This window comes from Xanthobacter sp. DMC47 (genome assembly GCF_056313845.1).
In genome coordinates this window covers 1,945,903-2,002,132 of record NZ_JBQUZM010000001.1, presented here as the reverse complement: position 1 = coordinate 2,002,132, position 56,230 = coordinate 1,945,903, and the positions used below count along the sequence as shown (strand labels likewise).

Annotated in this window: 51 protein-coding genes and 1 tRNA gene (2 of these 52 running past the window's edge); 28 read left to right on the top strand and 24 right to left on the bottom strand. The window is 67.8% G+C overall.

Annotation, left to right across the window (positions count from 1 at the left end; translation table 11 throughout):
- Positions 1-94, bottom strand: the start of a protein-coding gene (locus tag ACT54R_RS09245) for an ABC transporter permease (RefSeq protein ID WP_476325585.1). It extends 746 nt beyond the left edge of the window; 94 of the gene's 840 nt are visible here — the first part of the coding sequence; its start codon is at positions 92-94; its stop codon lies beyond the left edge, outside the window.
- A 12-nt stretch (positions 95-106) separates the two neighbouring features.
- Entirely contained in the window at positions 107-1,093 is a 987-nt protein-coding gene (locus tag ACT54R_RS09240) for an ABC transporter substrate-binding protein (RefSeq protein WP_476325583.1), read from the bottom strand.
- Between the two features lie 455 nt (positions 1,094-1,548).
- Here ACT54R_RS09240 and ACT54R_RS09235 point away from each other — a divergent pair, with 455 nt between their 5' ends.
- The 6 genes from ACT54R_RS09235 to ACT54R_RS09210 all read left to right on the top strand — a co-directional run bounded on the left by ACT54R_RS09235 (position 1,549) and on the right by ACT54R_RS09210 (position 8,017).
- Positions 1,549-1,836 (top strand): Arm DNA-binding domain-containing protein, encoded by a 288-nt coding sequence (locus tag ACT54R_RS09235; RefSeq protein WP_476325581.1) that lies wholly within the window; start codon positions 1,549-1,551, stop codon positions 1,834-1,836.
- Positions 1,837-2,080: 244 nt separating this feature from the next.
- Positions 2,081-2,623, top strand: a complete 543-nt coding sequence (locus ACT54R_RS09230) for a hypothetical protein (protein ID WP_476325579.1) — start codon at positions 2,081-2,083, stop codon at positions 2,621-2,623.
- Positions 2,551-3,870 (top strand): hypothetical protein, encoded by a 1,320-nt coding sequence (locus ACT54R_RS09225; RefSeq protein WP_476325577.1) that lies wholly within the window; start codon positions 2,551-2,553, stop codon positions 3,868-3,870. The genes ACT54R_RS09230 and ACT54R_RS09225 overlap by 73 nt, the downstream gene beginning before the upstream one ends.
- A gap of 11 nt (positions 3,871-3,881) precedes the next feature.
- A complete protein-coding gene (locus ACT54R_RS09220) occupies positions 3,882-4,226 on the top strand; it encodes a hypothetical protein (protein WP_476325575.1) in 345 nt (114 codons plus the stop codon).
- A 702-nt stretch (positions 4,227-4,928) separates the two neighbouring features.
- Positions 4,929-6,665, top strand: coding sequence for an ABC transporter permease (locus ACT54R_RS09215; protein WP_476325573.1), 1,737 nt, complete (start codon positions 4,929-4,931; stop codon positions 6,663-6,665).
- 11 nt (positions 6,666-6,676) lie between these two features.
- On the top strand, positions 6,677-8,017 hold the full coding sequence (locus ACT54R_RS09210; protein WP_476325571.1) for an ABC transporter ATP-binding protein: 1,341 nt from the start codon (positions 6,677-6,679) through the stop codon (positions 8,015-8,017).
- 288 nt (positions 8,018-8,305) lie between these two features.
- Here ACT54R_RS09210 and ACT54R_RS09205 read toward each other — a convergent pair whose 3' ends face one another.
- Positions 8,306-8,959 carry a tetratricopeptide repeat protein gene (locus ACT54R_RS09205; protein ID WP_476325569.1) on the bottom strand — a complete coding sequence of 218 codons (654 nt, stop codon included), beginning with the start codon at positions 8,957-8,959 and terminating at the stop codon, positions 8,306-8,308.
- On the opposite strand from ACT54R_RS09205, the gene ACT54R_RS09200 reads away from it, so the two are divergent.
- Positions 8,958-9,347 carry a hypothetical protein gene (locus tag ACT54R_RS09200; RefSeq protein WP_476325567.1) on the top strand — a complete coding sequence of 130 codons (390 nt, stop codon included), beginning with the start codon at positions 8,958-8,960 and terminating at the stop codon, positions 9,345-9,347. The two genes, ACT54R_RS09205 and ACT54R_RS09200, sit on opposite strands and share 2 nt — an antisense overlap.
- Positions 9,348-9,435: 88 nt before the next feature.
- Positions 9,436-9,687: a hypothetical protein gene (locus tag ACT54R_RS09195; RefSeq protein WP_476325565.1), complete on the top strand. Its 252-nt coding sequence runs from the start codon at positions 9,436-9,438 to the stop codon at positions 9,685-9,687.
- 730 nt (positions 9,688-10,417) lie between these two features.
- Here ACT54R_RS09195 and ACT54R_RS09190 read toward each other — a convergent pair.
- Complete coding sequence (locus tag ACT54R_RS09190) at positions 10,418-10,579, bottom strand: hypothetical protein (protein ID WP_476325563.1); 162 nt, start codon at positions 10,577-10,579, stop codon at positions 10,418-10,420.
- A 154-nt stretch (positions 10,580-10,733) separates the two neighbouring features.
- Between ACT54R_RS09190 and ACT54R_RS09185 the strand changes: the two genes are divergently transcribed.
- Together ACT54R_RS09185 and ACT54R_RS09180 are read left to right on the top strand one after the other, a co-directional pair.
- Positions 10,734-10,889, top strand: coding sequence for a hypothetical protein (locus tag ACT54R_RS09185; protein ID WP_476325561.1), 156 nt, complete (start codon positions 10,734-10,736; stop codon positions 10,887-10,889).
- A gap of 1,706 nt (positions 10,890-12,595) precedes the next feature.
- Complete coding sequence (locus ACT54R_RS09180) at positions 12,596-13,864, top strand: hypothetical protein (protein WP_476325559.1); 1,269 nt, start codon at positions 12,596-12,598, stop codon at positions 13,862-13,864.
- Positions 13,865-14,013: 149 nt separating this feature from the next.
- Here the strand turns inward: ACT54R_RS09180 and ACT54R_RS09175 are convergent.
- From ACT54R_RS09175 to ACT54R_RS09160, 4 genes are all read right to left on the bottom strand, one after another.
- Positions 14,014-14,089 (bottom strand) — tRNA-Ala (locus tag ACT54R_RS09175).
- A gap of 98 nt (positions 14,090-14,187) precedes the next feature.
- The gene (locus tag ACT54R_RS09170) at positions 14,188-17,430 is read right to left on the bottom strand and encodes an efflux RND transporter permease subunit (RefSeq protein WP_476325558.1); all 3,243 of its coding nucleotides are present in this window, start codon (positions 17,428-17,430) and stop codon (positions 14,188-14,190) included.
- Between the two features lie 2 nt (positions 17,431-17,432).
- Positions 17,433-18,467, bottom strand: coding sequence for an efflux RND transporter periplasmic adaptor subunit (locus ACT54R_RS09165; RefSeq protein WP_476325556.1), 1,035 nt, complete (start codon positions 18,465-18,467; stop codon positions 17,433-17,435).
- Positions 18,468-18,518: 51 nt separating this feature from the next.
- Entirely contained in the window at positions 18,519-18,722 is a 204-nt protein-coding gene (locus ACT54R_RS09160; RefSeq protein WP_168458389.1) for a YgaP family membrane protein, read from the bottom strand.
- 114 nt (positions 18,723-18,836) lie between these two features.
- On the opposite strand from ACT54R_RS09160, the gene ACT54R_RS09155 reads away from it, so the two are divergent.
- On the top strand, positions 18,837-19,130 hold the full coding sequence (locus tag ACT54R_RS09155) for an ArsR/SmtB family transcription factor (protein WP_476325554.1): 294 nt from the start codon (positions 18,837-18,839) through the stop codon (positions 19,128-19,130).
- A 229-nt stretch (positions 19,131-19,359) separates the two neighbouring features.
- On the opposite strand, the gene ACT54R_RS09150 is transcribed toward ACT54R_RS09155, so the two are convergent.
- Positions 19,360-20,013 (bottom strand): class I SAM-dependent methyltransferase, encoded by a 654-nt coding sequence (locus tag ACT54R_RS09150; RefSeq protein ID WP_476325552.1) that lies wholly within the window; start codon positions 20,011-20,013, stop codon positions 19,360-19,362.
- Positions 20,010-20,429 carry an EVE domain-containing protein gene (locus ACT54R_RS09145; RefSeq protein ID WP_476325550.1) on the bottom strand — a complete coding sequence of 140 codons (420 nt, stop codon included), beginning with the start codon at positions 20,427-20,429 and terminating at the stop codon, positions 20,010-20,012. The genes ACT54R_RS09150 and ACT54R_RS09145 overlap by 4 nt, the downstream gene beginning before the upstream one ends.
- 139 nt (positions 20,430-20,568) lie before the next feature.
- On the opposite strand from ACT54R_RS09145, the gene ACT54R_RS09140 reads away from it, so the two are divergent.
- Together ACT54R_RS09140 and ACT54R_RS09135 are read left to right on the top strand one after the other, a co-directional pair.
- The gene (locus ACT54R_RS09140) at positions 20,569-20,868 is read left to right on the top strand and encodes an antibiotic biosynthesis monooxygenase family protein (RefSeq protein WP_168458385.1); all 300 of its coding nucleotides are present in this window, start codon (positions 20,569-20,571) and stop codon (positions 20,866-20,868) included.
- Between the two features lie 173 nt (positions 20,869-21,041).
- Positions 21,042-21,791 carry a YkgJ family cysteine cluster protein gene (locus ACT54R_RS09135; RefSeq protein WP_476325548.1) on the top strand — a complete coding sequence of 250 codons (750 nt, stop codon included), beginning with the start codon at positions 21,042-21,044 and terminating at the stop codon, positions 21,789-21,791.
- A gap of 476 nt (positions 21,792-22,267) precedes the next feature.
- Here the strand turns inward: ACT54R_RS09135 and adh are convergent, their stop codons facing one another.
- Positions 22,268-23,788 (bottom strand): aldehyde dehydrogenase, encoded by a 1,521-nt coding sequence (gene adh, locus ACT54R_RS09130; RefSeq protein ID WP_168458384.1) that lies wholly within the window; start codon positions 23,786-23,788, stop codon positions 22,268-22,270.
- 273 nt (positions 23,789-24,061) lie between these two features.
- Between adh and ACT54R_RS09125 the strand changes: the two genes are divergently transcribed.
- Positions 24,062-26,008: a sigma-54-dependent Fis family transcriptional regulator gene (locus tag ACT54R_RS09125; RefSeq protein ID WP_476325546.1), complete on the top strand. Its 1,947-nt coding sequence runs from the start codon at positions 24,062-24,064 to the stop codon at positions 26,006-26,008.
- Positions 26,009-26,023: 15 nt separating this feature from the next.
- On the opposite strand, the gene ACT54R_RS09120 is transcribed toward ACT54R_RS09125, so the two are convergent.
- Together ACT54R_RS09120 and ACT54R_RS09115 are read right to left on the bottom strand one after the other, a co-directional pair.
- Positions 26,024-26,830, bottom strand: coding sequence for a TrmH family RNA methyltransferase (locus ACT54R_RS09120; RefSeq protein ID WP_476325544.1), 807 nt, complete (start codon positions 26,828-26,830; stop codon positions 26,024-26,026).
- Positions 26,827-27,924 (bottom strand): LacI family DNA-binding transcriptional regulator, encoded by a 1,098-nt coding sequence (locus tag ACT54R_RS09115; RefSeq protein WP_476325542.1) that lies wholly within the window; start codon positions 27,922-27,924, stop codon positions 26,827-26,829. The genes ACT54R_RS09120 and ACT54R_RS09115 overlap by 4 nt, the downstream gene beginning before the upstream one ends.
- Before the next feature lie 18 nt (positions 27,925-27,942).
- On the opposite strand from ACT54R_RS09115, the gene ACT54R_RS09110 reads away from it, so the two are divergent.
- The 3 genes from ACT54R_RS09110 to ACT54R_RS09100 all read left to right on the top strand — a co-directional run bounded on the left by ACT54R_RS09110 (position 27,943) and on the right by ACT54R_RS09100 (position 30,980).
- Complete coding sequence (locus tag ACT54R_RS09110; RefSeq protein WP_476326444.1) at positions 27,943-28,956, top strand: NAD(P)-dependent oxidoreductase; 1,014 nt, start codon at positions 27,943-27,945, stop codon at positions 28,954-28,956.
- Between the two features lie 213 nt (positions 28,957-29,169).
- Positions 29,170-30,294 (top strand): OpgC family protein, encoded by a 1,125-nt coding sequence (locus tag ACT54R_RS09105; protein ID WP_476325541.1) that lies wholly within the window; start codon positions 29,170-29,172, stop codon positions 30,292-30,294.
- The gene (locus ACT54R_RS09100) at positions 30,291-30,980 is read left to right on the top strand and encodes an SGNH/GDSL hydrolase family protein (RefSeq protein WP_168458378.1); all 690 of its coding nucleotides are present in this window, start codon (positions 30,291-30,293) and stop codon (positions 30,978-30,980) included. Before ACT54R_RS09105 ends, ACT54R_RS09100 begins: the two co-directional genes overlap by 4 nt.
- Positions 30,981-31,059: 79 nt before the next feature.
- On the opposite strand, the gene ACT54R_RS09095 is transcribed toward ACT54R_RS09100, so the two are convergent.
- The gene (locus ACT54R_RS09095; RefSeq protein ID WP_476325539.1) at positions 31,060-32,256 is read right to left on the bottom strand and encodes an acyltransferase family protein; all 1,197 of its coding nucleotides are present in this window, start codon (positions 32,254-32,256) and stop codon (positions 31,060-31,062) included.
- Positions 32,257-32,497: 241 nt separating this feature from the next.
- Here ACT54R_RS09095 and ACT54R_RS09090 point away from each other — a divergent pair, with 241 nt between their 5' ends.
- Positions 32,498-33,721 carry a DNA methyltransferase gene (locus ACT54R_RS09090; RefSeq protein ID WP_476325537.1) on the top strand — a complete coding sequence of 408 codons (1,224 nt, stop codon included), beginning with the start codon at positions 32,498-32,500 and terminating at the stop codon, positions 33,719-33,721.
- A 1-nt stretch (position 33,722) separates the two neighbouring features.
- Here the strand turns inward: ACT54R_RS09090 and ACT54R_RS09085 are convergent, their stop codons facing one another.
- Positions 33,723-34,508, bottom strand: a complete 786-nt coding sequence (locus tag ACT54R_RS09085; RefSeq protein WP_476325535.1) for an outer membrane protein — start codon at positions 34,506-34,508, stop codon at positions 33,723-33,725.
- Between the two features lie 83 nt (positions 34,509-34,591).
- Positions 34,592-35,692 (bottom strand): A/G-specific adenine glycosylase, encoded by a 1,101-nt coding sequence (gene mutY / locus ACT54R_RS09080; protein WP_476326442.1) that lies wholly within the window; start codon positions 35,690-35,692, stop codon positions 34,592-34,594.
- 77 nt (positions 35,693-35,769) lie between these two features.
- Between mutY and ACT54R_RS09075 the strand changes: the two genes are divergently transcribed.
- On the top strand, positions 35,770-36,264 hold the full coding sequence (locus tag ACT54R_RS09075; RefSeq protein WP_476325533.1) for a DUF721 domain-containing protein: 495 nt from the start codon (positions 35,770-35,772) through the stop codon (positions 36,262-36,264).
- A 228-nt stretch (positions 36,265-36,492) separates the two neighbouring features.
- Complete coding sequence (locus ACT54R_RS09070; protein ID WP_476325531.1) at positions 36,493-37,152, top strand: DsbA family protein; 660 nt, start codon at positions 36,493-36,495, stop codon at positions 37,150-37,152.
- Positions 37,153-37,306: 154 nt separating this feature from the next.
- Here ACT54R_RS09070 and ACT54R_RS09065 read toward each other — a convergent pair whose 3' ends face one another.
- Positions 37,307-37,714 carry a tautomerase family protein gene (locus tag ACT54R_RS09065; RefSeq protein ID WP_476325529.1) on the bottom strand — a complete coding sequence of 136 codons (408 nt, stop codon included), beginning with the start codon at positions 37,712-37,714 and terminating at the stop codon, positions 37,307-37,309.
- A gap of 115 nt (positions 37,715-37,829) precedes the next feature.
- On the opposite strand from ACT54R_RS09065, the gene ACT54R_RS09060 reads away from it, so the two are divergent.
- Both ACT54R_RS09060 and ACT54R_RS09055 read left to right on the top strand, forming a co-directional pair.
- Positions 37,830-38,705: a LysR substrate-binding domain-containing protein gene (locus ACT54R_RS09060; RefSeq protein WP_476325527.1), complete on the top strand. Its 876-nt coding sequence runs from the start codon at positions 37,830-37,832 to the stop codon at positions 38,703-38,705.
- Positions 38,706-38,940: 235 nt separating this feature from the next.
- Positions 38,941-40,455, top strand: coding sequence for a protein adenylyltransferase SelO (locus ACT54R_RS09055; protein WP_476325525.1), 1,515 nt, complete (start codon positions 38,941-38,943; stop codon positions 40,453-40,455).
- A gap of 657 nt (positions 40,456-41,112) precedes the next feature.
- Here the strand turns inward: ACT54R_RS09055 and groL are convergent.
- Both groL and groES read right to left on the bottom strand, forming a co-directional pair.
- Positions 41,113-42,759 carry a chaperonin GroEL gene (groL, locus tag ACT54R_RS09050; RefSeq protein ID WP_168458370.1) on the bottom strand — a complete coding sequence of 549 codons (1,647 nt, stop codon included), beginning with the start codon at positions 42,757-42,759 and terminating at the stop codon, positions 41,113-41,115.
- Positions 42,760-42,803: 44 nt separating this feature from the next.
- Positions 42,804-43,094: a co-chaperone GroES gene (gene groES / locus ACT54R_RS09045; RefSeq protein ID WP_029556583.1), complete on the bottom strand. Its 291-nt coding sequence runs from the start codon at positions 43,092-43,094 to the stop codon at positions 42,804-42,806.
- 304 nt (positions 43,095-43,398) lie between these two features.
- Here groES and ACT54R_RS09040 point away from each other — a divergent pair, with 304 nt between their 5' ends.
- Complete coding sequence (locus tag ACT54R_RS09040; protein ID WP_476325523.1) at positions 43,399-43,923, top strand: hypothetical protein; 525 nt, start codon at positions 43,399-43,401, stop codon at positions 43,921-43,923.
- A 104-nt stretch (positions 43,924-44,027) separates the two neighbouring features.
- Here the strand turns inward: ACT54R_RS09040 and glsA are convergent, their stop codons facing one another.
- The 3 genes from glsA to tsaD form a co-directional block, all read right to left on the bottom strand.
- Entirely contained in the window at positions 44,028-45,017 is a 990-nt protein-coding gene (glsA, locus tag ACT54R_RS09035) for a glutaminase A (RefSeq protein ID WP_476325521.1), read from the bottom strand.
- A 167-nt stretch (positions 45,018-45,184) separates the two neighbouring features.
- Entirely contained in the window at positions 45,185-46,168 is a 984-nt protein-coding gene (locus tag ACT54R_RS09030; protein WP_476325519.1) for an NAD(P)H-dependent glycerol-3-phosphate dehydrogenase, read from the bottom strand.
- 3 nt (positions 46,169-46,171) lie between these two features.
- The gene (tsaD, locus tag ACT54R_RS09025; protein WP_476325517.1) at positions 46,172-47,275 is read right to left on the bottom strand and encodes a tRNA (adenosine(37)-N6)-threonylcarbamoyltransferase complex transferase subunit TsaD; all 1,104 of its coding nucleotides are present in this window, start codon (positions 47,273-47,275) and stop codon (positions 46,172-46,174) included.
- A gap of 86 nt (positions 47,276-47,361) precedes the next feature.
- Between tsaD and hemC the strand changes: the two genes are divergently transcribed.
- From hemC to lepA, 5 genes are all read left to right on the top strand, one after another.
- Positions 47,362-48,294 carry a hydroxymethylbilane synthase gene (gene hemC / locus ACT54R_RS09020; protein WP_476325515.1) on the top strand — a complete coding sequence of 311 codons (933 nt, stop codon included), beginning with the start codon at positions 47,362-47,364 and terminating at the stop codon, positions 48,292-48,294.
- A gap of 69 nt (positions 48,295-48,363) precedes the next feature.
- Positions 48,364-49,062 carry a uroporphyrinogen-III synthase gene (locus ACT54R_RS09015; RefSeq protein ID WP_476325513.1) on the top strand — a complete coding sequence of 233 codons (699 nt, stop codon included), beginning with the start codon at positions 48,364-48,366 and terminating at the stop codon, positions 49,060-49,062.
- Positions 49,063-49,172: 110 nt separating this feature from the next.
- Positions 49,173-50,783, top strand: coding sequence for a COG4223 family protein (locus ACT54R_RS09010; protein WP_476325511.1), 1,611 nt, complete (start codon positions 49,173-49,175; stop codon positions 50,781-50,783).
- Positions 50,780-52,660, top strand: coding sequence for a heme biosynthesis HemY N-terminal domain-containing protein (locus ACT54R_RS09005; RefSeq protein ID WP_476325509.1), 1,881 nt, complete (start codon positions 50,780-50,782; stop codon positions 52,658-52,660). The genes ACT54R_RS09010 and ACT54R_RS09005 overlap by 4 nt, the downstream gene beginning before the upstream one ends.
- A gap of 369 nt (positions 52,661-53,029) precedes the next feature.
- Entirely contained in the window at positions 53,030-54,835 is a 1,806-nt protein-coding gene (gene lepA / locus ACT54R_RS09000; RefSeq protein ID WP_476325507.1) for a translation elongation factor 4, read from the top strand.
- 33 nt (positions 54,836-54,868) lie between these two features.
- Here the strand turns inward: lepA and ACT54R_RS08995 are convergent, their stop codons facing one another.
- Together ACT54R_RS08995 and ACT54R_RS08990 are read right to left on the bottom strand one after the other, a co-directional pair.
- Positions 54,869-55,381: an NADH-quinone oxidoreductase subunit B family protein gene (locus ACT54R_RS08995; RefSeq protein ID WP_476325505.1), complete on the bottom strand. Its 513-nt coding sequence runs from the start codon at positions 55,379-55,381 to the stop codon at positions 54,869-54,871.
- 67 nt (positions 55,382-55,448) lie between these two features.
- Positions 55,449-56,230, bottom strand: partial view of a hydrogenase large subunit gene (locus ACT54R_RS08990; RefSeq protein WP_476325503.1) — the 3' portion only. It continues 721 nt past the right edge of the window; the window shows 782 of its 1,503 coding nt (coding positions 722-1,503); its start codon lies off the right edge, out of view — the gene reads right to left on this strand; its stop codon occupies positions 55,449-55,451.

Here is a 56,230-nt window from a genome sequence, read left to right as displayed (position 1 = left end):
CCAGCCGGGCCTTGCGCCGCCGCTTCGCTCCCGCAGCGGGGAGCGTGCCTGCCCCGCGTGGGGAAAGGGCGGCCGGGGTGGAAACGTCCGCCATGACCCTGGCGCTTCAGTTGAGCTTGTAGGTGACGCGGGCGGCGTCCAAGGCGCGCAGAGGTTCTGGAAAGAGAACCACTGCGAAATCCGGCACGCCGGTTACGCCGGGCGGATGGTTCTTCGTATCGAGACGCCACTGAGCATGAGCCTTGAGGGCATCGATCTGCTTCGCGCCGATGCCGACCCGATAGACATAGTCGCTCCAGATCGGCTTCAGATCCTCCGGCTTCATGCCGACGGCCTTGGAGACGACCTCGATCGCCTCTTCGGGATGCGCCTTCACCCACGCTTCGGCGGCGATGAGGGCGGCGAGGAATTTGGAGACGATCTGCGGATTGGCCTTCAGGTAATCCTGCATCACGACAATGTTGAAGGTCTCTGAATAGACACCCTTGGTGTCCAGCAGCGCGACATCGTCGCCGAGCGCCTTCCGGCCGTTGGAGATGTGGGGTTCCCAGGTGTCGTAAGCATCGATGCTGCCGGCCGCCATCGCGGGCAGCATTTCCTGCGGCTTCAGATTGACGAGCGTGACATCCTTGGCGGTGAGGCCGGCCTTCTTGAGAAGCTCAGTGGTGTAGACCTCGCTGCCGGTTCCGGCTGTGTAGGCGATCTTCTTGCCTTTGAGATCGGCGATGGTCGAGATGCCTGCCTTCTTCGCCGTCAGCGTCTTGATGTCCGAATATTCCATGCCCGCCACGAACGCGATGGGCTGGCCAGCCATGGCGGCCGCCGTGACCGGCGCTTCCGCCGTGGTGGCGATGTCGGCGCCGCCCCCAATCACCGTGTCGAGGGCCTGCTTGCCGCTGGTGAAATTGCTCACCGAGACATCGAGGCCTTCCTTCTCAAACAGGCCCTGCGCCTTGGCGACGATGGTCAGCGCCGAGATGGGTGCCAGGTTCTGGGCGAGGCGAGCCTTCACGAGCTCTGCCGCTCCAGCGCTCGATACGGGCCCCAGGAGGATTGCAGCGGCAATGATGCTGTAGAGCTTGATATGCTGCATGGCCCGGTCTCTTCGCTGCGGTGCACGGATGACGCCATCGAATGCGTCCCGGCCGGGCTTTAGAAGCAATTAATTGCTAGCTGCAGAGACCCGTCAGCTCGGGTTCATCCGCCCACCGCCGGACGTCAGGGCCTGAGAAGGGCAATGGTCATGGGCTACGGTATAATTTGCGGGATGTCGGGTGCGCAGCTCGGGTGCCAACGAGGGTGCGCGCCCGCTCTCAGTGGGTGATTGAGTCGATGACGCTATTTCGAATTTTGGAAATGCGGTTCGGGCTGGTGGAGCCGAGTTCCACCTAACTATAGTCCATGGTAGACTATGAGGGCCTAAAGAGCCCCGAAAAATACCTTCTGAATCAGCCATTTGCTGCCCTTCCCGTCTATGGGAGTCTACCATAGACAACGACGATCTAAGTTTGCTGCTGGGGCAGATGCTAGGGCAGCGCTGGGGCAGAGATGGGCCGCGAGACGGAGAGGCTGACCTCACGCACGGTCGCGACACTCACCACGCCGGGGCGGCATGCCGACGGCGGCAACCTCTATCTGTCCATCTCAGCCAAAGGCGGTCGCCGGTGGATCTTCCTCTACCGTTGGGCCGGGAAGCAGCTCGAGATGGGGCTGGGCTCGGCCCGTGACGTGCCTCTCGCCCGAGCCCGCGAACTTGCCGACGCCGCCCGGGCGCAGCTCGCCGAGGGGATCAACCCTCTGGACGCGCGCCGGGCCGGGCAGGTGTTCATTGTTTGATCAGAGAGCGCGTTTGTTTGAGAAATACGCCCCACTCTCCGATTTCGATCCTGTAGATGCAATAATGCGGGATCTCGTGATCGACGCCTCAGGCGTGCGCCGGTGACCGGTGTCTTGCCCGCCCGGGATCGCACCTCGCGTAAAAAGCCCCACTCTTAGCACACGCTCATCGGTGTCAGCTTTCCCTCACACCGCGGTTAGATCGTCATTCGACGACCGCGGACAATGTGACAGGAGAGCTGCCATGACGTTTGCGCCCGGCACCACCGACACCGCCGAAATCGCCCGCCAGCGCACCGACACCTTCATTATGTGCCAGGAGCCGGAACGCCAAGGCCTACAGGTGGCCGGCTTCCGCGCCGAGGACGCTCTGGCGTACGACATCAACACTGCTGCCCTGATGCTCGGCGTGTGCCGCGCCACCGTCTTCAACGAGATCAAGAGGGGAAACCTTCAGGCCCGAAAGCTGGGGCGGAACAACGGGCGGTGCAGGCCGGCGCGATGTCCGAAGAGGACACGATGGCGGCGATGCTTCGAAGGGCGCAGCAGGACGCGGATGCCTGGAAAGCCAGACAGGCGGCCAACGAAGCCGGGCGAAGCGATGCTGTTGGCTCTGGAAACGCTGGAGCCGCATCAGCGGCCTTTGTTTCTGCAGGATATGGAAGCCAAGACGCGCCGTGAAGGGGATCTCGGGTACCTTCGGGAAATCCGGGCATGCAAGGCGATCCTGGCCTCTTCCCCGACAACCTCGCCCCCAACATCGATGAAGCCGCCGCAGGACGACTGAAGGCCGCCAGCGGGGCGACCAAGCAGCGCGCGCAGACCTTCGACGCCGGCCGGGTGGGCAGCACCATCCAGCGCTCCGGCGCCGCTGGCCCCTTCCAGATGGAAGCCTCGGTCGTGCCCGGACACTTCTTCGTGCCCGGCCCGCGCGGTTATGAGGCCATGCAGGCGCTGCGCAACGCCGCCCCCGGCGCCATGGCGCAGGTGCAGGACTATGCCCTGTCCACTTTGCGCAAGGCCGCGCAGAGCCCCCTCGACGGCACGCTCGACCCCGCCAAGGTGCAAGCGTGGCGGCAGAAGCACGCCGATGCCTTGCGGGCCATGCCCGAGGTGGACCGTATGCTCGCCGACCCGGTGGCCGCGTCCGAGGCCATGGCCAAGGCGGTTGTGGACCGCAAGGCGGCGCTGGACACCTTCGAGCAGGGCGCCGTCGCGCGGCTCCTGAACCTCTCCGACCCGGCCGACGTGACCAAGACCATCGGCGGCATCTTCTCGCGGCAGGACGCCGTGCAGCAGATGGCGCGCCTCGCCCGTGAGACGGCCGGCAACGAAGCGGCTCGCGACGGCCTGCGCAAGGCGGTGGCCGACTACATCAATCTCCGCTTCATCGGCAACACGGAGGGCGCCACGTCGGGCACGGACCTGATGCGCTCGGATGCCTTTCAGCAGTTCCTCCGCCAGAACGTGCCGGCCTTGAAGCAGGTTCTGTCCGGCCCGGAGATCATGACCCTCCAGGCCGTCCCGGCGGACCTCAAGCGCTCCAACCGGTCCATCGCAGCGGTGAAGCTGCCGGGCGGCTCCAACACGACGCAGGACATGGCCGGCGTGGCCAAGGCCGGCGGCGCGCAGTCGTGGCTCGCCCGCATCTTGTCGCCGGGGGCGCTCGCCAGCGCCGGCGCGGCGGCGGGCAGCATGACGGCCGGCGGCATCGGCGCGGCGGCTGGCGCCGGCGGTGGTGCCCAGCTTGGACGCGTCATCGAGGCCATGCGGCAGGCCGGCCTTCAGAGCGTCGATGACATCGTGAAGGATGCCCTGCTGAACCCGGAGCGCGCCCGCGCGCTGCTGGCGCAGGTGAAGGGCGAACCTACCACCGGGCAGGCCCTCAGCCTCGCCCGCGTCTACATGCGGGCCGCGGCGACCGAGAACGGCGGCTCTGAACGGCCGCAGGGGCCCAAGGAGCGCCAGGCCCCCGCCCCGAACCCGCCGCAGACCGCTCCTGCCCAGCGCTCGTTCGGCGACTTGGTCCGGTAGGACGAAGCACGATGGATGACGAGAACGATCAGGAGCGCCAGCAGCGCAACGGGCGCGGGCAGTTCGTGGCAGGCCATGCTTCCCTCGGTGGCCGCCCGCGCGGTGCCCGGAACCGGCTGGGCGAGGAGTTCCTCGAGAAGCTCTATGCCGACTTCGCGGAACATGGGCCGGAGGCCATTGCCCGCGTCCGTGAGGAGAAACCCGACCAGTACCTGCGGGTGATCGCCTCGCTCCTGCCCAAGGAGGTGAAGGTGTGTACCGAAGCGGACCTGTCCGACGAAGAACTCGACCGCCGCATTCGGCAACTCGCGGCGGCGCTCGAGCTCACGTTTGGCGAGGGCGAGTTGGTGCATTGAGCGGAAGCGGTGTCAGGGCGCAGTGTCCGGCCCCTAGCCTTCCGGATACGGACTACCGCTCCCGCGGGCCTGAGGGGGCCCGCCCCCTTTTGGTCTACGGGGTGACGCTCGGGCGCGCCGAAGCCCGGGTCACAGCTTCAATCCGGACGCGTCGCCGCACCTTGCATTTTCCGCTTGACCGCGGCTGCACCCGGCGCGATAGGCGGCGACACCGGAGGCTTGGGAGTTGGAGCGTGCCCGTTCGCGGGTTCATCGAACACTCCACCGTCAGGCCGGCCGGATTTCTTGAAAGCAATCGGGTGATGGACAGTTCCAGTCGATCTAGCTCGAGCCCGCCCGCGGCCGCGCGGACCTGACCTTTCTCGTCCGGTTCACCGTCCCCGTCGGCAGGCTCCGGGACAAGAGGTGAGCCATGCGGGCGCAGTATTTCCGCAAACCTATCGCGTTCTCTCGTCGTAACGAGGACGGCGATCGAAGCCGATGCGCGCACAGGCGCAGTCCTGGCACTCATCCTGGCTGACCACAGCCCCGACGCGGCGTCGTCATGGCGTCGTCGCACGGCCGTGCTCCGCTGCGCGGCCTCGGGCAGGGCGGTTCCTGCTGTTCCGGCAGGACAGGGTGAGTCTCGGTCCCATGCGAATCCTCCCGGCACCGGCTGCCCGCCGGCGCCGTAAATTCCCAATCGCATTCGGAACTGTCGTCATGACGATGCAGCACCCGGCCCTGGAAGCGGGCCGTCGGCGGCGCTTTGCGCCGAACCTTTGGGATGCGCTGGCCTTCGGCCTGCTGTTCGGCGCCCTCATCCTGATCGTGCATGGAGGGCAGGGCACTCTCGTGCCCCTCACCGCCCTCAACCAGACCCCGGTGTCGCTCGATCCCGCCCAACTGCCGGAATATGCGCTGCGCACCACGCTGCGCATGCTGGCGGCCATCCTCGCCTCACTGGTCTTCACCTTCCTCTACGGCGCGCTGGCGGCCAAGAGCCGGCGGGCGGAGATGGTGCTCATCCCCATGCTGGACATCCTCCAGTCGGTGCCGGTGCTAGGCTTCCTGTCCTTCACCGTGGTGGGCTTCATGTCGCTCTTCCCGGGCAAGGTGCTGGGGGTCGAACTGGCGGCCATCTTCGCCATCTTCACCAGTCAGGCTTGGAACATGACCTTCAGCTTCTACCAGTCGCTGAAGACCGTGCCGCGCGACCTCGACGAGGCCACCCGCTCCTTCCGCCTCACCGGCTGGCAGCGCTTCTGGCGGCTCGAGGTGCCCTTCTCCATGCCGGGACTGGTGTGGAACACCATGATGTCCATGTCCGGCGGCTGGTTCTTCGTGGTGGCGTCGGAGGCCATTTCGGTGGGCGACACCACGATCACGCTGCCGGGCGTTGGCTCCTACGTGGCGCTCGCCATCAAGGAGCAGAACCTGCCGGCTGTCGGCTGGGCCGTGCTGGCCATGCTGGCGGTGATCGTCATCTACGACCAGTTCCTGTTCCGGCCGCTGGTGGCATGGGCCGACAAGTTCCGGGTCGAGACGTCAGCCAGCGGGGTCGCGCCCTCCTCCTGGCTGCTCTCGTCGGCCCGGCGGACGCGCCTGTTGCAACGCCTGTTGCGGCCGCTGGGAGCGGTGCTGTCCGCAGTCCCGCGCCAGCGCCTCGCCCTGCCTGCCGAGATGCCGACAGAAGCCCGTCGCGCCTGGGACAGCCCGATTGCAGACAAGCTATGGCTCGCGCTGGTGCTGGCGGTGACGGCCTACTGCCTGTGGACCATCGTCACCTTCGTCGCCACCGAACTAACCTTGCCGGAGGTGGCGCAGGCCTTCGGCCTCGGGGTGCTGACCATGCTACGGGTGATGGTGCTGATCGCCCTCGCGACCCTCATCTGGGTGCCCATCGGGGTGTGGATCGGGCTTCGGCCTGCCTGGGCTGAGAGGGTGCAGCCGCTGGCGCAGTTCCTTGCCGCCTTCCCGGCCAACATCATCTTTCCGTTCGCGGTGGTGGCCATCGTTCGGCTCGGCCTCGATCCGGACATCTGGCTGTCGCCGCTGATGGTGCTCGGCACCCAGTGGTACATCCTGTTCAACGTGGTGGCGGGGGCGAGCGCCTTCCCCAACGATCTGAGGGAGGCGGCGGGCACCTTCCGCATCCGTGGCTGGAGCTGGTGGAAGAAGGTGATGCTGCCGGGGATCTTTCCCTATTACGTGACCGGCGCCATCACCGCGAGCGGCGGCTCCTGGAACGCCTCCATCGTCGCCGAGGTCGCGAGCTGGGGTGACACCACCCTGCGCGCCCACGGCATCGGGGCCTACATCGCCGATGCCACCGCAGCGGGGGACTATCCCCGCATCGTGCTCGGCATCGCGGTGATGTCGATCTTCGTGATCCTGTTCAACCGACTGCTCTGGCGTCCGCTCTATGTGTTCGCCGGCCGCCGTCTGCGCCTCGACTGATGGAGGATGAGATGACCTTGATGGAACACCACGCCTCTGCCGTCGATACCGAGAAGAAGACTCTCGTCTCCGCATCCGGCGTCCGCCAGATCTACCACAAGGGCGAGAATGCCGATCTTGTGGTGCTGGATGACGTCGCCCTCACCATCAACGAGGGCGAGGTGGTGGGGCTGCTGGGCCGTTCGGGCTCGGGCAAGTCCACCCTGCTGCGCATCATCTCAGGCCTGGTGAAGCCCACCACCGGTCGCGTGGAATGGTGCGGCAAGCCCGTCACCGGCCCGTGCGAGGGCCTCTCCATGGTGTTTCAGAGCTTTGCGCTCTTCCCCTGGCTCACCGTGCTGGAGAATGTGGAGGTGGGGCTCGACGCCATCGGCGTACCGGCCGCGGAAGGCCGGCGCCGCGCTATTCAGGCCATCGACCTCATCGGCCTCGACGGCTTCGAGAGCGCGTATCCCAAGGAGCTGTCCGGCGGCATGCGCCAGCGCGTGGGCTTCGCCCGCGCTCTGGTGGTGCACCCGCGCCTGATGCTCATGGACGAGCCCTTCTCCGCCCTCGACGTGCTGACCGCCGAGACCCTGCGCACCGACCTCATCGACCTGTGGATCGAGGGGCGGCTGCCCATCAAATCCATCCTGATGGTCACGCACAATATCGAGGAAGCGGTGCTCATGTGCGACCGCATCCTGATCTTCTCCTCCAATCCCGGCCGGGTGGCGGCGGAGATCAAGATCGACCTGCCGCACCCGCGCGCGCGCCTCGATCCCGTGTTCCGCGCCATCGTGGATGACATCTATGGCCGCATGACCCAGCGCGCGCCGCTGGAAAGGAGCGAACCCAGTCACGAGCGCGCCGGCGTGGCGGGCATCGGCACCGCATTGCCCAACATCTCCACCAACCTGCTCTCCGGCCTGATGGAGACGCTGGCGGCACCGCCCTACAACGGCAGGGCCGACCTGCCCGTTCTCGCCGCCGCCTTGCAGATGGAGGTGGACGAGCTGTTCCCCATCGTCGAGACGCTGCAATTGTTGCGCTTCGCCGGGGTGGAAGCGGGCGACGTGACGCTGTCGGAGGCCGGCCGGCACTTTGCTGAATCCGAGGTGGATGTCCGCAAGCGCCTGTTCGCGGATCACCTGATGGCCTACGTGCCGCTGGCCGGCCTCATCCGCCGGGTGCTGGACGAGCGGCCGACCCACCGCGCGCCTTTCACCCGCTTCAGCGAGGAGCTGGAGGACCACATGTCCGAGGACTTCGCCGAAACCACCCTGCGTGCGCTCATCACCTGGGGCCGCTACGGCGAGCTGTTCGGCTATGACGAGCACGCGGGCCAGTTCAATCTGGAAAATCCGACCTGACGGATCGGCAATGGGTTGGCATTGACGCGCAACGACCGGCGCCTGGTTCCCCCGGCGTCGGCCGATGTGCTGCAAGTCACCTCTACCTCGCGGATCACCGCGGCGACGATCGGGAGCACCATTGTGCCTTCGGCATCAGCGGCCGCAAATGAATAAAGGGATTCCTGCGCTCGATGGGTCGGGAAGGGCTCTTGCGCCAAAGGGACGGCGGCACGAAACAAAGAGGTCCGGCATGGTCCCCTCAACTAAAGTATGGTGGTGGCCATGCTGCTAAAATACGGAGCTCACTCAGTTAGACGGACCTAACTGAATAGATTTCGCTTTTTGACGGTCAGCCGCTGCGTTATTGTCGTCACCAGTCATGTGATACGCCGCACGTCGCATATTATAAGCATCAACATATTTTGGGAAAAGCCCTATCGCGATGGAGCTTTCCGATATAGCCGATTTGTATAGATTCAAATTGAAATAAACCAAACCCAAACCATAGTGCGCTTGAGCCTGTGTCGTGTCTATCTTTATCGCTTCTACATAGCTTGCGATAGATAGTTCATATTTTTTTAATGAACTATAAGCTGTTCCTCTATTAATTAATGCCGATACGAAATTTGGATGAATATAAATTGCCTGATCAAAATCACTAATGGCTTTCTCAAATTCCTTTAATCGGCTAAATGCAGCCCCTCGATTGCTGAATGCCATGTGGTCCTTAGGATCAAGGCGAATTGCCTCGCTGTAGTCTGAAATCGACTGCTTTAGGTCCCCCTTTAATCGGTAGGCTAATCCGCGAGATACAAAAACGGCCGCATCCCCGCCGGCGGGTTGCGGGCCTGGCTCGCTCTCATGTGGGCGCCCAGCACCTGGGATGATGACATCTGGGAGGCAGAGGTCCGTCCTATCCTCGCGACGGTGCGCGCCTATCACGCGCGGGAGGCCGCCCATGCGTGAGCCCCGCACCCTTTCCCGACGCGGCGCCCTTCTGGGCGCTGCAGTGCTTTCCCTCGGCGCCACGATGGCGGGCGCCTCGGCCATCGCCCCCTCTGATCCCGCCTTCGCCGCCATCGCGGCCCACGCTGCCGCTCAGGCTCGCCTGAACGATATGGACAGCACGGATGCCGGCTGGGATGCTGCCCTCGATGAGGAAGGCGCCTTATGGGATGCCTTCTGCGCCTGCCGGCCGACGACGCACGACGGTCTCCCGGCCTATGCCGCACATGCCGCCGCATACCCTGATCTGTCTTGGTTGCAAGGGAAGTACGGCCCGGCGCAGATCATCGCCAACATGGCCGAGGCTTTGCGCCGCCTTCCGGTGGGAGGGGCCCATGTCTGAGTGACGCCCCAGCCGCCGGGGCCTCCTGGCGGGAGCCGCAGCGGTCGTACTCCTCGGCCCGGCCACCATCCACGCTGCCGACCCGCTCGTGGCTCTCATCGCGGCCTATCGCGCCGAGTGTGAACAGCTCAACGCGACCGTGGGCGACATCCCGGAGGATGCGCCCATGCCGATCTGGCACGCGCTCAACGAAGGCCGCATCCCGGCCGCCACGAGCAAGGCTGGGGCGATTGCCGCCCTGAGGCTAGCAATGGAGATGTGCGAGGACTTCGGAGGCGCTGACGCCATCCCGAACCTCATGCAGGCGGCCCTGAGCTTCTTGGAAGGTGCCGCAGCATGACCCGCCGCACATCCGCCGGGCGCCCTGGCCGCGCCCTCGCCACCACGCGGCAGCTTCCGGACAGCCTGAGCCCGCGCCGACTGAGAAACGACGGAAGGCCCGCAGGCAGGTCGTAACCTTATGCCAGTTGAGCGATTCTCATGGCGAATTCAAAAGCGGTATCGGACACGCCGGGTTGTTGTGAAAAATATAATAAAATAGGACACACACCATAATGGCGGATATGAACGCCTGCATTATGCAGGCCTCAGACGCTATCCTGTTGAAGTCCAACTTTTTAATTTCATCTCGGTTTATAAATGAAAAATATTTACGTACGAAATCAGGCTCTTTCCATTCATTTCTGATGTCAAATCCAAAATATATTTTATAATAATTGTAAGATAATAATGAAAGTGCAAAAATACAAAATAATATAAAGCCGGGCCTATCAAATTTGAACCCAATGCATCCAGTCTCGAATGAGATAAGTAGGCCAACAACGCAAAGAACAAGTAAAGAAAATATGAATATGCCGCAAAATAGCAAAACTCTCTTTGCGGCATCGTCCGACTGCTTTCCAGGCATCGCCACGCTCGCTATCGAGTGCAATCCAATGAACGCGACCCGTACAATAAGGAACCATCGCTTCCTGCCGTGGGCCTCATTTGAGCACTCTCCGCCCAAGAAACCAAGGAAGCGCGTGGTGGCGCCTTCTCTGCAGCAGGAGCGAACAAAAACTCACTCTGTGTCAGCCGTCCAATTTGAGCACCAGCCCAAGCTGCGCGCCCTGATGATCCTGCCGACGCTCCCGCCGGGCCATATGACGTTCCCGGTGGAGGATGATGCCTTCCACCCGCACCTGCGCCGTGGCGAGTTCGCGGTGTGGCTTGCCGATCACCAGCCGGCTCAAGGCGAGCTGCTCCTGATCGCCTATTCCGACCCACGGGTCGAATACTGCCGCACCTTCGCCCTGTGCCAGATGATGGGGCGGACCCGCTTCCGACGGCCAGGCGGCCCATGGCTGCAGCAGCCAGACGGCCGGCGCCGAACCCGTCACCTGTTGGATGGCCCGGCACTGGATCCCGCCGGCCGATCCGCGGGACCGCGAGGCCGCCCTGCGCTCCGGGCGCTTCGGCGCCAGCGAAGGGCCGTTCACCACGGAGTACGCGGCCGAGAAGCTGGTTGGGCGCGTCGTGGGCGTGTGGGTGCCCAGAATGTGATCGGCGCCTCAATCGCTTCGCGAAGGCCTCTCCCACGCCGGCCGGATCGTTCGACATTAAACACAGCGGCGCACTCACGGGCGCCGCTTATGCGCGCAATCCTTGTTTACACCACCGACCGACGGCTATTCATTGGGAAGCCAAATATCTGGCGCTAACGAGAGCGAGGCACCTTCGTGTCGTTTTGGCTGGCCATACTATCTCTTGTTGCATCCATCGCGGTCGCAATTCTGTATGCAATACGCGCGCTTCTTATGATATTCATTATGTTTTTATTTAACGATTCGTCAGCCTCTTTTGAGCAGTTGTGGCCACACATATCGATTGAGCTCGTACATATGTCGTCTCCTCTTTTATGTATCGTGCCCTTTATTGGAATTCGTTATAATATGAACTACGCGTCAGCAATTTCGTCGTTATGCATTATTGGCATGTTATTGAATGCCGTCTCCCAAGAACGCGCCCGAAAAATTCCGCAAATGACGGTGGCGGCTCGTTCAGCAGCGCTGTCGGGGCGAATGCGCACCGGCCGGAGGGTCGGCACCAGAGAAGGCCTCTGTCGTCATCCACATAATACCGCTCAGAGCCCCCTTCCAGCTGCAGCGTGAATCATGGTCATAGCGCGGCCCTCGCCGACAGTCGGGCCGGCAAGGGACCGGCAGGATGATCGGTAGACCTAAGACGCAGTTCGCGCGGATGGTTGTGAAGTTCTGTCAGGTCCGAGGGGCCGGGCTGCTCCCGCCCCGCGAGATGGCCGCTTTCCGCTCCTACCTTCTCCTGCTGCTGGCCGAAGGTGAATTGCCGCCTGGACCGCGAGGTGCGCCGGATTGGCTCCGGATTGCAGGATCGTGCGGTATTGAGGCGGAGGTTCTGGTTAAAGCTGGCGCCGGGCTGGCCCCTGTGGTGAACGCGCTTGCTCGCCAAATTTCTTCGAGGAGCCGCTGGGCGCGGTCCACCCGGCCCAAGCGGCCGGCGCCGGCCTCCGTCGAGGCAGCTGGGCCGCCCCACCAGCCGCCCGCGCCGGACCCCTGCCAAAGCGAGGTGCTCCCAGCGAAAAGGAGCGCGACTGGAAGACCGGACCGAAGCCCAAAGCCATTGTCGAATTCCCCGCCGCCCGAGAAGGCGATTGGGATGACCCCTCGACCTTTGCCGAGGCACTCGCCCTTCATATGGAAAGGCACAGCGAAACGACGTGCTACCTCGAAAGAGTGCTGGCCGCAGGCGGCTGCCCCGTATCTGTGACCACCATCCGCATGTGGCTGCGCGACCGGAAGATACCCCGCACAGCCGACAGCCTCCGTGCCTTGGACTTTTTGGATCGGCGCTACCGGCTACCTACGGGCTATCTCCGCTCTAAGGCTTCCGATGGCTGACCGGAGCCCGTCATCGAGGAAACTCCGGGCATCGACCGGGCTGAACGGCGCCGGCTCGCCTGGCACCTCCCCGACGATTTTGACCACCGCCCGCTTCGACAGCGCGAGGAGATCCTCGAATGGGTTCAGCGCGTCGTCATCACAGGCGCGACCGAATATCGGCAGGACCAAGCCGCCGCGATGAAGACCCCCTAAGCGATCCGCTTCCCGGAATTTCAGTCGAAGAAGCTGCGCAACCGCCGCTCTGCCGCCGAAGCGCGAAGGGACACGGCGGACCTTGATCCGGACCTTTCTGGCACCATCACCGACGCTCCCGCAGGGCTCGCGGCCAAGATGGCGCAGCTTGTTCGGTTCAAAACATCCACGCTCACAAGCTTCGGCCTGCAGCGTAGCGGCGTCTGGGGTGACGAGACAGCATCCCAGCGGATCGAGCATTTCGGTCTGATGTTCGGCGCCCTGGCCGCCACACCGAGTGGGGCAGTCCGCGGCTTCGGCGTCCCGCTCGAAAACCTCACGTTCGGGCTGCTGGTCTTCCCCATCGTGTGGGACTGGTACGTGCAATGGCGGGAACGCCGGCGAGGCTTCTTCACACGTTGGGAGTCGGAGATGCTGGCACTCGGGCTGTCCTTCACGAGAAAGGACACAGGATGGATCCGGCAACATCCGGCGCTCGCCGACCGGCTGCACCCGATCCCCAACCTCATCACCGAGGCAGACATCGCGAGGGCCCGCGCAGATTGGGAAGGCGCCTGCGATGCTCTCCAGAAGCACGCGCACGCCCGGGTGCCTGAGATCAAACGCGTCGTACGCGTCCATCGCGACCCGTTCGAGCCGATCCTGGCAGTGCTCGAAGCCGAGAGCCCGGTGCGGGAGTATTTGAAGATCCCCGCAGAGATTCTCCGCCTCATGCCCGACGCCAAGCGCTATCCGATAGCCGCAGCCGAGGCGGTTCGCTCGTTCCTCATGATCCGCCTCGGCCTGCGGCAGAAAAACTTGAGGCAACTTCTCGTCTGCCCGCGAGGGCGGGCACCGGCGACAGAACGCCAACTTGAGGATGCAAAACGAGGAGAGCTGCGCTGGAGCGAGCGGGATCAGGGATGGGAGGTGTTCATTCCTGCGTGCGCCTTCAAAAACGCCACCTCGTCCTATTTCGGCTCGAAGCCGTTCCGCTTGGTGCTGCCCGACCTCGGCAGCCTCTATCACTACATCGACGCCTATATCGACCGGCACCGGAAGGTGCTCCTGCGCGGAGCCTCTGATCCCCGCACCTTCTTCGTCAAATCGGTGAAGGCGAAGACGGCGGATCCGGCCTATTGCCAGAACACGTTCTATGAAGCGTGGCGGCTCACGATCCAGCGCTATGGCATCTACAATCCCTACACCGAGCGCGGCGCCATCAAGGGGCTTCTGCCCCATGGGCCGCACAACGTCCGCGATGTCCTGGCGACGCACATCCTGAAGGTGACGGGCTCCTACCAGCAGGCGAGCTACGCCATTCAGGACACGCCCGAGATGGTCGCGAGCCGCTACGGCCGGTTCCTCCCGCAGGACAAGGCCGCACTCGCTGCTCAGATCCTGAACCGGGTATGGGAGGCGGCCTGAGGGCCGCCGTCCCGCCTGATCCCGGCAAATCCCGCTTGTGTCCATCACAGACCACCCACGAGCTAATGCTCGTGCTGGGGCAGATGCTGGGGCACGATTCCCCGTCGACGAGAATTGCCGTTATATTTCAGATGTTTATGGAATTTAACTGGTGGAGCCGAGGGGAATCGAACCCCTGACCTCTGCAGTGCGATTGCAGCGCTCTCCCATCTGAGCTACGGCCCCGAACCATGGGAGGCGCCATTTATGATTTGGGGCCCCATGCTGTCAAGCGGGGAAAATCCCGGCGAGCACGCGATTTTCCGGCTGTCCACCGTTCCGCGTCACGCCCCCCGTGGTTCTTCCGCGGGCTTGCCTCTCAGGACCACGTAGATGGCGGGAATGACCAGCACGGTCAGCGCCGTGGAGGAGGCGAGGCCGAACAGAAGGGAGATGGCGAGGCCCTGGAAGATCGGATCGGTCAGAATCACCGCCGCGCCGATCATCGCCGCAAGCGCAGTCAACAGGATCGGCTTGAACCTGATGGCGCCCGCCTCCAGCAGCACCTCCTCAAGTGGGCGGCCGGGGGTCCGGGCGTGGCGGATGAAGTCCACCAGCAGGATGGAGTTGCGCACGATGATGCCGGCCAAGGCGATGAAGCCGATCATTGAGGTCGCCGAGAAGGGTGCGCCGAACAGCCAGTGGCCGGTCATGATCCCTATGAATGTCAAGGGGATAGGCGTGAGGATCACCAGCGGCAGCTTGAACGAGCCGAACTGCGCCACCACCAGGATGTAGATGCCGAGGATGGCGACGATGAAGGCGCCGCCCATGTCGCGGAAGGTGACCCAAGTCACTTCCCACTCGCCGTCCCAGAGAAGGGTCGGTTTCGCCTCGTCGGAGGGTTGGCCATGGAGGGCGATCTCCGGCTTCGGCAGATCTCCAAAATCCATGTCTGCCAAGGCCTTGGACACGGCCAGCATGCCATAGACGGGAGCCTCGTAGGCGCCGGCGAGGTCGGCCGTCACCATCTCGGCGGGGCGGCCGTTGTGGCGGAAGATGGGGAAGGAGGCGGGTTCACGGAGGACCCGGACCACGTCGCCCAGCTCCACCACGCCGCGGCCGCCGGGCAGGGCGTTGGCGGGCACGGGGGTCGCCAGGGTACGCTCGTCTACGACCTTGTTTCCCTTGGACATTTGGAGGCGGATCGGGATCGGCGCCCGGCCGTTGCCGCGGTGGGAATAGCCCAGGGTGCCACCGGCGAAGATGGAGCGGATGGCGTCGTACACATCCCCTTGTTCCACCTTGTAGAATTCGAGGTTGTCCTGGTCGATGGCGAGGCGGACGCGCTCGCCCGGCGTGCCGAAGCTGTCGTCCACGTCCACGATAAAGGGAACGTTTTCAAAGGCTTGCCGAACCTTCCGGGCGACCGCGCGACGGGTCTCGGCGTCCGGGCCGTAGATTTCGGCAAGGAGGGTCGACAGCACCGGCGGGCCGGGGGGCGGCTCGACCACCTTGAGCGACGAGCCCGGTGGAAGTGCGATTGATTTCAGTCTGTTACGGACATCCAAAGCGATCTCATGGCTGGTGCGCGAGCGCTCATTTTTCGCCTTCAGGTTGATCTGGATGTCCCCCTGCCGCGGGGCGGAGCGGAGGCCATAATGGCGCACCAATCCGTTGAAGTTGAACGGCGCGGCAGTGCCGGCATGGGTCTCGAACGAGACGGATTCGGGCAGGTCCGAGAGCGCGTTCACCAGGGTGTTCAGCGTGGATTCGGTCCGTTCCACGGGGGTGTCAGCCGGCATGTCGAGAATGACGGCCAGTTCGGTCTTGTTGTCGAACGGAAGAAGCTTGACCGTCACCGCGTGGGTATAGAAGAGGCTGAGGGACGCGAGGGTCGCCACCCCCACGGTGGCGAGGAAGGCACCCGCCCGGGCGCGGGAGGCGAGGATGGGCTTCGCCACCCGCACATAGAAGCGCCCCAGCCGGCCTCCGTCGGCGGCCTCCGCATGGACCTCGTGACCTTTCCCTGCCCGCCCCGCGATGCGCAGCATCAGCCAGGGGGTGAGGATGACGGCGACGAAGAAGGAGAAGACCATCGCCGCCGAGGCGTTGGCCGGGATGGGGCTCATGTAGGGGCCCATCATGCCGGAGACGAACAGCATGGGCAGGAGGGCGGCCACCACGGTCAGGGTGGCGACGATGGTGGGGTTGCCCACCTCCGCCACCGCGTCGATGGCGCCCTGCGCCCGCGAGCGGCCATCCTTCATGGCCCAGTGGCGGGCGATGTTCTCGATGACGACGATGGCGTCGTCCACCAGGATGCCGATGGAGAAGATGAGCGCGAACAGGCTCACCCGGTTCAGCGTGTAGCCCATGAGGCGGGCGGCGAAGAGGGTGAGGAGGATGGTGGTGGGGATGACCACCGCCACCACCAGCGCCTCGCGCCAGCCGATGGCGAAGCCCACCAGCACGACGATGGAGACGGTGGCGAGGCCGAGGTGCAGCAGCAGCTCGTTGGCCTTCTCGTTGGCGCTCTCGCCGTAATTGCGGGTGACCTTCACCTCCACGTCGGCGGGGAGGGCGGAGCCGTGCGCGGCCTCGATCTGGCGCAGCACGGCCTCGGCGATGACCACCGCATTGGTGCCGGGGCGCTTGGCGATGGCGAGCGACACTGCCGGGCGCCGGGTGAGTCCTTCGGGCCCCTTCTCGATATGGGTGACGTAATGTTCCGCCGGCTGGGTGGCGAGGCTCACGTCCGCCACGTCGCGCACATAGACGGGGCGTCCGTCGCGGGAGGTGAGCAGGATGCCGCCGATCTCGGAAGGGGTCTGAAGCGTCTGGCCGGCGACGAGGGTGCGCTGGCCATTGGCCTCGCGCACGGTGCCGGTGTTGAAGGTGCGGTTTGCGCCTTCGAGCTTGCCCTGCAACTGGGCGAGGGTGATGCCGTAGAGGGACAGGCGCTCGGGATCGGGCGCGACGCGGATTTCCTCCGGCTGCTCGCCGACGATGTAGGTGAGGCCGATGTCGGGCAGCTTGGCGATGTCGGCCTGCAGCTCCCGCGCCACGCGGGTGAGATCATTAGCGGTCCAGCGCCCGGCCGCGTCCGGCTTGGGCACGAGGGTGAGCACGAGGATGGCCACGTCATCGATGGAGCGGCCGACGATCAAAGGCTCGGTGATGCCCACCGGGATGCGGTCGAGATTGGCCCGCACTTTCTCGTGGACGCGCAGGATGGCGGCGTCCGGGCTGGTGCCGGTGAGGAAGCGTGCGGTGACGAGGACGCCATCGTCCTCGGTCTGCGAATAGACGTGCTCCACCCCGTCGATGGCCTTGACGATGGTTTCCAGCGGCTCGGTGACGAGCTTCACCGCATCCTCGGCCTTCAGCCCCTGGGCCGAGACGCGGATATCCACCATGGGCACGGAAATCTGCGGCTCCTCCTCGCGCGGCAAGGTGATGAGCGCGATGAGGCCGAAGGCGAAGGCCGCGACCAGCAGCAGCGGCGTCAAAGGCGAAGCGATGAAGGTGCGCGTGAGCACGCCGGCGATGCCGAGAGGGCGGGTGTCGGGGGAGGTCTCGCTCATGATCAGCGCCCCGCCGCGGAGATCACGTCCGCGTCCTTGAGGCCGGTGAGGATTTCCACCCGTTCGCCGCCGTCGCCGGGAAAGCGCTCGCCGAGGATGACGGGCACGTCGAGCGGGCCGCGCGGCGTCACCAGCGTGACGTAATCGATGCCGTGCTCGGTGCGCACGAGCGTCGCGGGAATGGCGAGCACGGCCCTCTTGCCGATCTCCACCCACACGAGGGTGCGCTCGTTGACGAAATAAGTGCCGAGGCCGTCCACCTCCACGTCGGCCATGACGCGGCCGGCGGCGATTTCCGGATACACCTTCACGATGCGGCCAGGTCGGGCGGTGGCTGGCGAGCCGGCCTTGTCCTGCGAGATGCCGCGTTCGCCGATGCGCACCGTGCCGCCCTCGCGGATGGAGGTGGCATGGCGCTCGGGCAAGGAGAGCCTGAGATAATAGGGGCCGGAGGCGACGCGGGCGATCTCGTCGCCGGCCAGCACCACGCTTCCGGGCGTGACCGGAACGGTGAGGACGCGGCCATCGGCGGGGGCGATGACCGCGCCCTCGCGGGCGCGCTGCAGGATCACGGCGCGGTCCGCTTCTGCGGCCGTCACCTGGTTGGTGGCGACATCGAACTGGGTCTTCGCGGTATCAAGCCGGGCCTGGCTGGCGACGCCGCGGGCGAGCAGTTGCTGGGCGCGGTCCAGCTCGGTCCTGGCGTTGTCGAGCTGGGACTTCAGCTCCTTGATCTTGGCGTCGGCGGCGTTGAGGGTGAGAGCGTTCTTGTCGTCCACCACCAGCGCGATCTCGTCGCCCTCCTTCACGCTGTCGCCCTCGGAGACAGAGACGGCACGCACCGTGCCGCCGATGCGGGCGCGGGCGGGCACCACGGTGCGGCTCTTCACCTCGCCGAACACGCCCTTCAGCTCCGGCACTTCCACGCTGCGCACGGTGAAATCGGCCGCACGGGCAAAGGTGGCGCCGGCAACGGGCACAAGGGCGGCCATCGCCGCCGCGAGGGCCGCGGCGGGCGGGAGGAAGCGCTGGGACATGGTGGCTCTCTCTGCCCGGGCTCGCGCCGGGCGGGGGTCAGATCAGGACGTTCAGTTGAAGGCGACGCCGGGCTTCACGCCCAGCTTCTTGAGCAGCATGGCCGCCGGGCAGAAGCCGGTGACGGACGCCTGCATCAGGTTCGCGCCCACGAAGGCGGTCAGCCAGAAGAAATAGGGCGACACGGTGAGGCCCAGGCCGAGCGACGCCAGCACCATGAACCCCGCAAACATCATGACGATGCGATCGACAGACATTATCCTGCTCCGTTGGAGCGCTTCTCTGGGCGCTCCTCTCGTGCGGGCCTCCCCGCGTTGGCATTGCATCTAACATTCAATTATCATAAATTCAAGACTATGAATGTTGTTGAAATGATCCCGGCCTCCGAGCGGGCCGCCGAACTCATGCGCAGCCTGTCCCACCCGCAGCGCCTGCTGGTTCTGTGCGCGCTGGTGGATGGCGAGAAGTCCGTGGCGCAGCTCCGCGACGAACTCGCCATCGAGCAGGTGCCCATGTCGCAGCAGCTCATGCGCCTGCGGTCGGATGGGCTTGTGGAAGCCCGCCGCGAGGGCACCAGCGTGTTCTATCGCATCGCGCGGGAGGAAGTGCTGGCGGTGATCGCCGCGCTTCACAAGGCGTTCTGCCCGAGCCGGGTGGAGTGCTGAGCCGCCTTCTGGGTCGGTGATGGCGGTGATCGCGTTAGGCGGTCTTCCGCGCCCCGGACGCATGGAGCGCCAGCGCAATGCGAGCCGGGGCCCAGCGCAAGGGACCGCCGAAGGCGCTTCCTGACCCAAGCATCCTCAGGCATTGCCCGCTGCGCGGAACTCTTGCGCTGGACCCCGGATCAGCGCTCCGGCTGCGCCGTCGCTTGTCCGGGGAGCGGGCGCGCCCCCCTCACGCCGGCCGCCACACCGCCGTGCGCTTGATCTCCATGTCCTCCAGCTCCCGCGTCACCGGAACCGAGTATTCGGCGAGCTTCACCAGCCGGTCCTTCGGCAGATAGGTGCGGCCGGGATCGCCGATGAGCACCGTCGCGCCGCGCCCGGCGAGGGCGAGGAGCCAGGCGAAGACCTTTTCCGCCAGGTCCCGCTCATAGGCGATGTCACCCGCGAGCACCGCGTCCCACCCATCGTCGCGGCCGATCAGGTCGTCCTGCGTGGGGGAGAGCACGACGCTGTTCGCTTCCCCGTTCAGCGCGATGGCGGCCACCGCGAAGGGGTCGATGTCGGCGCAGGTCACGCCCGCCGCCCCCGCCTTCATGGCCGCGATGCCCACGAGCCCGGAGCCCGAGGCAAAATCCAGCACGTGCTTTCCCCGCACCGTTTCGGGATGGTCCAGCACATGCCGGGCGAGGGCCTGTCCGCCGGCCCAGGCGAAGGCCCAGAAGGGCGGCGGCAGGCCGAGTTCGCCCAGTTCCTCCTCCGTGCGATGCCAGATGGGCACCGCCTCGTCGGCCACATGCAGAGACACCTCCGGCACCAGCGGCACCGGACGCAGGCGGGTTTCGGCGCGGATGAAGGCGGCGGGATCGCTGATCGCGCGGCTCACGCCTTCACGCCGCCCATGGCGCACACGAGCGCCCATTCCTCGTCCGTCACCGGCTGGACCGAGAGGCGGGAGAATTTCATCAGGGCCATTTCGGCGAGCCGCGGCTCGGCCTTCACGGCGGCGAGGGTGACGGGCGTCTTGAGCGGCTTCACCGCCTTGATGTCCACCATCACGAACTTGCCGGTGGGGTCGGAGGGGTCGGGATAGGCTTCCTTGATGACCTCGACGATGCCGACGATCTCCTTGCCCTCGTTGGAATGGTAGAAGAATCCGGTATCGCCGATCTTCATGGCGAGCATCTGCTGCTTGGCGAGGTGGTTGCGCACCCCGTCCCAGTGGGTGCCCTTGGCGCCCGCCTTCACCTGCATCTCCCAGGACCATTTGAAGGGTTCGGACTTGTAGAGCCAGTGGGCCATGGCAATGCTCGCGTTCGCAATCGATCGAGCGGATGTGCCGTGTCCCGCCGTGCTTGGCAAGGTTTGCTTGAGACGCCAGACGCCTTAATCTCCGCCGCCGGCGGCGCGGACGGCCGCCGTATCACGCAAGGAAGCGCACATGGTCTATGAGGTTGCCACGCTCGACATCAAGGAAGGCTCCGAGGCGGCCTTCGAGGCGGCGGTGAGGGAGGCGGCGCCCCACTTCCAGAAATCGCGCGGCTGCATCGGCATGTCGCTGGCCCGCGGCGTCGAGACGCCCACGCGCTATACCCTGCTGGTCACCTGGGAGAGCGTCGAGGACCACATGGTCCATTTCCGCAACTCGCCCGAGTTCCAGGAGTGGCGCCGCCTCGTCAGCCCCTACTTCGTCTCTCCCCCCTCCGTGGAACACACCACCGGGGTGGCGACCTACTTCTGAGGGCACTTCCCGCCCTCTCCGGACACGGGAGGGCGGGGCTCTACGCAGATTCCCGGACTTGTCGGCTATTCCCGATCGTACATAGCTTGTTCCATCTCAATGCTCCGGCTGCGGCTTTTCGCCAGCGTGCCGGATCGCCCGTTTGGGGCGCGATGCATTTTTGGAGGCTTGCCGTGGCGATCGCTTCTGAGCCAGAGACCGCATCCGACGGCCCCGCCGCCTTCTTCCGCGCCCAGCATGCCGCCTTCGGCGCGACGCTTGAGGCCCACGCGGCCTCGGCCGAGCTTCTCGATCGCCTCTGGATGCAGGCTTTTTCCAGCTACGAGCACAATGTCAACGAGCAGACGAAGGATCTGCCGCCGCTCGCCTGCCACAAGGGCTGCGGCACCTGCTGCCGCATCCAGGTGGCGGCGACCATGCCGGAAGTGCTGATGGTGGCGCGCTATGTCCGCGCCATGTCCGAGGGCTTCCGCAAGGTGGGCATCGATTTGCCCGCCCGTCTCGCCGCCGCGCAGGGGGCAAACCCCGCCGCCTCCGGCACCATGGCGCTCGGCGCGGAATGCCCGTTCCTCGCCGAGGGCATCTGCGTGATCTATCCGGTGCGCCCTTTGGCCTGCCGCGGCCATGTCTCGTTCGATGCCGAGGCCTGCATCGCCGCGCTGGAGGGGGAGGCGGACGAGGTGCCGGTCTCCGAGAGCCACCGTACCGTGCGGGCGCTGGTGCAGGGGGCGCTGCAATCGGCCCTGCGCGATGCCGGCAAGCCGTGGGCGCTCTACGATCTCCTCGGCGCGCTGCGCATCGCGCTTTCCCACCCCGACGCCGAGGGCGCTTTCCGCGCCGGCGCCGACGTGCTCGACCCCGCCATCATCGCCCATGTGAGCCGCGAGGAGATGGGCCGCACCTTCGACCGGCTGAAATCCTGAAGCCCGCGCGGCGTCCGAGCGAAGGCAACGCCTAAAGCCCGCGCGGCGTCTGACCGAAAGCAACGTCTAAAGCCCGCGCGGCGTCTGAGCGAAAGAAACGCGTGAAGCCCGCGCGGCGCTTGAGCGAAAACAACGCCAAAAGCACCAGCCGCACAACCACCGACGCCGCAGACCCGGGGGAAACGGGTCTGCGGTCGAAGCGCATGGCTGTCGGCCCTCCGTGTTTTTCTTTAGTCACTCACGCAAAGGAAAAGCCGGGGATGGCCGCTTTTTGAGGCCACCGCGCGCGCCGATGGGACGGTGAAACTTAACGCGCGCGGGGCCACGGCCACCCCCGGTGAAGCCCCGGGAGGGGGCAAGTCTGGAGCGTTTTCAAGCGAAGTGGAGACCGGTTCGCGTGAAGAAAACGCGTCGCAACAAAGACCGGATCATTTCAACGTTTTCGGGGAGCGTTGAAATGATCTCGGGATCGCCGATCAGAAGAAGCCGAGCTTCTTGGGCGAATAGCTGACCAAGAGGTTCTTGGTCTGCTGGTAGTGGTCGAGCATCATCTTGTGGGTCTCGCGACCGATGCCGGACTGCTTGTAGCCGCCGAAGGCCGCGTGGGCCGGGTAGGCGTGGTAGCAGTTGGTCCACACGCGGCCCGCCTCGATCGAGCGGCCGACGCGGTAGGCGCGCGAGCCGTCTCGGGTCCACACGCCGGCACCGAGGCCGAAGAGGGTGTCGTTGGCGATGTGCAGCGCCTCTTCCTCGTCCTTGAAGGTGGTGACGGAGACCACCGGGCCGAAGATCTCTTCCTGGAAGATGCGCATGTTGTTCTTGCCGAGGAAGACGGTGGGCTTCACGTAGAAGCCGTCCGCCAGCTCGCCGGTGAGCACGTTGCGCTCGCCGCCGGCCAGAACCTGCGCGCCTTCCGCACGACCGATGTCGATGTAGGACAGGATCTTGTGCATCTGCTCGGAGGAGGCCTGCGCGCCGATCATGGTGGAGGGATCGAGCGGCGAACCCTGCTTGATGGCGGCGACGCGGGCGAGCGCCTTCTCCATGAACTTGTCGAACATGCTCTCCTGCACCAGCGCGCGGCTCGGGCAGGTGCAGACTTCGCCCTGGTTGAGGGCGAACATGACGAAGCCTTCCACCGCCTTGTCGAGGAAGTCGTCGTCCTCGGCCGCCACGTCGGAGAAGAAGATGTTCGGCGACTTGCCGCCCAGCTCCAGCGTCACCGGAATGAGGTTCTGCGCGGCGTAGCCCATGATGAGCCGGCCGGTGCCGGTCTCGCCGGTGAAGGCGATCTTGGAGATGCGCGGCGAGGAGGCCAGCGGCTTGCCGGCCTCGAGGCCGAAGCCGTTGACGATGTTGAGCACGCCGGGGGGCAGAAGGTCGGCGATCAGCTCGGCGAGCACGAGGATGGAGGCGGGGGTCTGCTCGGCGGGCTTCAGCACCACGCAATTGCCGGCGGCCAGCGCCGGGGCGAGCTTCCACGCGGCCATCAGGATGGGGAAGTTCCAGGGGATGATCTGGCCCACCACGCCGAGGGGCTCATGGTAGTGATAGGCGATGGTGTCGTGGTCGATCTCGCCCAGCGTGCCTTCCTGGGCGCGGACGCAGGCGGCGAAATAGCGGAAATGGTCGATGGCGAGCGGGATGTCGGCCAGGGTCGTCTCGCGGATCGGCTTGCCGTTGTCCCAGGTCTCGGCGCGGGCGAGGAGGTCGAGATTGGCCTCCAGGCGGTCGGCAATCTTGAGCAGCACCAGCGCGCGGTCAGCGGCGGAGGCGCGGCCCCAGGCCTTCTTGGCGGCATGGGCGGCGTCCAGCGCGCGCTCGATGTCGTGCTCGTCGGAGCGGGGAACCTCGCAGATCACCTTGCCGGTGATGGGGGAGGTGTTCTCGAAGTAGCGGCCGTTCACCGGCTCGACGAAGGTGCCGCCGATGAAGTTGCCGTAGCGGGGCTTGAAAGGCGAGGTGTGGGCGCTCGAAAGAAAGGCGGGGCTGTTCATTTTTTCCTCCCGTGATGGTGCCGGAGGATTTGCACCGGTCGTGCCAGTTCTCGAATGTGCGCCGCACGCCTTTATTTGCGGTGCGGGAAGATGCTGTGAAAACTTGATTTTGACGGCACCTCGCGGGCCTACGCAGAAGCCCGACTTTACGGCCGGCGAATAGTCGTGCGAGACTGTCGCGCATAAGAACAGGGTGCCGCGACACCTGTCGCAAAATGCGACAGTCGGCGCCGATAATGTCGCGTCAGGGAAGCGAGACGAGCCGAGGGACGAATGCCTGCGCCATTTCCGCCCCTCTCGCCGGTGCCCCCGCCGGACGAGCTGCTCACCGCCCGCCGCCGGTTCTTTTCCGGCGCGCCCGGGGCGGAGCAGGCGCTCGCCCTTCCCATCATCCGCTCCTGGACCCGCTGCGCCGAGCGCGGCCTGCCCGTGGGCGGCCGGCTTAAGGCCGAGCCGTTGACGCAGGGCGAACTCTCCGTCCGCCGCGAACGCTACGAGGCCTTGCGCCGCCGCTGCCGGCCGGAGCTGGAGGCGCTGCACCTGAGCGCCAGCGCGGCGGGCGGCATCGTCATCCTCACCGATCCCGCCGGCCTCGTGCTCGACACCGTGGGCAGCGCCGATTTTGCCGACCGCGCCGCGCAGGTGGCCCTGCGCCCGGGCGTGAGCTGGAGCGAGGCAGACAGCGGCACCAATGCCATCGGCACGGCGCTGATCGAGCGCCGCGGCATCGAGGTGCGCGGCGCCGAGCATTATGCCGAGCCGCACGGCATCCTCACCTGCGCCGCCGCGCCCATCCACGATCCGTTCGGCGAACTGGTGGGCCTGCTCGACCTTTCCGGCCCCTCCGCCGTGCCGCATCTCCATGCGCTGGCGCTGGTGGAGCTGGCGGTGGGGCAGGTGGAGCACCGCATGTTCGAGGGGGCCTTCCCCGGCCGGGACGTGGTGCGCTTCCACGCCGACCCTTCTTTCCTCGGCACCGCGCGCGAGGGCGTGCTGGTGTTCGAGGATCATCGCCTCGTGGCCGCCAACCGCCCGGCCCTTGCGCTGCTCGGCCTCGGCTGGGACGCCTTGGGCGCGCGGCGCTTCTCCGAGCTGTTCGAGGGCAGCCTCGGCCGCCCGGGCGATGCCCGCCGCGCCCGCACGCCCAACGGCCCCGTGATGCTGCGGCTGGAGCGGCAGGCGCCGGCGCCCCTGCGGGCCGCCCCGGTGCCCGTCCCACCGCCGACGCCCGTCGCGGCCCCCGCCGGCCCGCGCTTCGATGCCGAGACCGAGCAGGCGCTGGGGCGCGCCATCCGGCTGATGAATGCCGGCGTCCCCGTGCTGATCCAGGGCGAGACCGGCTCCGGCAAGGAAGTGTTCGCCCGCCAGATCCACGCCCGTGGACCGCGCGCGGACCGCACCTTCGCCGCGGTGAACTGCGCGGCGCTGCCGGAAGGCCTCATCGAATCCGAGCTGTTCGGCTATGAGGACGGCGCCTTCACCGGCGCCCGCCGCGCCGGCTTCAAGGGCCTGTTCCGCGAGGCGGACGGCGGCGTGCTCTTCCTCGACGAGATCGGCGACATGCCGCTCGGCCTGCAAAGCCGCCTTCTGCGGGTGCTGCAGGAGCGGGAGGTGACGCCGCTCGGCGGTGGCAAGGCGGTGAAGGTGGACTTCGCCCTCGTCTGCGCCTCCCACCGCGATCTCAAGATGCTGGTGGAGCAGGGCAGCTTCCGCGCCGACCTCTATTTCCGCATCGCCCAATACACCGTGACGCTGCCCCCGCTCCGCAGCCTCGCCGACCGCGAGGCGCTGGTGGAGCGGCTGTGGCGCGAGATGGCGGGGCCGGGGGCGGACGCGCCGCTTCTTTCGCCCGAGTGCCGGGAGGTGCTGGCGCGCCATACGTGGCCCGGCAATTTCCGCCAGCTTACCGGCGTGCTCAAGGTGCTCCTCGCCTTGGCCGAGCCCGGCGAGACGGTCGGGCCGGAGGCGCTGCCGGCCGACGTTCGGACAAGCGATCTGCGCGGCGCGGTACCGCCCATGGGCAGCGCGGGTTCAGACCCGTTCGCGGCCCCCAATGCGGCGGCGGATGCGTCTGCCCTCTCCGGCGATCTCGGCAGCGTCACTCGCGCCGCCATGGATGCGGCGCTCAAGGAGTGCGACGGCAACATCTCCCGCGCCGCCCGCCGCCTCGGCATCCACCGCTCCACGTTGCACCGCCATCTCGCCTCCCGCGGACATTGAGGGGCGGAGGCGGGCTCACACCCCCGCCAGATGGTGCAGGACGATCCCCGACGTGGTGGCGACGTTAAGGCTGTCGAAGCCGGCCGCCATGGGGATGGCCACCGTGCGCACCCGCGCCATCACGTCCGCCGGAAGGCCAGGCCCTTCGGTGCCGAACAAAGCGGCGACGCGTGGCGGGCGGGGGAGGCGCGAGAGCGTCTCCCGCCCGGACGGCGACAGCGCCACTGCCTCGAAACCCCGCGCGGAAAGCAGTTCTATGAGCACGCCCGCATCCCGCACCCGGGCGAACGGCACCACGAGGCTCGCCCCCACGGAGACGCGGATGGCCTTGCGGTAGAGCGGATCGCAGGAGGCGTCATCGAGGATCACCGCATCGGCGCCGAAGGCGGCGGCGTTGCGGAAGATGCCGCCCATATTGTCATGATTGGTGAGGCCGAGGGCCGCCACCACCAGCGCCCGGGGCCCGAGGCCATCGAGCAGCGCGCCCACGTCCGGCAGCGGCCGTGCCGCCCCCAGCGCGAGGATGCCGCGATGGATGGGAAAGCCGACGATGGCGTCCATCACCCCCTGCGGCGCCACATATACGGGCAGGTCTTCCGGCAACGCCGCGATGAGGTCGGAAAGCCGCTCCGCCTGCGCCTGCGACAGCAGGACGGAGGTGAGCCGATGACCGCCGCGCGTTCCCAGCCGGCCGGCCAGCAGCCGCAGCACCACCTCGCCCTCGGCCATGAAGCCGCCCTGCCGGCCCACGAGATCGCGCTCGCGCACTTCGCGGAAGCCGGCGATGCGGGGATCGTCGGCCTCGGACACCGGAACGATCATAGGGGCCGGCGCTTCACCGGCACGGGGGCGCAGGTGCTGGCGCGCACCACCAGCTCGGGCTTCATCTCCGCGCGCTCCACCGGCCGGCCGGGATCGGCGATGCGCTTCAAGGCCAGCGTCGCGGCAGCGCGCCCGTATTCGGGAATGAAGGTGTGGACGGTGGTGAGCGGCGGGTACCAGACCCGCGCCTCCTCGATGTCGTCATAGCCGACGAGGGAGAAATCGCGGCCCGCGAGAAGGCCCGCCGCCTGCAATTCCATCAGCGCGCCGAACGCGGAGAGGTCGTTGAAGCACACGGCGGCGGTGGGCGGCTCGTCCAGCGCGAGGAGGCGCGCCATGGCCTTGCGGCCTTCCGCGCGCAGGCCCGGCCCTTCCATCACCAGCGCCGGATCAAGCGGGATGCCGGCGGCGGCAAGACCCGCCTTGTATCCGGCGAAGCGCTTGCGGCCGGTGGAGATGGCGCCGAAGCCGCCGATCATGCCGATGCGCCGGTGCCCCAGCGCAACGAGGTGCGCGACACCCAGCGCCACGCCCGTCACGTCGTCGGACCCCGCGAAGTCGAAGCCGGAGCCCTCGATCTCCCGCGTCACCTGCACCACGGCGATGCCGGTGGAGGCGAGCGCCTTCAGATCCTCCACCCGCGAATGGGCGGCCGGCGAGACGAGGAAGGCATCGGGGCGATATTCGGCCAGCGTGCCCAGCGTGCGGGTCTGGCGCGCCACGTCTTCCTGGCTGACGCCGAGCAGCACGGTCTTGCCCGCCTCGGAGAGGGCATCCTCCACCGCCGCCAGAAGCTCGGTGAAGGAGGGGTTCACGATGTCATGCAGGCCGAGGGCGACGATGTTGGTGCGCGCCGTGCGCAAGGCGGCGGCGCCGCGGTTTGCCACATAGCCCCGCGCCCGCGCCGCCTCCTGCACCTTCAGGCGCGTTGCCTCGGCGACCATGGGGCTGTCGCGCAGGGCCAGCGAGATGGTGGCCGTGGACAGGCCCAGCTCCCGGGCGAGGCCCTGGAGCGTCACCTTGCCAATGGGAACGCCGGCCGGAGCGGCACCGGCCGGGGCATCACCCGGCGGAGGAGGAATCGTCTCGTCCATGGGCCATCCCTATAGCGGATCTGTCGCGTCTCGCGCCGTCCTTTCCGCCATGCTAAACGATTTAGCGACAACGGCAACGACAGCCGTGACGATACGAACCGGGAGGATGCCATGGCAGGGACGCGGGTTGGATTCATCGGGGTCGGGCTCATGGGCCACGGCATGGCCAAGAACATCCTCGCCAAGGGCTTTCCCCTCGCCGTGATGGGCCACCGCAACCGCGCTCCGGTGGAGGATCTGGTCTCCCGCGGCGCCACCGAGGTGAAGACGCCGGCCGAGATGGCGGCGCAGTGCGACGTGATCGTGCTCTGCGTCACCGGCGCCCCCCAGGTGGACGAGGTGCTCAACGGCGAGAACGGCATCCTGAAGGCCGCCAAGGCCGGCCTGCACATCATCGACACCTCCACCTCCGAGCCGACGTTGACTATGGCGCTGGCGGAGAAGCTGGCGCAGGACGGCATCTTCCTCTGCGACGCGCCCTTGGGCGGCACGCCCATCCAGGCGGAGGAGGGCGCCCTTTCCGCCATGGTTGGCGCGGACGATGCGGCCTTCGCGGTGATCGAGCCGGTGGTGGCGGCTTTCGCCAGCCGCATCGTGCGGGTGGGCGCGCCGGGCGCCGGGCACACCATGAAATTGCTCAACAACTTCCTGTCGCTGGGCTACGGGGCCATCTATGCCGAGGCTTTGGCCATCGCCGGCAAGGTGGGGGTCATGGCTGAGGTGTTCGACAGCGTCATCCGCGGCTCGCGCATGGATTGCGGCTTCTACCAGACCTTCATGGGCTACGTGCTGGAGGCGAACGTGAACGCCCACCGCTTCACCATCGCCAATGCCCACAAGGACATGCGCTATGTGACGAACCTCGCCACCAACACCGGCGCGTCCGCCTTCATCAGCGCCACGGTGAAGAACCTTTACGCCGCCGCAGAAGGCCTCGGCAACGGCTCCAAGAACGTGCCGCAGATCACCGACGTGCTGGCGCAGATGAACGGGCTGCCCACCGTGCTCGAGCTGAAGGCGGCGGCGGAGTAGCCGTTACCGCAATTTACCGTCGTCCCGGCCGGGATTCACACTTCCGACACCGCCGCGCGCCAGCCTTCCCCGGCATGTCGTGCGGCGCAATGACTCATCGGCAGGGCGGAACCTTCCGGCCCCCGGTGCATTGCCCGCCATATGGCGCCCTTCCGGGCGCGTCGGATGGCAATCGGGAGGCTCGTGAGCGTGTCGCAGACCGGGCAACGATTGGTGAGCATCGATTTCTGGCGGGGCTTCGCCCTGCTGACGATCTTCATCAACCATATTCCCGGCCACGTCCTCGGCGGCTTCACCTATCGCAATTTCGGCTTTTCGGACGCGGCCGAGCTGTTCGTCTTCCTTGCCGGCATTTCCGCGGCCTTCGCCTATCTGCGCCCCTTCTCCGCCGGCGAGCGCGTGCGCACCACCGCGCGGGTTTGGATGCGCGCGTTCACGCTCTATGCCGCTCACCTCGTGCTGGTGGTGATGTCGGTGGTGGTGGTGGGCGGCTTCGTGGTGCTCACCGGCGACGAGCGCATGCTCGAATGGATGCACCTCGACATCATCCCGCAATATCCGCTGGAATCCCTCGTGGGCATCGGCCTGCTCACCTACCAGCCGGGCTATCTCAACATCCTGCCGCTCTATGTGGGGCTTCTGCTGCTGGCGCCGATCCTGCTGCTGCTGGCGCGGCGCAGCCTGGGCCTTGCCCTTGCGGCCTCGCTCACGCTCTATCTCGTCACCCAGATCGCCGACCTCGCCTTGCCGGTGTGGCCCGGGCCGGGCGGCTGGTTCTTCAATCCGCTGGCGTGGCAGCTCCTGTTCACCTGCGGCCTCGTCATCGGCGCGCTGATGGACCGGGGGCTGCGCTCGGCCGCCCATCAGGTGCTGGACGTCTCCGCGCCCCTCTATCTGCTGGTGGCGCTGGTGTGGGCGGTGCTCGGCTATCCGGTGACGCCGGATCTGTCGCCCGTGCCGCCCTTCCTGTGGGATTTCGACAAGACCAACCTCGCTTTGCCGCGCCTTCTGCACGTGCTGGCGCTGGCCTATTGCGTGTCGCGCCTGCCGCTGGAGGCGTGGCTGAAGACGAGCCCGTCGGCGGCGCCGCTGATCCTCATGGGCCGCCACGCGCTGCCGGTGTTCTGCCTCGGCACCGTGCTCAGCCTCGGCGCGCAGGTGGTGCGCCCCCTCGCCGATGGCGCGTTGAGTGTGGATTTGCTAATCATTGCGGCAGGTTTCTCGCTCCAGTGGTCCCTCGCATGGGCACTCGAATGGCAGCGCGGCGATCGCGCCCCCGCCCGGCAGGCGGCGCCGGCTCCGGCTTCTCCGGCCGCGGCGCTCGCGCCCCGTCCGTGAAGCGCGCGGCCGGCGCTCTTCTCGCCGCATGGCTGATGCTGTGCCCGCTGACGGCCGGGGCAACCATCTCCAGCGCCTGCCGCGTGCCGGACATCTTCCTCGCCTTCGACAGCGATCTGTCCCGCACCGAGCGGCTGGTGGACCGCTCCGCCCCCGTGCGCATCCTGATGATCGGCCCCCAGCCTGACCGGCAGGCGCTCTCTGAGAAAAAGCGCAGCCGGCTCGAGACGGAACTGAGCAACCGCCTGCCGAACATCACCTTCACCATCATCGACGAGGGCTTTACGCAGGGCCTCGCCCGGGATGATTTCAGCCGCATCCGCTCGGCCGTGGAGCGGGTGGCGCCGGACCTTATCATCTGGCAGGTGGGCACGGCCGACGCGCTCGCCGCCACCGATCCCGAAAGCTTCGCCCACACGCTGGAACAGGCCGCCGACTGGCTGCGCGGGCGCAACATCGACCTCGTGCTCATCGACCCGCCCTTCGTGCCGGGCGTGGACCACGAGCACCTCTACGGCCGCATCGTGAAGCAGATCGACGCGGTGTCGGACAAAGAGCGCATGAACGTGGTGCAGCAATACGGCGCCACCTCCTACCTCCAGGCCTCCGCCCGCTCCCCCGCCGAGGGCCGCGCCTGCATGGCGGAACTGGTCGCCGAGGCCATCGTGAAGGCCGTGACGCGATAGGGCGCGGATTGTCTGACGCTGGGCGAGGGCGGACGGAGGGGCCGCAGGCTGCTCCGCCCGACAATCAGATTCGGTCGGCCTACCCCCCGACCCGGGCTCGCACCGTCTCCGCGCCCCGACGGGTCAGGCGAAGCCAATGCTCTTCGAGCACCTTGAGACTGCCGCGCAGCTTTATGGCCGGCTTCTCAACGCAGTGCCACGACAAGACACCGCACAGGATCGACAGCGGCACCGCGAAGAGCAGGTTCAGATACCAGACGCGGGTGAACGGCAGCACGTCTGCAACGAACTGCTGAATGACGTAGCCGTAGAGATAGATGCCATAGGAATAGTCGCTCAGCCCGACGAACGCGCGCCGCTTCGGATTGCACAGGCCGAGGAAGATCGTCGCGTAGGCCGCGAAGATGATGCCGACATAGTGCCCGAGCGGGATGAACGTCGTGAAAAGAACGGCGAGCAGGATGGAGGGGACGAACAGGCGCCAGTCCCAGGGAATGTCATCCTTGTAGAGAAACAGGGCAACGCCGAGCAGGAAGCACACGATCAGCTCGCGGCCCGAAACATGCCCGACCAGAGGACCGAAAGGGTCCGCCCCGGCCATCGCCGGGCGGATCACTTCCGCGAACACGCAATAGAACAGGAGCAGGCCCAGCGCCGGAAACACGAGGATGCGCCGCCGCTTCACCCCGAGCACGATCAGGATCGAGATCGAGACGTAGCAAAGCAATTCCCACGGCACGGTCCAGAGCTGCCAGTTCACGATCAGCGGCTTCGGATTGTTCACGAACACGCCGGGCAGGTAATAGGTGATGTGGCCGGTGGCGTTCACGAGATACCGGAAGAACAGCGGATCGGTGAAGTATTCCCTGAGGGGCAGGATGGTCACCAGCGGCCCGACGATGAAGGCAGAAAGGATGACCTCCACCACCAGAGCCGGATAAATGCGAATGAACCGCAGGCCGGCAAACATGACGAGGGTCTTGGAGCGGAACATGCTTCCAGACACGAGGAAGCCGCTCAGAATGAAGAACGCCGGAAGGACAAGCTGGAAATAGGGCGCGAACGGGCCGTTGAAAAACTCTTCTCCGAACGCCTCGCCCTGGGCGATCGTCGCGGCGTGGGGCACCAGCACCGAGAGCGCCAGGATCAGTCGCATGAAATCGAAGCCGGAGGGCCTGAAATCGTCCAGCTCGAGTTTGGCACCAAGCGAAAGTGGACGTGATGAACCGACCATTGAAATCCCGCCCCCGGGTTGCGCCATTCTCTGCCCGTTCAACACCGCCGCCAGCCAGCAGCCCGCCGCCCTGCCGATTGCGTGACGGGCATTTTCCCAGCATTTCAGACGTGTTTATCGCCTTCATGAATAGCAGGTCGGCGGTTGGCGCGGAAGCCAGCGCAGCAAAATTGTGGGCACTGCAGCAAAAGCATCTTCGGCATCTTCTGCCGCATGGAAACGCCACCTTAACCCATTGCCGCCATCCTCAGGCTCGTGAGTAAGCGTTGCGTAGGGTTGCGTCATGCGTAGTGTGGCCAAGGGGGCGGCCGGGCGGACGGCGCGTCAATGTCGTCCGGAGTATCCCGCAATCGCCCCCTTGGCGGCCCCGCCGGCCGCCCCTCGGGGAGCGGCTCCTGCGGGAGCGGCTCGGGACCGTGCTCTCCCCCTCAATGAAATCCTGATCGGCGACACCATCGCCCGCATGGCGGCCTTGCCCGCCGGCTCGGTGGATCTCGTCTTTGCCGATCCGCCCTACAACCTCCAGCTCGGCGGCGAGCTGAAGAGGCCGGACGAAAGCCGCGTGGACGCGGTGGACGACCATTGGGACCAGTTTGAGAGCTTCGCGGCCTATGATGCCTTCACCCGCGCCTGGCTGTTGGCCGCGCGGCGGGCGCTGAAGCCGAACGGCACGATGTTCGTCATCGGCTCCTATCACAACATCTTCCGCGTCGGCGCGCTGATGCAGGATCTGGGCTTCTGGATCCTCAACGACATCGTGTGGCGCAAGGCGAACCCCATGCCCAACTTCCGGGGCCGGCGGTTCACCAATGCGCACGAGACCCTGATCTGGGCCGCCCGCAGCGCGGAGTCGAAATACACCTTCAATTACGAGGCGCTCAAAGCCGGCAACGAGGACGTGCAGGTGCGCTCCGACTGGCTCTTCCCGCTCTGCACCGGGCAGGAGCGGCTGAAGGACGAGAAGGGCCGCAAGCTCCACCCCACCCAGAAGCCCGAGGCGCTTCTCGCCCGCGTGCTGCTCTCCTCCACCAAGCCCGGCGACGTGGTGCTCGATCCCTTCTTCGGCTCCGGCACGACGGGGGCGGTGGCCAAGCGCCTGCGCCGGTCCTTCATCGGCATCGAGCGCGAAGAGACTTATGCCGAAGCGGCGCGCGCGCGCATCGATGCCGTGGAGCCGCTGGCCGAAGACGCTCTGGTCGCCCCCCCGAGCGCGCGGGAAGCGCCGCGCGTCGCCTTCTCGGCGCTGGTGGAGCGCGGGTTCGTCACGCCGGGCGCGGAACTCACCGACGCCAAGGGCCGCTTCCGCGCCGTGGTGCGGGCGGATGGCACCATTTCGCTGGCCGACAGCCCGAACGTGGGTTCCATCCACCGCGTCGGCGCCCTCGCCCAGGGGGCGGAGGCCTGCAACGGCTGGACCTTCTGGCACGTGGAAGAGGAAGGCCGCCGCCACCCCATCGACATCCTGCGCGCCCGCCTGCGGGCGGAGATGGGCATCGCCGCCGAATAGCTCAGAAGCGGTAGTTCACGCCCGCGCGCACCACGTTGAAGGCGTAGTCCGACGATGCGGCGATGACGAAGTTCGGCACCGGGTTGCCCGGGCTGTTGGCAAGCGGGAAGGTGCTGCTGCCAAGGTCCACATAGAGATATTCCGCCTTCACCGACCAGTGGGCGTCGATGCGCGTCTCCGCGCCGCCGCCCACGGTCCAGCCCCAGCGGGTGGAGGAGTTTGAACCCGCCCAGGCATATTGCGCGCCGTTGGCGCCGCCGATGAAAAGGCTGCTGCCCGCATTGCCGACCGCGAGGCCGCCGGTGGCGTAGAGCAGCGTCGTCCCGACCGCATAGCCGAGCCGCGCCCGCAGCGTGCCGAACCACTCGCCGGTCAGCGCATAGTCCTTGACGATGAACTGGCCGGGATTGACCAGCGAGGGGAGGATTTCGCTCCCGGCCTGGCTCCGGTCGGCATAGGCGAAGTCAGCCTCGAGGCCGGCCACCACCGCGTTCCACTGCCAATTGTAGCCGATGGTCGCCCCGGCGCTGAAGCCGGCGGAGGAGCTCCCCAGCGCCGTCTCATACTGGAGCGCATGCAGCACGGGATCGGACTGCAGGAAGGCGCCGCCGAGCTGAGGCGTGACGCTGGAGGCATCGATCACCGCGCCGGCGGTCACACCGGCATAGAAGCCCTGCCAGGACATCGGCGCGGCGGCGGCAGGGACAGGCGCCTTCACCGCAAGATCCGCCGCCCACACCGGTGCGCATGTTGCCACTACGGCCGCAACGGCCAGTCCGAACCGCATCTCTTGCCCCCAAGTCTCCCAGCGCAGGCTTAGCTTTACGAGGCTCGGGGCGCCCGATGCAAGGTCCGTCTAGGGACCGCATCTCATCGGTCGTCGAGATGCGCGAGCACCTTGCGCATGACCGAGGGCAGCGCCTCCGCATCGAACCCGTCCGGTGTCACCCAGCGGTGCCCCTCGGGGGCGGGTGCCGTTGCGGGGAGGTCGGCGCGCAGCACCTTCAGCGTCAGCGCGAAATGGGTGAACACATGCTCCACCGCGCCGGGCAGCGCCCGCCAGCGGGCCTTGAGCGGTGCGTGGGCCTCGGGCGCCTCCGTCTTCGGGCCCCATGGCGTGGACGGCACTTCCGTCATCTTCGCCAGAAGCCCCTTGTCCGGCCGGGTACGCAGCAGAACCGCGCCATCCGCACGCACGGCGAGGAAGGCGACGCCCTCCCGCCGCGGCTTGTCGCCCTTGGGCGCCTTCACCGGATAGAGCGCGGCATCCCCCGCCGCCCGCGCCTCGCACGGTTCCATCCAGGGGCAGAGCGAGCAGGCCGGCGAGCGCGGCGTGCAGATGGTGGCGCCGAGATCCATCATCGCCTGCGCGAAATCGCCGGGGCGCTCTGCGGGGGTCAGGGCAGCGGCCAGCGCCTTGATGCGGGGCTTCGCGCCGGGCAAGGGCTCGGCCACCCGATAAAGGCGGGAGACGACGCGCTCGATATTGCCGTCCACCGGGCTCGCCTTGAGGTCGAAGGCGATGGCGGCGATGGCCGCAGCCGTATAGGGGCCGATCCCGGGCAGATCGAGCAGCGCCGCCTCGTCGTCCGGGAAGCGCCCGCCATGGCGCGCCACCACCGCCTGCGCGCAGGCGTGCAGGTTGCGGGCGCGGGCGTAATAGCCGAGCCCCGCCCAGGCGGAGAGCACCTCCTCCAGCGGTGCCGCCGCGAGGTGGGAGACCGTGGGCCAGCGGGCGAGGAAGCCGGTGAAATACGGCCCCACCGCCTTCACCGTGGTCTGCTGGAGCATGATCTCGGACAGGAAGACGTGGTAGGGGTCCGCCGTCCGGCCCGGCTCGGCCCGCCAGGGCAGGCGGCGGCGGTGGCGGTCGTACCAGGCGAGGAGCGCGGCGGGGGCAGGCGTGCCGGGTTTGGCGCCGGGTTTTCCGGCACCGCTTGCGGCCGCGCGTGCGGCGGGGGAGGATGTCATGCGGCCAAGGTGGCCGCGCCCGCGTGCCGGGGCAAGAGCCTCGCCCACCCCTCTTTCCTTCGTGTGCCGGAAACGCCTTGAACACCTCGAACTTCACCCGTCGCCACCGTGGCCCGCGCCCCCTCGCCGATTTCGTGGCGCCGGGGATCAGCGACCTGTGCGGCCGCGCCGGCTTCTCGGTGGTGGAGGTGGTGACCCATTGGGACGAGATCGTCGGCCCGGACCTCGCGCCCCGCTGCATCCCCCTCAAGCTGCAATGGCCGCGGGAGGACGGGGCGGCGGCGACCCTCGTGGTGCGGGTGGAAGGCGCCTACGCCATCGAGCTGCAATATGCCGCCGGCATCGTGGTGGAGCGAATCAACGCCTATTTCGGCTGGCGCTGCGTCGGCCGCCTGATGCTTCGACAGGGGCCTGTGCCCCAGCGCCACGCGCCGCCGCCGGTGCCGCCGAAGCCCGACAAGGCCACCATCGCCGCCGTGCGACACGAGATCGGCACCTTCGAGGACGAGGCGCTGGCCGAGTCGCTTGCAAAGCTCGGTGCGCTGGTGCGGCGCGAGCAGCGTGGCGGCTGAGGCGCGGATGCCAGACGGCCGGCGTTCACCCGTCCGTTATCGGCGCGGGAAGGCGCGGGCCTTTCCCGCCATAAGGGCGACATGATAGAGCCCCAAGGCTTTTGCGCAGGATCGGCGTCGCCGCGCCGGACCTGACCCCGTTTCCCGTCCTGATGCCCCTACGGAACCGGCGATGCGGCCAAGACCGGGAAGCCCGGTCGCCAGCCGCCGGACCATTCGGAGATGTCCATGATTGTCGATCGCCGCCGTTTCCTGGTTGGAGCAGGCCTCGCCGCGCTGGCGGCTGGTCTCGGCCTGCCGCTCTCCTTCGATCCGGCCGCGGCCCAGACGGTGGAGCAGGCCAAGCTGATCGCGCCCGCCGCGAGCCCGCTGCCTGAGAAGGCGCTGGGCAGCGCCACCGCGCCGGTCACCGTCATCGAATATGCCTCGATGACCTGCAGCCATTGCGCGGCCTTCCACACCGGCACCTTCCCCGAGCTGAAGAAGAAGTACATCGACACCGGCAAGGTGCGCTTCATCTTCCGCGAGTTCCCGTTCGAGCCGGTGGCCACCGCCGCCTTCATGCTCGCCCGCTGCGTGCCCGAGGACAAATATTTCCCCATGGTCTCGACCCTGTTCGAGACGCAGAAGACCTGGGCCTACAGCACCGACCCCGCCGCCGGCCTCCTCGCCGTCGCCAAGCAGGCCGGCATGAGCCAGGCCGATTTCGAGAAGTGCCTCACCGACCAGCAGCTCGGCGAGAAGGTGCAGGAAAGCGCCCTCTACGCCAACAAGGAGCTGGGCGTGAGCGCGACTCCCACCTTCTTCATCAACGGCAAGAAGGTCTCCGGCGCCCTCGGCATCGCCGAATGGGACAAGGAACTGGCACCGCTGCTCGCCGGCAAGTGAGTTTCGCTGAACTGATGGTCAAGGGCCGGTGCGCTGCGCCGGCCCTTTTGATTCCCGATTGCCTTCGCTCAATCGCCGCGCGGGTTTACTCGTTGCTCACGCTCAAGCGCCGCGCGGGCTTTCACGTTGCCTTCGCTCAATCGCCGCGCGGGCTTCAGGCGGCCCGGAGCTTCCTCTCCACATAGCGGCTTTCCTGCGTGCGCCCGCCGTAGCCATAGGCATCGGCCTTCACCTCGCGCACGAGGATGTAGCTCTCCTCGTCGAGGTCCGGCAGCAGGCCGGACATGGCGGCGAAGACGGCTTCCAGATAGGCGGCCTTCTCGTCCTTGGTGTTGGTGCCGTCCACCACGAGAATGTCGAGGGAGAAGGACGTGCGCGCCTTCGCCGACAGCGCCTCTCCGCCGACGAACCACTGCTCGGCCGGCACGAAGGAGATGGCGACGGCCGTCACCTTGGGGTCCTTGCGCAGGATGCGGGCGGTGAGGTCGGACAGGGTGGCGGCGACCTTGGCGGCGAGGGCGGCATCCGGGGCGCCGGACAGCTTCACGTTCAGAATGGGCATTTTGACCTCCATCGGCGCGATGCACCGGCATCGGCTGCGATGGCTTGTTCTAGGCTGCCCCAATTGATGAGAAAAATTGAATTCTAAAATCCCAGAGTTTTGCTAATCTCATAGCATGATCCGCAATCTCGACCTCGACCTCATCCGCAGCTTCGCCGCCGTGGCCGACCTCGGCTCCATATCCGCGGCGGCGCGGAAGGTGGGGCGCAGCCAGTCGGCGGTGAGCCTGCAGATGGACCGCCTCGCCGAGGCGGTGGGCTTCTCCCTTCTGGAGCGGCGCGGGCGGGCGGTATCGCCCACCTCGCGCGGTGCGGCCTTCCTGGAGGATGCGCGGCGCCTGCTGGACCTCAACGACCGCATCCTCACCCAGCACGTCCACGGCGCCTTCGCCCAGCCGCTCCGGTTGGGCTTCGTGCAGGATGTGGGCGAGCAGGTGCTCCAGCGCATTCTCTATCGTCTCTCGGCCAGCTTCCCGCAGGCGCCCATCACCGTGCGCGTCTGCACCACCTCCCACATGCTCGACATGCTGCGCGCCGAGGAGCTGGACGCGGCCGTGGGCTTCCGCGCCGAGAGCGAACTGCCGGCCTCCCTGCTGCTGCGCGAATCCATGGTGTGGATCGCCGCACGCCAGCTCCGCCTTGACCGCGAGGCGCCGGTGCCTCTCGTGCTGTTCGAGCACCCGTGTTCCTGCCGCACGGCCGCCATCGCCGCGCTGAACGCTGCCGGGCGGCAATTCCGCATCGCCTTCACCAGCCCCAGCCTGCCGGGCCTGATGGCGGCGGTGGGGGCGGGAATGGGCGTCACCGTGCGCTCGCCGCGGGCGCTTCGACCCGACCTCGCCATCGTCGCCGACCTCGACCGCGCGGCGCTGCCGGACATGGAATTCCTGCTCTACACCCGCCCCGGCGCCCGCCCGCCGGCGCTGCAGAAGGTGGAGGAGGTGCTGCAGGAGGAATTGCGGCGCGAGCATCCGCTCTACGCGGTGGCGTGAGCCCGCGCGGCGCTTGAGCGAAGGCAACGAAAGAGCCCGCGCGGCGCTTGAGCGGAAGCAACGCACAAAGCCCGCGCGGCGATTGAGCGGAGACAACGCGAAACATCCGCGCGGCGCTTGAGCGAAGGCGACGCAAAAACCTGCTCAAGCTGGACAGGCCGGGATGAACCCGGCACCCTTTTCCCATCGTTCGGTCCGGGACTGCCCCTTTTCGAGCCCGGCGGAGATTGCCGCGATGACCAGCACACAGCCGACCCCGAAGGCGTCCCCCGCCTTTCCGTTCGACAATTCCTATGCCCGCGACCTCGCCGGCTTCTATGCGCCGGTGCTGCCGACCCCGGTGGAGGCGCCGGCGCTGGTGAAGGTCAACACCGACCTCGCCGAGCTGCTCGGCCTCGACCCCGCCGATCTCGCGACGCCCGAGGGCGTCGCCGTGTTCGCCGGCCTCGCCGTGCCGGAGGGTGCGGAGCCCATCGCGCTGGCTTATGCCGGGCACCAGTTCGGCCATTTCTCGCCCCAGCTCGGCGATGGCCGCGCCATCCTCCTCGGCGAGGTGGTGGGCCGGGACGGTCTGCGCCGCGACATCCAGCTGAAGGGCTCCGGCCCCACCCCCTTCTCCCGCCGGGGCGACGGTCGGGCTGCGCTCGGGCCGGTGCTGCGGGAATATATCGTCAGCGAGGCCATGGCCGCGCTGGGCATTCCCACCACGCGGGCGCTGGCGGCCGTCACCACGGGCGAAGCCGTGGTGCGGGATCGCGCGCTGCCGGGCGGCGTGCTGGCGCGGGTAGCGGCGAGCCACATCCGCATCGGCACCTTCCAGTTCTTCGCCGCGCGCAAGAGCTTCGATGCGGTGAAGCAGCTCGCCGACTACACCCTCGCCCGCCACTATCCCGACCTCGTGGGGGCGGAGAACCCCTATCTCGCCTTGCTCGACGGGGTCATCGGCCGGCAGGCGGCGCTGGTGGCGCGCTGGCTGTGCGTCGGCTTCATCCATGGGGTGATGAACACCGACAACATGTCGGTGTCGGGCGAGACCATCGATTACGGCCCCTGCGCCTTCATGGACGCCTACGATCCCAACACGGTCTTTTCCTCCATCGACGAGATGGGGCGCTATGCCTATGGCAACCAGCCGGACATCGCCCACTGGAACCTCGCCCGCTTCGCCGAATGCCTCATCCCCATCATGACGCCTTCTTTGGGTGAGGACCGGGAAGCCGCCATCGCCGCCGCCAATGCGGCGCTCGGCACCTTCCCGAAGCGCTTCTATGCGGCCTACCACGCCGGCCTTTGCGCCAAGATCGGCCTGCCGGAGGCGGGCGACGAGGACGTGGCCCTCGCCCACGACCTCCTCAACGTGATGATCGGCTCCAGGGCCGACTTCACCCTCACCTTCCGCCGCCTCGGCGCGCTGGCAGAGGACGCGGACGCGGGCGGGCCGGTGCGCGACCTCTTCCTCGACCGCGCCGCCTTCGATACCTGGGCCGAACGCTGGCGCGCGCGCCTCGCCGAGACGGGCTGCGCGGGTGCCGACATCCGCGCCGGGATGGATGGGGTGAACCCGCTCTTCATCCCCCGCAACCATCTGGTGGAAGAGGTCATCGCCGCCGCCATCGAGCGCGGCGACCTCGGCCCCTTCGAGCGGCTGAACACGGTGCTGGAGCATCCCTATGCGGAGCAGCCGGAGTTCGCCGCCTATGCGGGGCTGCCGCCGTCCATGGAGGGGTATCGGACGTTCTGCGGGACGTGAGGGGGGCTCTCTAGGCTTAGAACGGCTAAGCTCCCTCTCCCCTCAAAGTCGGCTTCTGCCGACTTTGACCTACACGAACCGAACTCGGCAAAAGCCGAGTTCGGGCGGGAGAGGGCAGGGGTCAGGGGTGTATCGCCGCTCGAACCGGCATCGGACATGCGGAAGCAGCCCCCCTCACCCCCAACCCCTCTCCCGCAAGGGGAGAGGGGAGCATGGCCCGATGCGGCAGACTTTGCCGCTGGACCCCGGATCCGCGCTCCGGCTGCGCCGTCGCCTGTCCGGGGCACAGAACCAATATCGCCGTCGTCCTCCGACTTGATCGGAGGACCCATGGTGACGTTTGTTCTGCGTTTCGGCTGCCCGCGCAGGCGACGGGATGGCCCTCCGGTCACGCCGGAGGCGACGGCGGTCTGGGCCGCCCTGGCGTCCCGGACGCATGCAGCGCCAGCGGAATGCGAGCCGGGACCCAGCGCAAGAGTTCGCCGCAGGCGCTTCTTCAAACTACCGTTCTCAGGGATTGCCCCCGCTGCGCGGGAGTTTCGCGCTTGACCCCGGATCGGCGCTCCACCTGCGGTGTCGCTTGTCCGGGGAACGGCAAAAGAAAAGGGCGCAGCCTTTCGGCCGCGCCCTCTCTTTCTTCCCGGATGGGAGGGTGGATCAGAAATCCATGCCGCCCATGCCGCCCATGCCGCCGCCCGGCATCGCGGGCATGCCGGAGTCCTTCTTCGGCAGCTCGGCGACGAGCGCTTCGGTGGTGACGATCAGGGCCGCGATGGAGGCGGCGTCCTGGAGGGCGGTGCGCACGACCTTGGCCGGATCGACGATGCCGGCGGCGATCATGTCCACATACTCTTCCGTCTGGGCGTTGAAGCCGAAGGACGGATCGTTGGACTCCTGCACCTTGCCCACCACGATGGAGCCTTCCACGCCGGAATTCTCGGCGATCTGGCGGATGGGGGCCTCGAGGGCGCGCAGGACGATCTTGATGCCGGCCTTGATGTCGGCGTTGTCGGAGGTGACCTTCTCCACCGCCGCCTTGGCGCGGAGCAGGGCGACGCCGCCGCCGGGGACGATGCCCTCTTCCACCGCAGCGCGGGTGGCGTTGAGCGCGTCGTCAACGCGGTCCTTCTTCTCCTTCACCTCGACCTCGGTCGAGCCGCCGACGCGGATCACCGCGACGCCGCCCGCGAGCTTGGCCAGACGCTCCTGGAGCTTCTCGCGGTCGTAGTCCGAGGTGGTCTCCTCGATCTGCGCCTTGATCTGGTTCACGCGGGCCTCGATGTCGGCCTTCTCGCCGACGCCGTCCACGATGGTGGTCTTTTCCTTCTCGAGGATGACCTTCTTGGCGCGGCCGAGCTGGGCGAGGGTGACGTTCTCGAGCTTGATGCCGAGGTCCTCGGAGATCACGGTGCCGCCGGTGAGGATGGCGATATCCTCAAGCATCGCCTTGCGGCGATCGCCGAAGCCGGGAGCCTTCACCGCCGCGACCTTCAGGCCGCCGCGCAGCTTGTTGACCACGAGGGTGGCGAGCGCCTCGCCTTCCACGTCCTCGGCGATGATGACGAGGGGACGGCCGGTCTGCACCACGGCCTCGAGGACCGGCAGGATCGGCTGGAGGCCGGAGAGCTTCTTGTCGAAGATGAGCAGGAAGGGCTCTTCCAGGTCGGCGATCATCTTCTCCGCATTCGTGATGAAGTAGGGAGAGAGATAGCCGCGGTCGAACTGCATGCCCTCGACCACTTCGAGCTCGGTCTCGGCGGTCTTGGCTTCCTCGACGGTGATGACGCCTTCGTTGCCCACGCGCTGCATGGCGCCGGCGATCATCTCGCCGATGGAGGCATCGCCGTTGGCGGAGATGGTGCCGACCTGCGCGACTTCGGCGGAGGAGGAGACCTTCTTGGCGCGGCCCTTGATGTCGGCGATGGCGGCGGCGACGGCGAGGTCGATGCCGCGCTTCAGGTCCATCGGGTTCATGCCGGCGGCGACCGACTTGGCGCCTTCCTTCACGATGGCCTGGGCCAGCACGGTGGCGGTGGTGGTGCCGTCGCCGGCGAGGTCGTTGGTCTTGGAGGCGACCTCACGCACGAGCTGGGCGCCGAGGTTCTCGAACTTGTCCTCGAGCTCGATCTCCTTGGCCACCGACACACCGTCCTTGGTGATGCGGGGAGCGCCGAAGCTCTTCTCGATCACCACGTTGCGGCCCTTGGGACCCAGGGTGACCTTCACGGCGTTGGCGAGGATGTCGACGCCGCGCAGCAGCTTCTCGCGCGCGTCGGAGGAGAACTTTACTTCTTTGGCAGCCATCACGGCCTCCTTATGATTCTGTTTCGCTCAGAAGACGCGCAAGATCACTTGGCGATGACGCCGAGGATGTCGCTTTCCTTCATGATGAGCAGGTCCTGGCCGTCGATCTTGACCTCGGTGCCGGACCACTTGCCGAACAGCACGCGGTCGCCGGCCTTCACGTCGAGGGGGACGAGCTTGCCGCTCTCGTCACGGGCGCCGGCGCCCACCGCGATCACCTCGCCCTCCTGGGGCTTTTCCTTGGCGGTGTCGGGGATGATGATGCCGCCGGCGGTCTTCTGCTCGGCTTCGATGCGCTTGACGACCACGCGGTCGTGCAGAGGACGGAAGGACATGGGTCGTTACCTCTTTCGGGGGAGCGCGAGCCTTGGCCCGCCGTTCTGGCACTCCCGGATGAAGAGTGCCAAGCTCGCCGCGGAGATAAGGGCGCGTCCGCCGGACGTCAAGGCGCGCTGCAGCAATCGAGGAGCTAGCAAAGCGGTAACGAGCCGTGGGATAAGCTCGTGCGGAGCTGGGGCTTGACCGGCGGACGGGGCCGACGTGGACGGCATCGACGCCGACGGCGCAAGCCTTTATGGTCAGGCGACTGCCTGGGTGGTCGCTTTCTTGTTCCAGGCGGCGGGAGGCCTCGGAAAGCACATGACGAAGATGGTTGCGGGATCCAAGTCTGCTTTCGGGCGGTTTGCTTTCGGAAGGCCGCGCGCCGCGCTGGCCGGTGCCGCCCTCACGGTGCTGGCCCTCGGCCTCGCCGGCTGCGAGACGACCCCCTCCGCGCCGCCGCCGGCCGCGCGCCCGGTCTATACCAGCCCGATCCCGCCCGACCGTCTCGTCGGCCGCTGGGGCCTCGCCGCCTATCACCGGCCGGACGACGCCACCCGCACCGAGGCGCAGGCCAAGGCCTCCTGCGGCAACAATCCCTATGTTATTACCGCCGGCACCAATGGCGGCGTAATGATGTATCTCGCCGACGACAACAAGCTGACCGAGCTGGTCTCCAAGCAGGTGGGCAACGGCCCGGTCTATATCGGCCCGCCCGACGACCCGGCCGGCGGCGAGCGCGACCGTCAGGTGGTGCGCTTCGACGGCAATATCCTGGTGCTGCGCTTCGTCGATCCGGAAGTGGCCAAGCGCTACGGCACCATGGTCTACGTGCGCTGCTCGTGACGGGGAGGGGCTTCGCGCCCCTCACTCGGGCTGAGGCTCACCGCCCGAAGGCGGCAAAAGCCGCAGAGGCTCACCGCCCGAAGGCGGCAAAAAACCCCAGAAGCTCACCGCCCGAAGGCGGTGAGCATGGCGGACCCCCGGTTGGTGGGGTCGAACACGTGCAGGCCCAGTTCCTCGGCCAGTTCCCGGAAGGCGGCGATGCCGCGCACGGAATTGCCGCGCGCATCGAGGCGCGGTGAATAGGTGGCGATGCCGAGCTGGCGGTTGACCACGCCCAGGATGCCGCCGCCCACCCCGCTCTTGGCCGGCACACCCACGTCGAACGCCCAGTTGCCGGCGAAATTGTACATCCCGCAGGTGAACATCACGGCGAGCGTGGCCCGCACCGCATCCACCGCGAACACGGTGGTGCGCGTGAGCGGGTCCTCGCCGATGTTGGCCAGCGTCGCCCCCATGCGGGCGAGGTCGCCGGCCGTCACCAGGATGGAGCATTGGCGGAAATAGAGGTCCAGCGTCGCGTCCACGTCGGCGGTGAGCGCCCCGGCGCTGGTGAGCAGGTGGGCGATGCCGCGGTTGCGATGGGCGGTCTCGGCCTCCGAGCGGAACACCGCCTCGTCCACCACCAGCCGCCGCCCGGCCGCGGCGGAGAAGCGATCCAGCACGAAGTCCAGCGCCGCATCGCCGAGATGCTCCACGAGCAGGCCCGAAACGGTGATGGCCCCGGCATTCACCATGGGATTGAAGGGCCGATTGGTATCGGCATCGAAGACGATGGCGTTGAAGGCATCGCCCGAGGGCTCCACGCCGACGCGGGACAGCACCTTTTCGCGCCCCGCCACCTCAAGGGCGAGACAGAAGGCAAATGCCTTCGAAATCGACTGGATGGTGAACGCCACGTCGGCATCGCCCACCGAGACCACCTCCCCCTCCACCGACACGGCGGCGATGCCGAAGCGGTCCGGGTCCACCAGGGCCAGTTCGGGAATGTAGTCGGCGAGGGCGCCGGAGGTATCGCCGCGGCTGCGCTCGAAGGTGTGGCGCACCACCGTCTCCAGCCCGTAGCCGGGAGCCGCGTGAGCAGGACCCGAATCCATCATCATCCCCCATGCCGACCGGCGGCGCCGGCCCCACCCCGGCTTTAGCACAAGGCGTGCCACGGCCCGGGGAGCGGCAGGGGAAGGCAGGGACGGTGGCCGGCCATGACCGGAGCGGGAGAGGGACGAAACGAGGAAGGACGGGCTGTGAATGCGCGCGGCCGCCCTCACTCCGCCCGCTGCGGCCGGGCCATCAGCGCCTCGATGGCGCCGTCGATGCCGAGGCGGCCGGCGAGTACCGCGTCCACCGCCGCGCTGACGGGAACGTCCACGCCCTTGGCCGCTGCCATCTCCACCAGCACGCTGGCGGTAAAAGCCCCTTCCGCCAGCTTGCCCGCGCCGGCCTCGCCCGCCCCCAAAGCGCGGCCGAAGGCGAAGTTGCGCGATTGCGGGCCGGAGGTGGTGAGGATGAGGTCGCCGAGGCCGGAGAGGCCGGTGATCGTCTCCGGCCGCGCACCATAGGCGGCGCCGAAGCGCATCAGTTCGGCAAATCCCCGCGCCACCAGAGCTGCGGCGGCGCTCGCGCCCAGCCGGCGGCCGGCGACGATGCCGGCGGCAATGGCCAGAACGTTCTTCGCCGCCCCGCCGATCTCGGCACCGCGCACGTCGGTGGAGTGGTACAGCCGCAGCGTGGAGGAGCCCAGCGCCTGCGCGAGGTCCTTCGCCAGCGCGCCATCGCCCGCCGCCAGCGTCACCGCCGTCGGCAGGCCGGCCGCCACGTCGCTGGCGAAGCTGGGGCCGGAGAGCACGGCGGGCCGGGCGCCGGGCAGGGTCTCGGCGATCACCTCGCTCATGAAGGCGCGGGTGCCGCGCTCGATGCCCTTGGCGCAGGAGATGACGGGCATCCCCGCCCGGACGCGGGTGCCGAGATGCCCCAGCGCCGCACGGCAGGCCTGCGCCGGCACCACCAGCAGCACGGCGTCGCAATCGGCCACGCGGTCGAGGTTGGACACCGGCGAAACGGCGGGATCGAGCGCGATGCCCGGCAGGTCTGCCCGGTTCTCGCGGGCCGCGGCCATGTCGGCCATGGCCGTGGCGTCGCGGCCCCACAGCACCACCTCGCGGCCGGCGCGGGCGGCGGCATTGGCGAGGGCGGTGCCCCAGGCGCCGGCCCCCATCACGCCGATGCGGCGAAAGCTTGAACCCGACACCGCTCAGGCCCGCGCCGAGGCCGAGGCGGCGGCCGCCGGATCGAGCGGCCAGCGGGCGCGCGGGCTCACGTCCAGCCGGTCGCGGATGCCGCGGGCGAGCCGCTCGGCTCCGGCCCAGGCGATCATGGCGCCATTGTCGGTGCAGAGCACCGGGGCCGGCATGGCGAAGCGGGTGTTCAGCTCCGCCGCCACCTTGGCGAGGCTCTCGCGGATCATGCCGTTGGCGGCGACGCCGCCGGCCACCACCAGCGCAGTCGGGCCACGCCCCAGCCGGTCGCGGAAGGCGCGGGCGCCGGCCCGCACGCGGTCGGCGATCACGTCCACCACGGCCGCCTGGAAGCTGGCGCAGAGGTCGGCCACGTCCTCGTCCGAGAGGGGGGCGAGGCGGTCCGCCTCCAGCCGCACGGCTGTCTTGAGGCCGGAAAGGGAGAAATCGGGCTCGCGCCGGCCCAGAAGCGGGCGCGGGAAGGCGAAGCGGGCGGAATAGCCGTGCTTGGCCTGCTCCTCCACCTGCGGGCCGCCCGGATAGGGCAGGCTCAGCATCTTCGCCACCTTGTCGAAGGCCTCGCCCACCGCATCGTCCAGCGTGGTGCCGAGGCGGGTGTATTTGCCCACGTCCTCGATGGCGAGGAGCTGGGTGTGGCCGCCCGAGACGAGGAGCAGGAGATAGGGGAAGGCGACGCCATCGGTGAGGCGGGCGGTGAGCGCATGGGCTTCCAGATGGTTCACCGCCACCAGCGGCTTCTTCGCAGCGAGGGCGATGGCCTTGGCGGTGGTGAGGCCCACGATGACCCCGCCGATGAGGCCGGGGCCGGCCGCCGCCGCGATGCCGGAGAGCTCGGAATAATCCACGCCGGCCTGCCGCATGGCCTCGGCGATCACATGGTCCAGCACCTCCACATGGGCGCGCGCGGCGATCTCCGGCACCACGCCGCCATAGGGGGAGTGGATCTCCACCTGCGAGCGGATGACGTTGGAGCGGATGTCGGATGCGCCCGAGGGCGAGCGCGTCACCACCGCGGCCGACGTCTCGTCGCACGTGGTCTCGATGCCGAGCACCATGAGATCGGGCAAACCTTGATCCTCCAGAGCGTTGCGCGCCGCCATTGCGCTGCGCCGCAACGCCGCCTATCCCGTTTCGAATCCCTCGCGCATTCTACGCATCCCTGAACGAGAATACGAAATTGGAAGAAATGTCCGGCGGAAATTCCCCTCTCCTGCGCATCGGCACCCGTGGCAGCCCGCTCGCTTTGTGGCAGGCCCATGCGGTGCAGGCGGCCCTGGCGGAGGCGCTGAACGTCGCGCCGGAACGGGTCGCCATCGAGGTCATCCGCACCACCGGCGACCAGATCCAGGACCGGGCCTTGTCCGAAGCCGGCGGCAAGGGGCTCTTCACCAAGGAGCTGGAGGAGGCGCTGCTGGACGGCCGCGTCGACCTCGCCGTCCATTCCGCCAAGGACGTCGCGACCTTCCTGCCCGAGGGCCTGCACCTCGCTGGCTACCTGCCGCGCGCCGACGTGCGCGATGCGCTGATCCTGAAATCCGGCGCCGGCCTCGCTGATCTTCCGGCCGGCGCGCGGGTCGGCACCGCCTCGCTCCGGCGCGAGGCGCAATTGCGGCGCCTGCGGCCGGACCTCAAGGTCGAGCTGCTGCGCGGCAACGTCCACACCCGCCTCGCGCGGGTGAAGGACGGGGATTTCGACGGCACCCTCCTCGCCCTCGCCGGCCTCACCCGCCTCGGGCTCGCCGATGTGGCGAGCGCGGTGCTGGCCACATCCGAATTCCTGCCGGCAGTGGGGCAGGGGGCTGTCGCCATCGAATGCCGCGTGAACGACCCCGCCACCAACGCCGCCATCGCCGCCGTCGCCTGCCGCGACACCGGCATCGCGCTGGCGGCGGAGCGCGCGTTCCTGACCGCCCTCGACGGCTCCTGCCGCACCCCCATCGCCGGCCTCGCCCGGGTGGAGGGCGATCAGGTGCGCCTCTCCGGCCTCGTCATGACGCCCGATGGGGCGGATGCGGCGGAAGCCTCCGGCGCCGCTCCCATTGCGGATGCCGCCGCGCTCGGCACGGCGCTCGGCACCGAGCTGCGCGCCAGTGCCCCGGCCAAGGCGCTGGGTCTCTAGACTTTCCGGCGCGGCCTTAACCGCGTCGGCCGTTGTTCTGCCCCGTTCTTCCGTTCGATTGTTTTGCCCATGCTTGTTCTCGTCACCCGGCCGCTGCCCGCGGCGAACCAGACCGCCAAGCGCCTTCGGGCGCTGGGGCATGATGTGATTATCGATCCCATGCTGCGGATCGCCCCCACCACGACACCGTTGCCCGAGGGGCCGTTCGATGCGGTGGCCTTTACCTCCATCAACGGGGTGACGGCCTTCGGTGCCCATCCCGACGGCAAGCGCTTCCTCCATCTGCCGGCCTTCGCGGTGGGTCCGCGCACGGCCAAGGAGGCCCGCGCCATCGGCTTTGCGAGCGTCACCGATTGCGACGGCGATGCCTCGGCGCTGGCCGGGCGCATCGCGGCGGTGCTCCCGTCCGGCGCGCGGGTGCTGAACCCGGCGGGCGAGGACCGTGCCGCCGATCTCGCCGGCCTGCTCGCCGCCCCCGGCATTTCGCTGGATCTCGCCATCGTCTACGCGGCCGAACCGGCGGATGCCCTGTCGGAGGAGGCGCGCGCGGCGCTGGCGAGCGGAACCGTGACGGCGGCGCTGCACTTCTCCCAGCGGACGGTGAAGACCCTGCTGCGGTGCGTTGCCGCCGCCGGGCTTAACGACGCGTTGACCGGTGTGCGCGAACTGTGCCTCTCCGAGCAGGTGGCCGAGCCGTTCGTCCGCAAGGGTCTGGCGGTGGAGGTCGCCGCCGCGCCCAATGAGGATGCACTGTTCGCGCTGCTGTGACGCGGCTGTGAGGGACGGGGGCGGGCGTCGCGGTTGCGGCCCGGCTCCGGCCGGTCTATCCCGGTCCCGAAGACGGGTCCGAACCCAATAGGGAGGCACGAGCGACGCCGATGGCCACCAACACGCCGGCGAGCGACGATCCGAAGGCGGAGAACTTCTCCTCCCGACCGCCCCGCACCCCGCCCACGCTCGACCTGAAAGCGCAGGAAATCCCGTCGGCGCCCAAGCCGACCGGTCCGGCGGTCCAGAAGCCCGTGACCGGCGCCGCGCCGGCCGAGCCGGCCAAAGGCACGGGCACCGTCCCGAACACCGGCGGGCCCGCAGGCGACGCCCCCGCCAAAAGCGCAGCGTCCAGCGCGGCGGCCGAGAAGAGCGCCGAGCAGGTCGCCGAGACCGAGGTGCGCAAGGAGGCCGAAGCCGCGGCGGACGCCAAGAGCGACGCCCCCACCCCGTCCCAGCCCGCGCCGGAGCCCCCCCGCAAAGGCGGCGGCGGCACCGTGTTCGCGGCGCTGATCGCCGGCCTCATCGGCGGCGGCGCGGCGGCGGGCGGGCTCTGGTACGCCTTGCCGATCCTCTATCCGCCGGCTCCGGTGGCCGCTCCCAAGGTCGATCTGTCGCCGCTGCAGTCGCGCATTGCCGCTCTGGAAGCGCGCCCGGCGGTCGATCCCAAGGCCATTGCCGCCCTTTCCGAACGGCTCGACCGCGACGAAGCCGCCCTCAAGGCGGTGCAGGAGGCCCTCGCCGGCCTCAAGGCCGGGCCGGCTCCGTCCGCCGCGTCGTCCGCGCCAGCGGCGCCCGCCGTTCCCCCCGCGCTTGTGAAAAGCGTGGATGATCTCAAGACCGCGACCGACCAGGCGCGCGAGGCGCTGGCCGCCCTGCGCCGCGACGTGGACGCCCTGAAGGGCGGCGAGGGCGCGCTGCGCACCGCCGTTGCCGCCGCCACCACCGGCGCCCGCGAGGCCGGCGCCAAGGCCGAGGCGCTGGCTCCGAAGCTGGAGGCGCTCACCCCGCAGGTGGCGGCGCTCATCGGTGCCACCCAGTCGCTCGGCCCGCAGGTTCAGGCCCTCGCCACCCAGACCCAGGCCCTCGGGCCGCAGGTGCAGGGGCTGGAGAAGCAGGCCGAGGCCATCGGCCCGCGCTTCGACGCGCTGAAGAAGCAGATCGAGGAAGCGACCGCCGCCGCGACCCAGTTCAACCGCACGGCCTCGAGCCTCGTGGTGGTCGCCGCCTTCCGCGACGCGGTGGTCTCCGGCCGGCCGTTTGCCGCGGAACTCGCCGCCGCCCGCGCTACGCTCGGCGCCAATGCCGGCCAGCTCGACGCCTTCGCCGCCGCCGCCGAGAAGGGCTTCGCGCCAACCCCAGCGCTCGCCGCCCGCCTCGCGCAGGAAGGCGCCGCCGCCCTCGGCGCCGCCGCGCCCGCTCCGGCAAATGCCAACGCCTCGCTCGTGGATCGGCTGATGTCCTCGGCCGAAAGCCTCGTGAAGGTGCGCCCGGCCACCGGGCCCGGATCGGTGGATTCCGAAGGGCTCATCGGCACCGCGGTCACCCAGGTGCGCGCCGGCCAGCTCGACGAGGCCCTGAAGACGCTGAAGCAACTGCCCGACAGCGTGCAGCAGCGCCTCGCCGTGATCCGCGACATCGAGGCGCGGGCCGCCGCGGTCAAGGCCGCCGGAACTCTCTTCCAGCAGCAGCTGGCCGCCATTTCGGGGAAGGTGCCGTGATCCGCCTCGTCCTGCTCCTGATCCTCCTCGCCGCCGCCGCCTTCGGCGTCTCCTGGCTCGCCGACCGGCCGGGCGAGATCGCCGTGGTGTGGGAGGGCTGGCGGGTGGAGACCACCGTGCCGGTGGCCCTCGCCGTCATCGCGGTCGTCTCCGGCGTGCTGCTGCTGCTGTGGCGGCTGCTCTCGCTGCTCATCCGCTCGCCCAAGCTGATCGCCGCCTTCTCCCGCCGCCGCAAGCGCGAGAAGGGTTGGCAGGCGGTGTCGCGCGGCCTGCTCGCGGTGGGCATCGGCGACAATGCCGCCGTGCGGCAGGCGCGCCACGACGCGGCTCGCCTCCTGCCCCACGAGCCGCTGACCCACCTCCTCACCGCCCAGGCCGCCCAGCTGGACGGCAAGCCGGAAGTGGCCATCGCCGCCTTCCGCGCCATGGTGGACGATCCCTCCACCCGCCTCCTCGGCCTGCGCGGGCTGCACATGGAAGCCCGCAAGGCCGGCGACAAGGGCGCCGCCTACGCCATCGCCGAGGAGGCTGCCTCCGCCGCCCCGACGCTCGGCTGGGCCGCCGATGCGGTGATCGAGGCGCGCTGCGCGGCCGGCGACTATGCCGGCGCGCGCGCGGTGCTCGAGCGCCAGATGGCGCAGAAGGGCATCGACAAGGCCCAGTACAAGCGCCGCCGCGCCGTGCTGCTCGCCGCCGAGGCCATCGCGCTGGAACAGACTGACCCGCTGGTCGCCCGCGAAAAGGCGGTGGAGGCGGTGCGCCTCGCGCCCACGCTGGTTCCCGCCGCCGCCTGCGCCGGCCGCCTGCTCGGCGCTGCCGGGGAGCTGCGCAAGGCGGCGAAGATCGTCGAGACGGCGTTTGCCGCCAATCCGCATCCCGAACTCGCCGACGTGGAGGCGTATCTGCGGCCCGGCGACGCGGCGCTCGATCGCCTCAAGCGCATCCGCACCCTCGCCAACAAGGCGCCCTCCCAGCGGGAAAGCGCCATCGCGCTCGCCCGCGCGGCCATCGATGCGCAGGAATTCCGCCAGGCGCGCCTCGTGTTGGAGCCGCTGCTGGAGGATCCCAGCCAGCGCGTCTGCCTGCTGATGGCGGAGCTGGAAGCGGCCGAGCATGCCGATATCGGCAAGGCCCGCGAATGGACCGCCCGTGCCGTGCGCGCCAATCGCGATCCCGCCTGGATCGCTGACGGCGTGGTTTCCGACCGCTGGGCGCCGGTGTCGCCGGTGTCCGGCCGCCTCGATGCCTTCGTCTGGGAGGTACCGCCCGGCGTCTCCGCTACCCCGATCCTGGAGCATGAGGCGGAGCGGGTGAAGGCGGCGATTGCCGCCGTGCGCGCCAGCGAAGAGGCCAAGATCGCCGAGCAGAAGAATCTCGCCGAGCAGAAGAAGCTCGCGGAGCAGAAGCAGGCCGAGAAGAAGCAGGCCGAGATCAAGGCTGCGGAGATCAAGGCCGCCGAGGCCGTGGTCGTGGCGAAACCTGCCGCCTCCGATGCCGCGGTGGTGGTGGTCGAGGCCCCTGCGCCGGTTCCGACCGAGGCGCCCAAGGCGTCCGAGGCGAAGACGCCGGAGGCCGCGGGTCCGGCGCCCAAAGGAGCCGACTCAAAGGGTTCCGAGCCTAAAGCCATCGACGCAAAGGGTGCCGACCCGAAGGCCTCCCGGCCCACCGAGCCTGTGCCGGTCATCCTCGCCCCACCCCCCGGCAACGGCGCGGAAGCGGGGCGCGGACGGGCGAAGCCGAACGGCAAGCCCGAAACCGGCAGGAAGCCCGACGCCATCGTCGCCCTGCCGCCTCTGCCAGACGATCCCGGCCCCGAGGCAGATGCGACGGAAGACCCGGACCCCACCCCCAAGTCCCGCCGGCTGATGGGGCTGTGAGCCGTCCTTTGCCTTCTCCCCTCGCGGGAGAAGCTGGCACCCGGCGTATGCCGCGAGACGGATGAGGGGGCTGGCCCCAGTCTTCATGCGTTGGTGGTGGCGGAGAGAACCCCTCACCCCGGCCCTCTCCCGCAAGGGGAGAGGGGGCGCGAACGTTCGATGCGGGACGACCAAGGGATAGGCCAGAGGATTGGCCTTTTCCCTTCTCCCCTCGTGGGAGAAGGTGGCACGCGGCGCCTGCCGCGTGACGGATGAGGGGGCTGCTGACTGTCGCCCGCCCAATGCCACGGCGGCACATACCGCTTACCGCCGGGCGGTCATAATCGCCTTCGCCTTGTGGCCGCCCCGCGCCGATGCTATGCGGCGCGGATGACCGCCAGCGCCCAGAAGCACATCCGCAACTTCTCCATCGTCGCCCATATCGACCACGGGAAGTCGACTCTCGCCGACCGCCTCATCCAGATGACCGGCGGGCTCTCCGAGCGCGAGATGACGGAGCAGGTGCTCGACAGCATGGATATCGAGCGCGAGCGCGGCATCACCATCAAGGCGCAGACGGTCCGCCTCTCCTACAAGGCGAAGGACGGCGAGACCTACGTCCTCAACCTCATCGACACCCCCGGCCACGTGGACTTCGCCTATGAGGTGAACCGTTCGCTCGCCGCCGTGGAGGGCTCGCTGCTGGTGGTGGACGCCTCCCAGGGCGTGGAGGCGCAGACGCTGGCCAACGTGTACCAGGCCATCGACAACAACCACGACATCGTGCCGGTCCTCAACAAGGTGGACCTGCCCGCCGCCGAGCCGGAGAAGGTGAAGGCGCAGATCGAGGATGTGATCGGCCTCGATGCCTCCGACGCCATCGGCATCTCGGCCAAGACCGGCCTCAATGTGGAGCAGGTGCTGGAAGCCATCGTCACCCGCCTGCCGCCCCCCGTGGGCGACCGCGAGGCGCCGCTGAAGGCGCTGCTGGTGGACAGCTGGTACGACACCTATCTCGGCGTGGTCGTCCTCGTGCGCATCGTCGACGGCGTGCTCAAGAAGGGCCAGCGCATCAAGATGATGGGCTCCGGCGCCATCTATGACGTGGACCGCGTGGGCGTGTTCACCCCCAAGATGGTGACCCTCACCGAGCTTGGTCCGGGCGAGATCGGCTTCCTCACCGGCTCCATCAAGGAAGTGGCGGACACCCGCGTCGGCGATACCATCACCGAGGACAAGCGCCCCACGGACGCCGCCCTTCCGGGCTTCAAGCCGGCCCAGCCGGTGGTGTTCTGCGGCCTGTTCCCGGTGGATGCGGCGCAGTTCGAGGATCTGCGCGCCGCCATGGGCAAGCTGCGCCTCAACGACGCCAGCTTCTCCTTCGAGATGGAGACCTCCGCCGCGCTGGGCTTCGGCTTCCGCTGCGGCTTCCTCGGGCTGCTGCATCTGGAGATTATCCAGGAGCGCCTCGAGCGCGAGTTCAACCTCGACCTCATCGCCACCGCGCCCTCGGTCATCTACCAGATCGAGATGACGGACGGCACGACCATCGATTTGCACAATCCGGCCGATATGCCGGACGTGGTGAAGATCGAGGAGATCCACGAGCCGTGGATCCGCGCCACCATCCTCACGCCGGACGATTACCTCGGCTCCGTGCTGAAGCTCTGCCAGGACCGGCGCGGCAACCAGATCGAGCTGACCTATGTGGGCGCGCGCGCCATGGTCACCTATGACCTGCCGCTGAACGAGGTGGTGTTCGATTTCTACGACCGGCTGAAGTCCATCTCCAAGGGCTATGCCTCGTTCGACTACCAGATCACCGAATACCGCCCCGGCGACCTCGTGAAGATGTCCATCCTCGTGAATGGCGAGCCGGTGGACGCCCTCTCCATGCTGGTCCACCGCACGCGGGCGGAGGCGCGCGGCCGGGTGATGTGCGAGAAGCTGAAGGATCTCATCCCCCAGCACCTCTTCAACATCCCCATCCAGGCCGCCATCGGGGCGAAGATCATCGCCCGCGAGACCATCAAGGCCCTGCGCAAGGACGTCACCGCCAAGTGCTACGGCGGCGACATCACCAGAAAGCGCAAGCTTCTGGACAAGCAGAAGGAAGGCAAGAAGAAGATGCGCCAGTTCGGCAAGGTGGAGATTCCGCAGGAAGCCTTCATCGCCGCGCTGAAGATGGACGAGTGAGACCTTCGCCCGGGACGCCGGCGGCGGCCCACTTCAGGCTGCGCCGGCCTTGAGCAGCGCCAGAAGGCCGGTGAGCAGGTCCACCGGCGTCGGCGGACAGCCGGGGATTTTCAGGTCCACCGGAATGACGGCGGCGGCGCCGTCCGTCACCGCATAGCTGCCGGCGAAGACGCCGCCGTTGATGGCGCAGTCGCCGGCCGCCACCACCCATTTCGGGCCGGGGGTGGCGTCATAGGTGCGCTTCAGCGCCTCGGCCATGTTCTTCGCCACCGGGCCGGTCACCAGAAGCACGTCCGCATGGCGGGGCGAGGCGACGAAGCGGATGCCGAAGCGGTCGAGATCGTAGAAGGCGTTGCCCAGCGCGTGGATTTCCAGCTCGCAGCCGTTGCACGAGCCGGCATCCACCTCGCGGATGGAGAGGCTGCGGCCAAGCCGCGCGCGGGCGGCGGCGTCCAGCTCGCGGGCCAGCGCTTCCACCGCCGCGTCGTCGGGGCCATTCTCGGTGAGCGGGGCCTTGAGCAGGCCCTGAAGCAGGAGCTTCCGCATCGTTTCACGTCTTGCGTTTACGCGTTTTCTTCACGCGAACCGGAATCCACTTCGCTTGAAAACGCTTTTAAAGGTCCACCCCCGAATAGGAGCAGTTGAAGGATTTGTTGCAGAGGGGGAAGTCGGCGACGATGTTGCCCTCGATGGCGGTCTCCAGCAGCGGCCACTGGAACCAGGAGGGATCGCGCAGATGCGCGCGGCGTACGCGCCCGTCGCTCTCCAGCGCCACGAAGGCGAAGACATCGCCCCGGAAGCTCTCCACCAGCGCCACGCCCTCGCCGCCGCCCGGCGGCACGGGGACGATGATGTCGCCCTTCGGCAATGTGTCGAGGAGGCGGACGATGAGGCCGAGGCTTTCCTCCACCTCGCGGATGCGCACCCACACGCGGGCGTTCACGTCGCCGTCCGTGCGCACGGGCACCTCGAAGGGTAGCCGGTCGTAGGGCGGATAGGGCAGGGCCCGTCGGGCATCGAAGCTGCGACCCGAGGCGCGGCCGACGAATCCGCCGGCGCCGAACTGGCGCACATAGTCCGGTTTGGTGAAGCCCGTGCCGACGGTGCGATCCTGGAGGGAGGCGGTCTCGTCATAGAGGCGGACGAGGGCGGGGAAGGCGCGGCGCACCTCGGCCACCATGGTCTTCACGCCGGTGGTGGCCTCCGCCGCTATGTCCTGCGCGATGCCGCCGGGCACCACGCGGTCCATCATCAATCGATGGCCGAAGGCGCGGGCCGAGGCGCGCAGCACGCGCTCGCGCAGCACGCCGCAATGGGCGAGCATGATCGCAAAGGCGGCGTCGTTGCAGATGGCGCCGATGTCGCCGAGATGGTTGGCGAGGCGCTCCAGCTCCG

Excerpts from the sequence above, each read along its gene's own strand:
- ACT54R_RS09240 (WP_476325583.1), bottom strand. The coding sequence starts at position 1,093 with ATGCAGCATATCAAGCTCTACAGCATCATTGCCGCTGCAATCCTCCTG.
- ACT54R_RS09235 (WP_476325581.1), top strand. The coding sequence starts at position 1,549 with ATGGGCCGCGAGACGGAGAGGCTGACCTCACGCACGGTCGCGACACTC.
- ACT54R_RS09230 (WP_476325579.1), top strand. The coding sequence starts at position 2,081 with ATGACGTTTGCGCCCGGCACCACCGACACCGCCGAAATCGCCCGCCAG.
- ACT54R_RS09225 (WP_476325577.1), top strand. The coding sequence starts at position 2,551 with ATGCAAGGCGATCCTGGCCTCTTCCCCGACAACCTCGCCCCCAACATC.
- ACT54R_RS09220 (WP_476325575.1), top strand. The coding sequence starts at position 3,882 with ATGGATGACGAGAACGATCAGGAGCGCCAGCAGCGCAACGGGCGCGGG.
- ACT54R_RS09215 (WP_476325573.1), top strand. The coding sequence starts at position 4,929 with ATGACGATGCAGCACCCGGCCCTGGAAGCGGGCCGTCGGCGGCGCTTT.
- ACT54R_RS09210 (WP_476325571.1), top strand. The coding sequence starts at position 6,677 with ATGACCTTGATGGAACACCACGCCTCTGCCGTCGATACCGAGAAGAAG.
- ACT54R_RS09200 (WP_476325567.1), top strand. The coding sequence starts at position 8,958 with ATGCGTGAGCCCCGCACCCTTTCCCGACGCGGCGCCCTTCTGGGCGCT.
- ACT54R_RS09205 (WP_476325569.1), bottom strand. The coding sequence starts at position 8,959 with ATGGGCGGCCTCCCGCGCGTGATAGGCGCGCACCGTCGCGAGGATAGG.
- ACT54R_RS09185 (WP_476325561.1), top strand. The coding sequence starts at position 10,734 with ATGGCCCGGCACTGGATCCCGCCGGCCGATCCGCGGGACCGCGAGGCC.
- ACT54R_RS09180 (WP_476325559.1), top strand. The coding sequence starts at position 12,596 with ATGGCGCAGCTTGTTCGGTTCAAAACATCCACGCTCACAAGCTTCGGC.
- ACT54R_RS09170 (WP_476325558.1), bottom strand. The coding sequence starts at position 17,430 with ATGAGCGAGACCTCCCCCGACACCCGCCCTCTCGGCATCGCCGGCGTG.
- ACT54R_RS09165 (WP_476325556.1), bottom strand. The coding sequence starts at position 18,467 with ATGTCCCAGCGCTTCCTCCCGCCCGCCGCGGCCCTCGCGGCGGCGATG.
- ACT54R_RS09160 (WP_168458389.1), bottom strand. The coding sequence starts at position 18,722 with ATGTCTGTCGATCGCATCGTCATGATGTTTGCGGGGTTCATGGTGCTG.
- ACT54R_RS09155 (WP_476325554.1), top strand. The coding sequence starts at position 18,837 with ATGATCCCGGCCTCCGAGCGGGCCGCCGAACTCATGCGCAGCCTGTCC.
- ACT54R_RS09145 (WP_476325550.1), bottom strand. The coding sequence starts at position 20,429 with ATGGCCCACTGGCTCTACAAGTCCGAACCCTTCAAATGGTCCTGGGAG.
- ACT54R_RS09140 (WP_168458385.1), top strand. The coding sequence starts at position 20,569 with ATGGTCTATGAGGTTGCCACGCTCGACATCAAGGAAGGCTCCGAGGCG.
- adh (WP_168458384.1), bottom strand. The coding sequence starts at position 23,788 with ATGAACAGCCCCGCCTTTCTTTCGAGCGCCCACACCTCGCCTTTCAAG.
- ACT54R_RS09125 (WP_476325546.1), top strand. The coding sequence starts at position 24,062 with ATGCCTGCGCCATTTCCGCCCCTCTCGCCGGTGCCCCCGCCGGACGAG.
- ACT54R_RS09120 (WP_476325544.1), bottom strand. The coding sequence starts at position 26,830 with ATGATCGTTCCGGTGTCCGAGGCCGACGATCCCCGCATCGCCGGCTTC.
- ACT54R_RS09115 (WP_476325542.1), bottom strand. The coding sequence starts at position 27,924 with ATGGACGAGACGATTCCTCCTCCGCCGGGTGATGCCCCGGCCGGTGCC.
- ACT54R_RS09090 (WP_476325537.1), top strand. The coding sequence starts at position 32,498 with ATGCGTAGTGTGGCCAAGGGGGCGGCCGGGCGGACGGCGCGTCAATGT.
- ACT54R_RS09085 (WP_476325535.1), bottom strand. The coding sequence starts at position 34,508 with ATGCGGTTCGGACTGGCCGTTGCGGCCGTAGTGGCAACATGCGCACCG.
- mutY (WP_476326442.1), bottom strand. The coding sequence starts at position 35,692 with ATGACATCCTCCCCCGCCGCACGCGCGGCCGCAAGCGGTGCCGGAAAA.
- ACT54R_RS09070 (WP_476325531.1), top strand. The coding sequence starts at position 36,493 with ATGATTGTCGATCGCCGCCGTTTCCTGGTTGGAGCAGGCCTCGCCGCG.
- ACT54R_RS09065 (WP_476325529.1), bottom strand. The coding sequence starts at position 37,714 with ATGCCCATTCTGAACGTGAAGCTGTCCGGCGCCCCGGATGCCGCCCTC.
- ACT54R_RS09060 (WP_476325527.1), top strand. The coding sequence starts at position 37,830 with ATGATCCGCAATCTCGACCTCGACCTCATCCGCAGCTTCGCCGCCGTG.
- ACT54R_RS09055 (WP_476325525.1), top strand. The coding sequence starts at position 38,941 with ATGACCAGCACACAGCCGACCCCGAAGGCGTCCCCCGCCTTTCCGTTC.
- groL (WP_168458370.1), bottom strand. The coding sequence starts at position 42,759 with ATGGCTGCCAAAGAAGTAAAGTTCTCCTCCGACGCGCGCGAGAAGCTG.
- groES (WP_029556583.1), bottom strand. The coding sequence starts at position 43,094 with ATGTCCTTCCGTCCTCTGCACGACCGCGTGGTCGTCAAGCGCATCGAA.
- ACT54R_RS09040 (WP_476325523.1), top strand. The coding sequence starts at position 43,399 with ATGACGAAGATGGTTGCGGGATCCAAGTCTGCTTTCGGGCGGTTTGCT.
- glsA (WP_476325521.1), bottom strand. The coding sequence starts at position 45,017 with ATGGATTCGGGTCCTGCTCACGCGGCTCCCGGCTACGGGCTGGAGACG.
- tsaD (WP_476325517.1), bottom strand. The coding sequence starts at position 47,275 with ATGGCGGCGCGCAACGCTCTGGAGGATCAAGGTTTGCCCGATCTCATG.
- hemC (WP_476325515.1), top strand. The coding sequence starts at position 47,362 with ATGTCCGGCGGAAATTCCCCTCTCCTGCGCATCGGCACCCGTGGCAGC.
- ACT54R_RS09015 (WP_476325513.1), top strand. The coding sequence starts at position 48,364 with ATGCTTGTTCTCGTCACCCGGCCGCTGCCCGCGGCGAACCAGACCGCC.
- ACT54R_RS09010 (WP_476325511.1), top strand. The coding sequence starts at position 49,173 with ATGGCCACCAACACGCCGGCGAGCGACGATCCGAAGGCGGAGAACTTC.
- lepA (WP_476325507.1), top strand. The coding sequence starts at position 53,030 with ATGACCGCCAGCGCCCAGAAGCACATCCGCAACTTCTCCATCGTCGCC.
- ACT54R_RS08995 (WP_476325505.1), bottom strand. The coding sequence starts at position 55,381 with ATGCGGAAGCTCCTGCTTCAGGGCCTGCTCAAGGCCCCGCTCACCGAG.